Below are 46,420 nucleotides of genomic sequence, written 5' to 3' on the forward strand. Positions count from 1 at the left end.
GGGGGTCCGGGGGCGGAGCCCCCGTGGCGGTGACCGAGTCGACCCGCACCTCACGCCCACCTGGGCTCCCGCACCAACCCCGACTTCACCCCCGCCCCACACAACGGCACCGCCACCGACCGCTCCCCGAAGCGCCCACCCCGTACCGCCGCCCAGCACACCGCGGCCGTCGACTCGACGAACAGTCCCCGCTCGGCGAGATCCCGCTGGGCGGAGGCGATCGCCGGGTCCGGGACCGTGAGGAAGCCGCCGCCGAACTGCCGTACCGCGGCGAGGATCTGGCGGGCGCGCGGAGGCCGGGGGATGGCGATGCCCTCGGCGTACGTGGGCCGCGAAGGGTACGGCTCCGGCGGCAGGTCGGCGGCACCCTCCGCCCAGGCCGCGGCGACCGGGGCGACGGCCGCGGCCTGCACCCCGTACAGCGCCGGGAAGCGACCGATCTGCCCGGCGGAGTGCAGCTCGCGCAGGGCGAGCGCGGCGCCGAGGAGCAGGGTGCCGTTGCCGACGGGCACGACCAGGACATCGGGCAGACGGCCGCCGAGGTCCTCCCAGAGTTCGAGGACGTACGTCTTCGTGCCGTGCAGGAAGTACGGATTGTGCACGTGGGACGCGTAGAACGTGCCGGGTTCGTCGGCCGCCGCGCGGGCCGCGAGCGCCGTGGCCTCGCGGTCGCCGGGGACCGTCTCGACGTGCGCGCCGTGCGCCCGGATCTGCTCCAGCTTCTTCGGCGAGGTGGTGGCGGGCACGTACACCGTGCAGTCGAGCCCGGCGCGGGCGGTGTACGCGGCGACGGACGTGCCCGCGTTGCCACTGCTGTCCGCGACGACCCGCTCGGGAGCGAGGCGGCGGGCCAGCTCGGCGAGCAGGACGGCGCCGCGGTCCTTGAAGGAGAGCGTCGGCATCAGGAAGTCCAGCTTCGCCGTGATCGTCTCGGTCAGGTCGACCAGCGGGGTCCGGCCCTCGCCGAGGCTCACCTCGGGCGCGGCCAGCGGCAGTGAACCGGCGTACCGCCACAGCGAGTTGACCCGGCCGGCAAGCGCCTTGAGATCGGTGGGCGTCGGATGGAAGTCCAGGTCGAGGGGGCCGCGGCAGACCGGGCAGCACCAGGCGAGGGAGCCCGCGCGCACCCGGGTGCCGTCCGCGGGGCAGACGAAGTCCGGCAGAGACATCATGGACCGACCTTAGATCTTTCACCAGGCCTTCAAGTGCCGTGAATCCGCTCATGTACTGACAGATGGCGACTGTTGGCAATTGGTCCTGACTAGTCCTGACTAGTCCTGACTGGTCCTGACTGGTGCTGACTGGTCATCATGTCGGCGGCATGGCGGCACTGTTACGTCGGTACCGGCCTCTTGTGGGAATCCTGTGGATCAGCCAATCTTTCGGACGGCGACCGGCCCAGAACGTCTGTGCGGCGGGCCTGTCGTGTTCCTTGTGCACGCTCGTGCCCTGTTCGTGCTCGTGCTCGTGCTTCACGCTCCCCTGCCCGATCGGCGCTTCGGCGTGCACACCTGCACCACCACCCCCACCAGCGCACCATCGACGAGGAGGATCCCTCAGATGGCACTGAAGAGAACCGCACGGCGAAGATTCGCAGGCACCACCGGCCTCGCCGTCGCGGCCCTCGCGCTCGGCGTCATATCCGCACCCCAGGCGGGAGCGGCCGACGCCCGAGTGGGCACCATCGAGAACGCCGGGGCGCCCGGCGCGATCGCGGACAGCTACATCGTGACCCTCAAGAAGAGCGCGGCGAAGTCGAGTTCGGCGAAGGGCAAGAGCCTGGCGAAGGGGTACGGCGCGGAGATCGAGCGCACGTACACCGCCGCCCTGAACGGCTACGAGGTCGAGGCCTCGAAGTCCGAGGCGGAGCGGCTCGCGGCTGACCCGGCGGTGGCCTCCGTGGTCCAGAACCGGACCTTCACCATCGACGCCACGCAGCCCAATCCGCCTTCCTGGGGCCTGGACCGCATCGACCAGAAGTCCCTGCCCCTGAACCAGAGTTACACCTACCCGGACAAGGCCGGCGAGGGTGTGACCGTGTACGTCATCGACACCGGTGTCCGCATCAGCCACAACGACTTCGGCGGCCGTGCCTCGTACGGCTATGACGCCGTCGACGACGACAACACCGCGCAGGACGGCCACGGTCACGGCACGCACGTGGCGGGCACGGTGGCCGGGACCGCGCACGGGGTGGCGAAGAAGGCGAAGATAGTCGGCGTCCGGGTCCTGAACGACCAGGGTTCGGGTACGACGGCGGGTGTCGTCGCGGGCATCGACTGGGTCACGAACAACGCCGTGAAGCCGGCCGTCGCCAACATGAGCCTCGGCGGCGGCGCGGACTCGGCCCTCGACACGGCCGTCCGCAACTCCATAGCCTCCGGCGTGACGTACTCGCTCGCGGCGGGCAACGAGTCCACGGACGCCTCGACCCGCTCCCCGGCACGCGTCTCGGAGGGCATCACCGTAGGCGCCACCACCAGCACGGACGCCAAGGCGAGCTACTCCAACTACGGCAGCGTCCTCGACATCTTCGCGCCGGGCTCGTCCATCACGTCGGCCTGGAACACCGGGGACAGTGCCACCAACACGATCTCCGGTACGTCGATGGCGGCCCCGCACGTCGCGGGCGCGGCCGCCCTGCACCTGGCGGGCGCGCCGAGCGCCACCCCGGCGCAGGTGCGGGACGCGCTGGTCGCCGCGGCCAGCACGGGCGTCGTCACGAGCCCCGGAAGCGGCTCGCCGAACCGTCTCCTGAACGTCGGCTCGGGCGACACCACGCCGCCCGGCAAGCGCTTCGAGAACGCCACGGACTACGCGATCAACGACAACGCGACCGTCGACTCGCCGCTCTCCGTCACCGGCGTCTCCGGCAAGGCCCCGGCCGCGCTGCAGGTGCCGGTGAACATCGCCCACACCTACATCGGCGACCTGCGCGTCCAGCTGATCGCCCCGGACGGCACCGCGTACACGCTGAAGGGGTACGGCACCGGCGGCAGCGCGAACGACATCAACACCACGTACACGGTGAACGCCTCGTCCGAGACGGCCGGCGGCACCTGGAAGCTCCGGGTCAGCGACAACGCGAACTACGACACCGGGAAGATCGACTCCTGGGCGCTGCAGTTCTAGCGCGCTCGGGTACGGCTCTCTGAAGGGGCCCCGGTGCACCGCCGAACGGCGGCGCACCGGGGCTCGTTCGCGTATGACGCCGTGTCAACTGTGCTTCATCGCAACCGTGTTACGTCTGTGCACAACCCTTGCCGGGATTCCTATGCATCCGTCAATCTTTCAAGGACGGGAGCGAAGTCCCCCGATGCAACCGACCGGTCTCCCGTCGTGCGATTCCCCCCATCAGCGCACCATCGACGAGGAGGACCCCTCAGATGGCAGTTGTGCGTCAGCGCATGCGAACGTACGCAGGGATCGGCACAACCGTGGCAGCGGCACTCACCCTCGGACTCGCCTCCGCGCTCCCCGCGGGCGCGGCCCCGGAGCAGGAGGCCGGAGAGGGCGCGATAGTGGGAGCCGGAGCGCCCGGCACCATCGCGGACAGCTACATCGTTACGCTCAAGAAGAGCGCGGTGAAGTCCAGTTCGGCCCAGGGCAGGAGCCTGGCCAAGGAGTACGGCGCGAAGATCGAGCGCACGTACACCGCCGCCCTGAACGGCTACGAGGTCGAGGCCTCGAAGTCCGAGGCGGAGCGGCTCGCGGCCGACCCGGCGGTGGCCGCCGTGGCCCAGAACCGGACCTTCACCATCGACGCGACCCAGACCGACCCGCCGTCCTGGGGCCTGGACCGCATCGACCAGAAGGCTCTGCCGCTCGACCAGAAGTACACGTACCCCGACTCGGCGGGCGAGGGCGTCACCGCGTACATCATCGACACCGGCGTCCGTAAGTCCCACCAGGACTTCGGCGGGCGCGCGGCCGACGGCTTCGACGCGGTCGACAACGACAACACCGCGCAGGACGGCCACGGTCACGGCACGCACGTGGCGGGCACCGTCGCGGGCACGCTGCACGGGGTGGCGAAGAAGGCGAAGATCGTCGGTGTCCGGGTCCTGAACGATCAGGGTTCGGGTACGACGGCGGGTGTCGTCGCGGGCATCGACTGGGTCACGAAGAACGCCGTGAAGCCGGCGGTGGCGAATATGAGCCTCGGCGGCGGGGCGGACGCCACCCTCGACGCGGCGGTCCGCAACTCCATCGCGTCGGGCGTGACGTACTCGCTGGCCGCGGGCAACGAGTCCACGGACGCCTCGACCCGTTCGCCCGCCCGCGTCTCGGAGGGCATCACCGTGGGCGCGACCACCAGCACGGACGCCAAGGCGGGCTACTCCAACTACGGCAGCGTGCTCGACATCTTCGCGCCGGGCTCGTCGATCACGTCGGCCTGGAACACCGGGGACAGTGCCACCAACACGATCTCCGGTACGTCGATGGCGGCCCCGCACGTCGCGGGCGCGGCGGCGCTCTACCTCTCGGGCAACGCCTCGGCCACCCCGGCCCAGGTCCGGGACGCGCTGGTCGCGGCGGGCAGCTCGGGGGTGGTCGGCGGCCCGGGGTCGGGTTCGCCGAACTTGCTGCTGAACGTGACGCAGTAGGCAACTGTCGCGCTTGCGGCCGGCGTTCTTCTCCCCTCCCCGCCCCTTCCCGAAAGCCTGCGGCGCTGTCGTTCGGCTTACGCGCCGTCGTGGCTGGTCGCGCAGTTCCCCGCGCCCCTTTGGGGCACCGCCCAATCCAGCCCGTCCGGCGTTTGAGGACGAGCCCGAAGGGCGATCGGGGTCCGGGGCAGAGCCCCGGGGCTGTCCGCAGGACTTTCAGGAAGGGGCGGGGAGGGGATCAATCTCCGCCGTCCACCGCCGTGCCGAGCCCGAACAGCGCGGCGTCGGCAAGCAGGTCGTGCTCGGCGCTGAGCCCGGCGAGGGAGCGCTGCCGCCAGGGGCCGGTCGAGGGCCGCAGGTCGGACGCGGCGAACGGGCGCTCCCAGCGGGTCCGCAGCGCCAGCGCGCTCGCCAGGACCAGCCACATCGCCGGTTCCAGCTCGACCGGCATGGACGTGATCCGCCCGCCCGTCCGCTCCCGCGCCCACCGGTCGAGCTCCGCCGCGTCCGCGTCCAGGTCCCCGCTGAGCCAGGCGTGTGCCCCGTCCGGCACCTTCGTCAACCAGCCGTCGTGCAGCGGGAGTTCACGCCGGGTCCACAGGCCGAGGGCCGCGTCCACGCCGTCCGTCGCGTCCAGGGCGGCGAGCAGCCCACGGGCCGCGCGGCCCGCCCGGTCCGGCGGCAGCCCGAGTGCCTCGACCAACTCGCCCCGTACCGCCGTGTCCGCGCCCTCCGCGAGCAGCCCGAGCAGCGGCCACACACCGGCGGCCGCGAACACCGTCCCGCGCCCCGCGTCCGCCGGGTCGCCCGCGTCCGCCGGGTCGCCCGGGTCCGTCGTGTCCACCGCGTCCGCCCAGCGAGCCGTGAGCGCGTTGAGCGCCCGTACCGTCCCCCGGTTCACCGCCATCCGCCGCCCCCGGCCCCGCTGCCCCGACGTACGATTCGCGCGACCGTTCGCACGTACCGCCGTCCGATCCCGACCAGGAGCACCGTACCCGTGGCCATACCCCCGCCGCCCCAGGGCCCGCAGCCGCCGCCTTACGGGCAGGGCGCTCCGCCGCCGTACGGCTGGCAGCCGCCCTATCCGTACCCGCAGCAGCAGCCGTCGACCAACGGGCTGGCCGTCACGTCGATGGTGCTCGGCATCCTGTGCTTCCTGCCGCCGCTCGGCCTGGTCCTCGGGCTCGTCGCGCTCTCGCAGATCAAGCGGAACGGGCAGCGCGGCAAGGGCATGGCGATCGCAGGCGTCACCCTCTCCTCGATCGGTACCGCCTTCCTCGTGCTCGCCCTGTCGCTCGGCTGGGCGTCGAGCTTCTGGGGCGGCTTCACGGGCGCGGCCGACAAGTCGCGGGACGACCGCTCGGCGTTCTCGCTGGCGGAGGGGGACTGCTTCGACTCGCCCACCGGCAAGCTGGAGGGCGAGACCTACGACGTGGACATCGTGGACTGCGCGCAGCCCCATGACGGCGAGGCGTACGGCAACTTCCGCCTCGACGAAGGGCCTTACCCCGGCCTGGACCGCATCAGCCGTCTCGCCGAGGAACGCTGTGCGGCCTACTCCGAGGGCTACTTCGGTGACCGGGCGGCGGCCTCCGGCAACGTCTACGACTACTACTTCTACCCGACCGCGCGGAGCTGGTCCCTCGGCGACCGCACCGTGACCTGCCTCGTCGGCGCGGAGGACGGCGGCAAGCTCACCGGCTCGCTGCGGGACACGACGGGCGGCGGGTCCGACGGAGGTTCGGGTTCCACCGGGGGTCTCGACGGCGGTCCCGGGGGTCTCGACGGCAACCCGGGCGAGGGTGCCGAGGTCTCCGTCAAGACAAGTCATCACTTCGGGTGATTCTTTGGCCTAAGGTTGCGGTGCTCAACCGAGGGTTGTCAGGCTGTTGCTGTCTGTCAACCTGATGGGAGTGGCTCGTGACAATCGGTGAGCAGCCGGCGTATCTGCGCGTTGCCGACGATCTTCGCAAGCAGATCGTCAACGGCGCGCTCCCGCCCCACACCCGGCTGCCCTCACAGGCACGCATCCGCGAGGAGTACGGGGTCTCCGACACCGTCGCCCTGGAGGCCCGCAAGGTCCTGATGGCCGAGGGCCTGGTCGAGGGCCGCTCCGGCTCCGGCACGTATGTGCGGGAGCGCCCGGTGCCGCGCCGCGTCGCCCGCTCCGCGTACCGGTCGAGCGGCTCCACGCCCTTCCGGCAGGAGCAGGCCGAGACCGGGGCGCGCGGCACGTGGGAGTCCCGCAGCGAACAGGCCGAGGCCGGCCCGGAGATCGCCGAGCGGCTCGCGATCAAGCCGGGCGACCGCGTGATGCGGACGAAGTACGTCTTCCGGGACGCCGGCGAGCCGATGATGCTCTCCACCTCCTGGGAACCCCTCGCGGTCACGGGGCGTACGCCGGTGATGCTTCCCGAGGAGGGCCCGCTCGGCGGTTGCGGAGTGGTCGAGCGGATGGCCGCGATCGACGTGATCGTCGACAACGTCGCGGAGGAGGTCGGCGCCCGCCCCGGCCTCGCCGAGGAGCTCCTCGCGCTCGGCGGAGTGCCGGGCCATGTCGTCCTCGTCATCGAGCGGACGTACTTCGCGTCGGGCCGCCCCGTCGAGACGGCCGACGTGGTCGTGCCCGCCGACCGCTACCGCGTCGCGTACCACCTGCCGGTGAAATGACCGCAAGCCCGTGCGGCGAGGCGCGCCCCCGCGCCTGACGGGGGCTCAACTCCGCGCCCGCGTAAGGTCCGTCCGGGCTTGGGGAGGCGGCAGGGCCCCAGGGGGCGCACGCGAGCCGTGCGCCCCCTCGGACTTGGTCCGGTCCTGGCCGATTGCGTATCTCTTTGTGCCATTCCGTATCCGCTGTGTGAAGTCCGGGCGTACGCTCGGGCATATGCGTCATGGGATTGCGTCAGCGGACGGGAGACGGCCAGGGCCGGCGGCCGGGGGAGAGGTGCGATGAACGAAGGCAGCACGATGCTCCCGTGGCATGTCATACGGCAGGACGACAACGGCAACCGCTACCGCGTCGGCCGGTACGCCACCAGGTCGGAGGCCCAGCAGGTCGCCGACAGCCTGGAGGTCCGCGGCCACAAGCAGCTGTACTGGATCGAGCGGCTCGGCCAGAAGACCGCGTGACCCCGGCGGGCGCCTCCCGGCGGGCGCCTCCCGGCGGGCGCCTCCCGGCGGGCGCCTCCCGGCGGCCCGGCCCCGGAGTGCGCATAGGCTCCGGCGCATGACGGAACGCATCCTCGTCGTCGGCGGCGCCCTGTACGCCGAAGGGCGCCTCCTCGCCGCCCGGCGCAGCGCCCCCGCCCACCTGGCCGGACGATGGGAACTCCCCGGCGGCAAGGTCGAACCGGGCGAAGACCCCGAGCAGGCCCTCGTACGCGAACTGCGCGAGGAACTCGGCGTCGAGGTCAAGCTCGTGGAACGGGTCCCCGGCGAGTGGCCGCTGGAGCGCCCCGGGTACGTCCTGCGGGTCTGGGCCGCCGAGTTGATCTCCGCGAGCGCCGAGGGCGTACGCCCCCTGGAGGACCACGACGCGCTGCGCTGGCTCGCGCCCGACGAGCTCTGGGACGTGGACTGGCTGGAGCACGACCGGCCGGCGGTGACGGCGACGGCACGCTGGCACGCGACTCGTGCGTGAGGACCTACCTCGTACGTAAGGGCCCATCTCATACGTGAGGACCCATCTCGTACGTGAGGACCCATCGGCAGGGGGCGTGCGAGGCGGCGGGCGCGGAACTCGTGCGCCGTTCGTTCCACCATGCGCCCGTGCGGACGGTAGGGCTCTCTTGATATCGGGTATGTGCTGATTAACCCCATGAAACCGGACGGGTTCTGCCACCTTCCCCCTGGTCCTTTTGGAAGTGATCGGCGTGATCGACAGCGACGGCGACCGCGCCGAGGGGGCCGAGGGCCCGGAGCGCGCCGAGTGGCACTTTCCCGCCGATCCCGGAGCCGTCCGCACCGCCCGCGCCCGCGTGCGCAAACAGCTCGACGCCTGGGGGCTCGACGAGGTCGGCGACATGACCGTGCTGCTCGTCAGCGAACTCGTCACCAACTCCCTGCGGCACGCGACCGGACCCATCGGCGTACGCCTCGTACGACCCGTGAACGGCGCTGATCCGCTGCGGGTGGAAGTGTCCGACCCGCTCCCGGACCCGCCCCGCGAACGCAGTGCCGAACCCGATGACGAGAGCGGGCGCGGGCTGCAGCTGGTGGCCTGTTCCGCGCGCCGCTGGGGTACTCGACAGGGCAGGACGGGCAAGACCGTGTGGTTCGAGCTGTCCCTGCCTGGTTAGAAGGTGAGGGAGAGCCGATCTCCTCGAAACCCCCGACGGCACACGGCCGGAATGTGTCGGGACGGACAGGAGATGTGAACGCGGTGTTGCGTGCGGCCGTAGTGCTGGATACTGCGGGCTAGCCGTCCGATGGGCCTGGTCGGTGGCGGTGAGCTGGAGGGGACGGTCGCGTGAGCGAGATACCAGCCAGGGCGCGGACGCCCGAGCAGCGAAGGGGCGAGACTCGGCCAACTGCCGCCGAGGGTGCCCCCGGCGACATCACGTGGCAGTCGAGCCCGCCCGGTTCGATCTACGACTACATCAAGGTCGCGTCCTTCTCCCTCGGCCCCGACGGGCTGATCGACCAGTGGTCGCTCCGTGCCGAGCAGCTCTTCGGCATCCCCGCGCGGGAGGCCGTCGGCAAGGACCCGATCGAGGCGTTCGTCCCCGCCGACCTGCGCGAAGCCGGACACCGCAAGGTCGCCGAGATACTCGACGGGCGTGAGTGGACGGGCGCCGTCCCCTTCCGGATGCCCGGCGACCGCGCCCTGAACGGCATCGCCGAGGTGTACGTGATGCCCACCGAGACCGAGCACGGCGAGCGAGCCGCGGTCTGCATCGTCGTCGACGTACGCGCCCTGCGCGGGATCGAGACCGACCTCGCCGCCTCCGAGGCCATTTTCGGCCAATCGCCCTTCGGCTTCCTGCTCTTCGGCACCGACCTCAAGGTGCAGCGCGCCAACCGCCGCTTCGCGGCCGTCTTCGGCGGTGGCGCGGACGATCACCGCGGCCGCACCGTCCACGACTATCTGCCGCGGCAGGAGGCCGAGCGGATGCAGGCCGCGCTGCGGCACGTCCTGGAGACCGGCGAGTCCGTGACGGACATGCAGCTCGTCGGCCCCGCGCCCGGCTCCAACAACGACCGCAGGCATTGGTCGATCAACCTCTACCGCGTGCACAGCGGCAGCGGCCGGCCCATCGGCGTCGCCGGGCTCGGGACCGACGTCACCCGCAGACACGCCGCCGCCCGCGAGGCCGCGAACGCCCGCCGCAACCTCGCCCTCCTCAACGAGGCCGGGGCCCGCATCGGCAACTCCCTGGACCTGGAGACCACCGCACGCGAACTCCTCGACGTCACGGTCCCCGTCTTCTGCGACCTCGCCTCCGTCGACCTCTACCAGGGCCTCCTCGACGGCGACGAGTCCCCGCGTGTGGGGAGTCTGTGGGGGTCCCCCCGGACGGAGTCTGGGGGAGGCTCCGCCGAGCTGCGCCGCGTCGCCTTCGCCAGCGCCGTCTCCGACGCCCCGCTCGCCGACGCGGGCGCCACGCCCGTCACCGTCGGCGCCGTGCACCGCTACACCTTCAACTCGCCCTGCGCGGACGCCCTGCGCACCGCCCGCCCGGTGACGATCTCCGGGGGCGACGAGAACGGCCTGGTGCAGTCCACGCTCGCCGTGCCGATGGTCGCCCACGACACCGTCGTAGGACTCGCCCGGTTCTCCCGGGCCAAGGGCAGCGAACCCTTCGGCGACCGCGATCGCGCCCTCGCCGTGGAACTCGCCGCCCGCGCCGCCGTCTGCATCGACAACGCCCGCCTGTACCGAAGAGAGCACGAGCGCGCACTCATCCTGCAGCGCTCCCTGCTCCCGCCCGGCGACCCCGAGGCGTCCGGGCTCGACATCGCCTGCCGCTACCTGCCCGGCAACGCCGCCACCGAGGTCGGCGGCGACTGGTTCGACGTCATCGAACTGCCCGGACACCGCACCGCGCTCGTCGTCGGCGACGTGATGGGCCGCGGCCTGCGCGCCGCCGTCGCCATGGGTGAACTCCGTACGGCCGTACGGACGTTGGCGCTGCTCGACCTCGAACCCGCCGAAGTGCTCGCCGCCCTCGACGAGATCGCCCGCGGCCTCGGCAACCCCGCCCACACCGCCGGGAACCAGCTGCGCCCACCGCAGTCCCCGCAGTCCACCCGCCGCGCGCTGCAGGGCCGCGACATCGACCCGGCCGAGGTGTACCTCGCGACCTGCGTGTACGCCGTCTACGACCCGGTCACCCGGCGCTGTACGTTCGCCAACGCGGGCCATCTGCCGCCCGTCCTGGTCGAGCCCGGCGAGCCGGCGCTGATGCTGGAGGTGCCGCCCGGGATGCCGCTCGGCGTCGGCGGCGAGCCCTTCGAGGAGGTCGAGGTCGAACTCCCCGAGGGCGCCCTGCTCGCCCTCTACACCGACGGCCTCGTGGAGTCCCGCGACCACCCGCTCGACGACGGCCTGCGCGCCTTCCGCGACGCGATCACGCCCCCGGCGGACACCCCCGGCGAGCCCCGCTCCCTCGAAGACGCCTGCGACCACGTCCTGAACACCCTGGACACCCACCACGGCGAGGACGACATCGCGCTCCTCATGGCCCGCGTCCAGGGCCTGCCCGGCGAGTCCGTCGGCGACTGGACCCTCCCGCGCGAGCCCCGCTCCGTCGGCCGCGCCCGCGAGTACGCCCGCGCCCAGCTGCTCGCCTGGGACCTCGAACCCCTCGTCGACACCACGGAGTTGCTGGTCAGCGAGCTGGTCACCAACGCCCTCCGGTACGGCGAGGGCGACATCCGGCTCCGCCTCCTCCTCGACCGCAGCCTCGTCTGCGAGGTCTGGGACGCGGGCCTGGTCCAGCCCCGCCGCCGCCGGGCCCGCGACACGGACGAGGGCGGCCGCGGACTCCAACTGGTAGGCCTCCTCAGCGCCTCCTGGGGCTCCCGCCGCACCCCCCGCGGCAAAACGGTCTGGTTCGAACTGCCCCTGCCGGACGGGGGGCCTACGGAGGAGCCTTCGGTGGAGGCGCTGTTGAGCATGTTCTAGGGCGCCGATAGGGGCGCGGGGAACTGCGCGACCAGCCACGACGGCGCGGCAGCCGAACGACAACGCACGGCCGGTCAAGCCGTTTGCTTCAGCGCAGCCAACCGCGCCTCGATCTCCGCCTGATCCCCCACCGCATCCAACTCCTCGAACTGCGCGTCAAGCGACGACGCCGCCAACTCCTCCTTGCCCAACGCCCGCGCCTCCTCCCGCCGCACCTTCTCCTCGAAGCGCCCCAGCTCGCTGGTCGGGTCGAGCACGTCGATGCTCCGGGCCGCGTCGAGCATCTGATTCTGGGCCTGCGCGGTCTTCGCCCGAGCCACCAACTCGTCGCGCCTCGAACGGAGTTCGGTCAGCTTGCCCCGCATCCGGTCAAGCCCCGACTTCAGCTTCTCGACCACCTCCGCCTGCGCGGCGATCGTCGGCTCCGCGTCCCGCGCCTCCCGCTCGGACTGCAGTTGCCGCTGAAGGGCCACCTTGGCGAGCGCGTCGAAGCGGTCGGCGTCCGCGCCCTCGTCGGCGGCGCGCAGCTGGTCGGCCTTGTCGCTGGCGGCGCGTGCCTTGCCGCCCCACTCGCCGGCCGCGTCCACGTCCTCCCGGTGGTCCGCCTCCAGGAGCCGCAGATTGCCGATGGTCGTGGCCACCGCCTCCTCCGCCTCGGAGATGTTGTTCGTGTAGTCGCGGATCAGCTGGTCCAGCATCTTCTGCGGATCCTCGGCCTGGTCGAGCAGCGCGTTGATGTTGGCCTTCGCGAGCTGGGTGACCCGCCCGAGGATGGTCTGCTTGCTCATCTCTGTCTCCTTGCACAAGGGGTAGCCGTACGAGAGGGGTGCCAGGCGTACGAGTCAGAAGCGCCCCCCGCCGCCCCTGCGCCCCCGCGTACCGCCGCCCCCGAAACTCCCCGGCCCGCCCCCGCCGAAGCCGCCGCCGAACCCGCCGCCCCCGCGCGACCGGCCGCCGCCCAACAGCTCGCCGAGGATGATCCCGCCGAGCACCGCCCCGCCCATCCCGCCCCCGCCGCGCCCGCTGACCGTGCCCGTCGGACCGCCGAACCCGCCGCCGTACGGACTCTCGAACCCGCCCACGTCCCGCTCCGCGAGCTGCCGTGCCTCGCGGGCCAGGGCGTCCGCGCGCTGGGCCGTGGCGAGGGCGCCCGAGGCGTCGTCGGCGGCGAGCGACTCCGCCTGCGCGAGGTGCCGCTCGGCCTCGGTGAGCCGGGTCCTGGCGCCGCTGCCGACGGCGCCGCGATGGGTCGTCACATAGTCCGCGGCGGCACCGATCGCGCTGCGTGCCGTGAGCATCGCCTGGTCGAGCAGCGCGCGGGCGCGCCGGTCCGCGCTCTCGCGCTCGCGCGCGCCGGCGAGCGCCTCGTCGAGGGCCGCGTCCGCCTCCTCGACCCGGCGCAGTGCGTCGATCGGGTCGTAGCGCCCGGCGGCCAGCTCCTCGCGCACGTCATGGGCGACCGACTCGGCCCGCGCGATCCGCCCTTGGAGGTCGGCCGTGGAGGTCCCGGGCGCCGTGCCCTTGAGGAGGCCGCGCGCGTCCGCCAGGTCGGTGTCGGTCTCGGTCAGCGCACCGGGCAGCTTCCCGCTCGCCTCGGCGGTCTCCCGCGCGAGCCGGTCCACCGCGTCCACGAGCGTGCCGGCCTGGTCCAACGCGCCCTCGGCGGCCCGCAGATGGACCGCGGCCCGCCCGTTGTCACCCGCGCTCACCGCCTCCCGGGCCGGGGCCAGCTGGGCCTCGGCGAAGACCAGCCGTTCGCGCGCCTCGTCGACATGGCCCGCGACGGGTGCGGCGGCGGAGTCCGCGTACCGGCCGGTGAGCGCGGTGAGCGTGGCGGCGGCGGTGTCGGCCCGCGCGGCGACCCGCCGGTACTCCTCCTCGGCGTGGGCGAGCGCGTCCGGCGCGTGCTGCTCCAGGTCGCGCAGCCGGTCGAAGGCGGCGGCCTCGGCGTCGAGCCGCCGGTCGGCGGTGGTGCAGCGGGCGACGATCTCCTCGAGCATCCGCCGCCGGGTCGTGTCGTTCTCCGGCGTCGCGTCGTCGAGCCGCTGCCGCAGCCGGAAGGCCGCCGTCAGCTCGCTGTTCGCGTACGTGAGCGCCGCCTCGAACGGCGCCACCGCCTCGTCGCCGAACTGGGCGCGGGCGAAGCCGAGTTCCTCGGTGCTGGTGCGGACCGCGTCGTCCGTCGCGACGAGCAGCCGCTTCGCCTCGGCGTCGAGCTCGTCGAGCGGCGCCACCGGCGGGCCCCGCTCGCCGCCGTGCGGGGTGGTGCGGGTGGCGGCCCGCCGCTTGCGCCGGGTGTACGCATACGCCGCGAGCGCCCCCGCGCCGCCCACCGCGACGATCGGAAGCACCAGGTCCCCGGTGATCCCCTTCGAGCCCGAGCCGGGATCGGCGAGGCCGGGCGTGATCTCCGGGGTGGGCACGGGCCGCCCGGCGAGCACGGCCCGGTACCCGTCGGCTGCCCCGATCGCGGCGCCCGCCCAGTCGTTCTGCCGCAGCGCGGGCACGATCGCGGTACGGGAGACCTCCCGCAGCTGGGCGTCGCTGAGCGGCGAGTCCTGGTCCACGGAGGTGGCGTACTGCCGGTCCCGGGTGGCGACGGCGAGCAGCACGTCGTCCGCGCCCAGGCCGTTGCGCTGGGCCGTCGCGTCGGCCCAGTTCCGCGCGGAGCGGCCGGAGAAGTCCTGCACGTACGCGACGAAGAGCTGCACTCCGCCGTCCGTGTAGAGCCGGTCGAGTGCCTGCTCGACGGTGTCGTCGCGGTCGCCGAGCGCTCCCACCTTGTCGGTGATCTGCCCGCCGCCGGAGAGCCTGACCGGGTCGTCGGCGTACGCCCGTGGCTGCGGGGGCAGCAGGAACAGGCCGAACGCGGCGAGTGCTGTCGCGACGAGCGCCACGCCGGGCAACGAACGGGAAGGCGTCACATGGGGGAGCGTATGTCCCGTTATGCCCGGTCGCGACCGGGCGCCGTGGAACCCCTTGCGGGGCTCAGCGCCCGCGCCGCCGGATCGTGTTGCCCAGCCACACCAGCGGGTCGTACTTCCGGTCGGCGGCCCGCTCCTTCAGCGGGATCAGGGCGTTGTCGGTGATGCGGATGCCCTCCGGGCACACCTCGGTGCAGCACTTGGTGATGTTGCAGTAGCCGAGGCCGTGCTCGTCCTGCGCGGTCGTCCCGCGGTCGAGGCCCTCGGCCTCGGCGGCGTCCAGGGGGTGCATGTCCAGCTCGGCGATCCGCATCAGGAAGCGCGGGCCCGCGAAGGCGGCCTTGTTCTCCTCGTGGTCACGGACCACATGGCAGGTGTCCTGGCACAGGAAGCACTCGATGCACTTGCGGAACTCCTGTGAGCGGTCCACGTCCGCCTGCGTCATCCGGTACTCACCGGGCCCGAGCTCCCGCGGCGGTACGAACGCGGGGACCTCCCGCGCCTTCGTGTAGTTGAAGCCCACGTCGGTGACGAGGTCGCGGATCACCGGGAACGCCCGCAGCGGCGTCACCGTGATCGTCTCCTCGCGTGAGAACACCGACATCCGCGTCATGCACAGCAGCCGCGGCCGCCCGTTGATCTCCGCCGAGCACGAACCGCACTTGCCCGCCTTGCAGTTCCAGCGCACGGCCAGATCGGGGGCCTGCGTCGCCTGAAGGCGGTGGATGATGTCGAGCACGACCTCGCCGTCGTTGACCTCGACCTTGAAGTCCTCCAGGCCGCCGCCCTCGATGTCCCCGCGCCAGACCCTGAAGCCCGCTTCGTACGAACTCAACTTCCGAGCTCCTCTTCGCTGAGGTACTTGACCAGCTCTTCCTTCTCGAACAGGGCGAGCAGGTCGGGTCGGATGGGTTCGGTCTCCTCGCGTTCGAGGCGGATCTGGCCGCGCACCGGGTCGGTCGCCGCGAGCCCGCCGGTCGGATCGGCCAGCCGGCAGAGCAGGTTGGCGTGCCGCCACTGCCGGTCCATCTCGGGCCAGTCCTCGCGGGTGTGCCCGCCGCGCGACTCGGTGCGCTCCAGGGCGGCCCGCGCGATGCACTCCGAGACGAGCAGCATGTTCCGCAGGTCCAGGGCGAGGTGCCAGCCGGGGTTGAACTGCCGGTGCCCCTCGACCCCGGCCCGCCGCGCCCGCACCCGCAGATCGGCCAGCTTCTTCAGGGCCTGCTCCATCTCGGGCTCCCGCCGGATGATCCCGACGAGATCGTTCATGGCCTGCTGCAACTCCTGATGCAGGGTGTACGGGTTCTCCGGCGGCCGCCCCTCCTCCGCCTCACCAGGCGTGGGACCCTCCGCCGAGAACGGCCGCAGCGCCTCGGCCGCGGCGGCGTCCACCTGGACCTCGTCGAGCACGGGCCGTTCACCGAGCCCGGCCGCGTACTGCGCCGCGTGCAGCCCGGCCCGCCGCCCGAACACAAGGAGGTCGGAGAGCGAGTTCCCGCCGAGCCGGTTGGAGCCGTGCATACCGCCGGCCACCTCGCCCGCCGCGTAGAGGCCCGGCACGCCGCGCGCGGCCGCCGAGTCCGAGTCGACCGCGATGCCGCCCATGACGTAGTGGCAGGTCGGGCCGACCTCCATCGCCTCGGCGGTGATGTCGACGTCGGCCAGCTCCTTGAACTGGTGGTACATGGACGGCAGCCGGCGCCGGATCACCTCGGCGGGCATCCGCGTCGACACGTCCAGGAACACCCCGCCGTGCGGGGAGCCGCGCCCGGCCTTCACCTCGGCGTTGATGGCGCGGGCCACCTCGTCGCGGGGCAGCAGCTCCGGCGGGCGGCGGTTGTTCTCGGGGTCGTCGTACCAGCGGTCGCCCTCGGCCTCGGACTCCGCGTACTTCTCCTTGAAGACGTCCGGGATGTAGTCGAACATGAACCGCTTGCCCTCGGAGTTCCGGAGCACCCCGCCGTCGCCGCGCACCGACTCGGTGACCAGGATGCCCTTCACGGACGGCGGCCAGACCATGCCCGTCGGGTGGAACTGCACGAACTCCATGTTGAGCAGCGGGGCGCCCGCGAGCAGGGCAAGGGCATGGCCGTCCCCCGTGTACTCCCACGAGTTGGACGTCACCTTGAAGGACTTGCCGATGCCACCGGTCGCGATCACCACGGCCGACGCCTCGATGACGAAGAACCGCCCGGACTCCCGCTCGTAACAGAAGACTCCGGCGACCCGGCCCGCGGCGTCCTTCACGATCCGGGTGACGGTGCACTCCTGGAAGACCTTCAACCCGGCTTCGTAGTCCCCGCTCTCCCGGAAGTCCTCCTGCTGCAGCGCGACGATCTTCTGCTGCAGCGTGCGGATCAGCTCAAGTCCCGTACGGTCGCCGACGTGCGCGAGCCGCGGGTACTCGTGGCCGCCGAAGTTCCGCTGCGAGATCCGCCCGTCCGCGGTCCGGTCGAAGAGCGCGCCCCAGGTCTCCAACTCCCAGACGCGGTCCGGGGCTTCCTGCGCGTGCAGCTCGGCCATCCGCCACTGGTTGAGGAACTTGCCGCCGCGCATCGTGTCGCGGAAGTGCACCTCCCAGCCGTCGTGCTCGTTGGCGTTGCCCATCGCCGCGGCGATGCCGCCCTCGGCCATCACCGTGTGCGCCTTGCCGAACAGCGACTTGCAGATCACGGCCGTACGAGCACCCTGCTCGCGCGCCTCGGTCGCGGCGCGCAGACCGGCGCCGCCCGCGCCGACCACGACCACGTCCCACCGCTGCCGCTCCACCTGAGTCATCGAGGCACCCTTCCTAGAAGAACCGCGGGTCGGCGAAGGCGCCGGTGGCGAGCAGATACACGTACAGGTCGGCGGCGGCCACGCTGATCAACGAGGCCCAGGCGAGCTGCATATGGCGGGCGTTCAGCTTCCCCACCCACTGCCACATCCGGTACCGCACCGGGTGCTTCGAGAAGTGCTTCAGCTTGCCGCCGACGATGTGCCGGCAGGAGTGGCAGGACAGTGTGTACGCCCAGATCAGCCCGATGTTGACGAGAAAGACGAGCGTCCCGAGCCCCATGTGCCCCCACGCGTACCGCTCGTCCCGGAAGGCGAGCACGGTGTCGTACGTGAGGATCGCGGCGACCGGCACGGCCGCGTAGAAGAAGTACCGGTGGATGTTCTGCAGGATCAGCGGGAAGCGCGTCTCACCGCTGTACTTCTTGTGCGGCTCGGCCACGGCGCAGGCGGGCGGCGAGGCCCAGAAGCCCCGGTAGTACGCCTTGCGGTAGTAGTAGCAGGTCAGCCGGAAGCCGAGCGGGAAGATCAGGATCAGGAGGGCGGGGGAGAGGCCCCACCAGCTCCCGAAGATCTCCCAGTTGGGCCCGCCCTTCATGGGGACGCAGTTCTCCGCCAGGCACGGCGAGTAGAACGGCGAGACATAGGGCGCCGCGTAGTAGTCCGCGTTCGCGAAGGCCCGCCAGGTCGAGTAGACGACGAAGGCGAGCAGGCCCGCGGCGGTCAGCGCGGGCGACAGCCACCAGCGGTCGGTGCGCAGATGCGGGGCGGCGATGGCGGCACGCGAGGCGCCGCGCACCCCGCCCGCGGGATCGAGGTCGGGTTCGGTGCCAGTGGCCAACAGGATCTCCAGTGGGGAGAGCTACCGGTCGTCGGTGGGGGGACGGGGTGGGTTCCGCGGGCCGGTGTCAGGGTGCGCGCCGGTCCTTCGCGCCCAGGCCCTCGTCGTCCACGTCCGACCACAGGGAGTTGTCGTACGGCTTGTCCGGGATCCGGATCACCTCGGGGCGGACGCCGGGGTCCTCTCCGGGTGAGGCCTCGCGGAGCTGGGCGAGGCTGGCGCGCAGATGGTCGGTGTCCGCGCGCACCCGGCGTACGTCAAGGGTGTCGCCGACCTGCCGCCCCAGGCTGTCGACGGAGCGTCCGAGCTCGTCCAGGGAGCGCTGCGCGGCTTTCAGATCGTCTTGAAGAGACATGATTGCCCTCACTTCCGCGGTGGTGCGGTGGCATCCTCATGCGCCTGCGAGTGTCGCGCGTCACATCCTGGGTTGTGAAGGGATACGCGCGGATTGAACGCTTCGGTGCACCGAGTGGCGGGTCCCTTGCGCTCAGCGCCCGCGATCGACCTCCGGTGGCCGCGCACTCGCTCAGCGGCAGGGCGGCCGGCCCTCAGCTGTACGGCCCGCCGTCCCACCTTCGACGGTACGCCTCGACGGCGTCTCCACCCTCGGCCGACTGGCGCTGTTGGGCCGGGCGGGTGGGGTTCGGGCGGCGTGTCGCCGTGTCTGTGGCGCGGGCGCCCGCCGGTCACCTTCAGTGGGGGCGATAGGTGTGATCAACTCCTTATACCGCCAAACGTGATCAAACCCGGCCTACACCGGATTCGGGCGGCCGGGCGAGCCCCGGAGGTACCTAGCCATGGCCCGACTCGATTCGGCCGGCGTCAGAAAGCGCCATGTCCGCAGAGCTGCCGCCCTCCTCACCACGGGAGTCCTCGCCGTGCCCGCCCTGGCCGGCTGCGGCTCGGGCGACGAGTCCGGCGCCCCCGCCGCCGGTCAGGACATCGCGCCCGCGGCACGCGACCGACTCGTCGACGGGGGCAAGGTCACCTGGGCCGTGGACGGACTGCCGCAGACCCTCAACTCCTTCCAGGCCGACGCCGATCCGGCCACGAACCGCGTCGCCGGCGCCGTACTCCCGTCGATGTTCACGCTCGACGAGAAGGGCCGGCCGCAGACCAACCCGGACTTCCTGGAGAAGGCCGAGATCATCGAGCGCGAGCCCAAGCAGGTCGTGCTCTACAAGCTCAACCAGCAGGCGGTCTGGAGCGACGGCCGGGAGATCGGCGCCGCCGACTTCGCCGCCCAGTGGCGCGCCCTGTCCGGCAAGGACAGCGCGTACTGGACCGCCCGCAACGCCGGGTACGACCGCATCGAGAAGGTCGAGCGCGGTGCCAACAACCTGGAGGTACGGGTCACCTTCGCCAAGCCGTACGCGGACTGGCGCTCGCTGTTCTCGCCGCTGTACCCCAAGGAGGTCATGGGGACGCCGGACACCTTCAACGACGGGGCGCGCGGCAAGCTGAAGGTCTCCGCGGGACCGTTCCGCGTCGCGAAGACGGACCGCGAGGCGGGCGAGATGACGCTGGTCCGCAACCCCCGCTGGTGGGGTGAGCCCGCCAAGCTGGAGAAGCTGGTCTTCCGTGCCGTACCGCGCGCACAGCGGGCCGCCGCGCTCGCCGAGGGCAAGGTCGACCTGGCCGAGATCGGCGCCGAAGACGCCGAGCGGATCGAGCTCGCCCGCCGCGAGGGCGGCGCCAAGGGCCCGCTGACCCACGGCCCCGGCGCCGACCTGACCCCCGCACAGGCGCTGCGCTCCTGGGCGATCGCACACGGCGCGAAAGGGGAGGAGCAGGCGGACGAGGAGATCGAAGCCCGCCAGAAGAACCGCAAGGCGATCAAGCGGTACGCGGAACAGCAGAGCGGCCTGCGCGCCTTCAAGGTCCGCAAGTCCCTCGAACCGGCCTACACCCAGCTCGCCCTGAACGGTGCCGAGGGCCCGCTCGCCGACGAGCGCGTCCGCCGTGCCGTGGCCCGCGCCATCGACCGCACCGAGATCGCCGAGACCGTGCTCAAGCCGCTCGGCCTCCCCGCGAAGCCGGTCGGCAGCCACCTCGCCCTCGCCGGGCAGTACGCGTACGCCGACAACAGCAAGGCCCTCGGCAGCCAGGACACCGCCGAGGCGCAGGCCCTGCTCGCCGAGGCGGGCTGGGAGCGCGGCGGCGCGATCGAGGAGAAGGGCGCGGGCTCCGAGTCCGAGAAGAAGGGCAAGTCGGAGAAGGACTCCGAGGCCGGCTCGTCCGGCTCCGAGTCCGAGTCCGGCGACGGCACGTACATCGTCGGGCAGGACGACAAGCCCGCCGACCGGGACGACCGGCAGCAGGCGAAGAGCAGGGACGCGGTCCCGGGCGCGTACGCCCCGAAGGGCACGGCCGCCCCGAAGGACGAGAAGGACAAGGACAAGAAGGAGGCCGATCCGCAGAAGAAGGAGCAGGGCAAGGAGCAGGGCAAGGAGCAGGACAAGGAGCAGGACAAGGAGAAGGGGAAGGGGGACAAGGAGAAGGGCAAGGGGGACAAGGAGAAGGGCAAGGGGGACAAGGAGAAGGGCGGCAAGAAGAAGGCCGAGGAAGGCGCCAAGGGTTCCGCGGCCAAGGCCGCCTCCGGGCCGATGGCCAAGGACGGCAAGGCGCTGACCCTCCGCTTCGTCCTGCCGTCCGGTCCCGGCTCGGAGGCGCTGCGTACCGTCGGCGACAAGATCTCCCGCATGCTGCAGCGGATCGGTGTCCGTACGGAGATCGAGAAGGTCGAGGACGACAGCTACTTCAAGGACCACATCGCGTCCGGCCAGTACGACCTGGCGCTCTACTCGTGGCCCGCCTCCGCCTACCCGGCCACCGACGGCCGGCCGATCTTCGCCAAGCCGGTGCCCGCGGCCGACGGGTCGCTGAACGTCGAGCAGAACTACACCCGTGTCGGCACCGACCACATCGACCAGCTCTTCGAGCAGGCCGTGGCGGAGCTGGACGAGGCGAAGGCGCGGGAGCTGGTGCGGAAGGCCGACGCCCGGATCTGGGCCGCGGCCGGTTCCCTCCCGCTCTACCAGCGGCCGCAGCTTTACGCGGCGCGGCCGAACCTCGCCAACGTGGGCGCCTTCGGCTTCGAGACGCCGAGCTACGAGGACATCGGCTACCTGAAGCGCGGTGCTGCCGCGGAGGGGCCGGAGAAGAAGTAGCGCCGTCGTCGGGGTTCGGGGGCCAGCCCCCGGACCCCGGCTCCTCAAACGCCGGAGGGGCTGATCAACCCCGCCCATGCCGCTTCCGCGACGTCAACGTAGGATGGGGTGAGGCCGTGGCGTGTCCAGCCCGGCAGGGCTCGCGTACCGGACCGTACGCGCCAGCCGACCACTCTTCCCGGGAGAAGCGCCGCAAGTATGCCCACGCGCCACGACATCCGTAACGTCGCCATCGTCGCCCACGTCGACCACGGCAAGACGACCATCGTCGACGCCATGCTCAAGCAGGCGGGTGCCTTCGCCGCGCACCAGCTCGAGTCGGTCGACGACCGGGTCATGGACTCCAACGACCTGGAGCGCGAGAAGGGCATCACCATTCTCGCGAAGAACACCGCGGTCAAGTACCACCCCAAGGACGGTGGCGACCCGATCACGATCAACATCATCGACACCCCCGGCCACGCCGACTTCGGTGGCGAGGTCGAGCGCGGCCTGTCGATGGTGGACGCGGTCGTGCTGCTCGTCGACGCCTCCGAGGGCCCGCTGCCGCAGACCCGCTTCGTGCTGCGCAAGGCCCTGATGCAGCGGCTGCCCGTCATCCTCTGCATCAACAAGACGGACCGCCCGGACTCCCGGATCGACGAGGTCGTCAACGAGACGTACGACCTCTTCCTCGACCTGGACGCCGACGAGGACCAGATCGAGTTCCCGATCGTCTACGCCTGCGGCCGTGACGGCATCGCGTCGCTGACCAAGCCGGAGGACGGCACCGTCCCAGCGGACTCCACCAGCCTGGAGCCGTTCTTCAGCACGCTCCTGGAGCACGTCCCGGCGCCCAAGTTCGACGAGACCGGCCCGCTGCAGGCGCACGTCACCAACCTCGACGCCGACAACTTCCTCGGCCGTATCGCGCTGCTCCGCGTCGAGCAGGGCGAGCTGCGCAAGGGCCAGACCGTGGCCTGGATGAAGCGTGACGGCTCGGTCTCCAACGTCCGCATCTCCGAGCTGATGATGACCGAGGCGCTCACCCGCAAGCCCGCCGAGGTCGCGGGCCCCGGTGACATCTGCGCCGTCGCCGGTATCCCGGACATCATGATCGGCGAGACCCTGGCCGACCCGGAGAACCCGGTCGCGCTGCCGCTGATCACGGTCGACGAGCCCGCGATCTCCATGACGATCGGTACGAACACCTCGCCGCTGGTCGGCCGCGGCGGCACCGGCAAGGGCGCCGACGCGAAGGCCGCCGTCAAGGACCGCAAGGTCACCGCCCGCCAGGTGAAGGACCGCCTGGACCGCGAGCTGATCGGTAACGTCTCGCTGCGCGTCCTCGACACCGAGCGCCCCGACGCCTGGGAGGTGCAGGGCCGCGGTGAGCTGGCGCTCGCCATCCTGGTCGAGCAGATGCGCCGCGAGGGCTTCGAGCTGACCATCGGCAAGCCGCAGGTCGTCACGCAGGAGATCGACGGCAAGACGCACGAGCCGGTCGAGCGCATGACGATCGACGTGCCCGAGGAGCACATGGGCGCCGTCACTCAGCTCATGGGCGTCCGCAAGGGCCGTATGGACAACATGTCGAACCACGGCTCCGGCTGGGTCCGCATGGAGTTCGTCGTCCCGTCGCGCGGCCTCATCGGCTTCCGTACGGAGTTCCTCACCAACACCCGCGGTACGGGTATCGCGCACTCCATCCACGAGGGCCACGAGCCGTGGTTCGGCCAGCTGCAGACCCGTAACAACGGTTCGCTGGTCGCCGACCGCGCCGGTTCGGTCACCCCGTTCGCGATGATCAACCTGCAGGAGCGCGGCGTCCTGTTCACCGAGCCCGGCACCGAGGTGTACGAGGGCATGATCGTCGGCGAGAACTCGCGCTCCGACGACATGGACGTGAACATCACCAAGGAGAAGAAGCTCACCAACATGCGTGCGGCTTCCGCGGACACCACCGAGAACGTGGTGCCGGCCCGCAAGCTCTCCCTGGAGCAGTGCCTGGAGTTCTGCCGCGACGACGAGTGCGTCGAGGTGACCCCGGAGGCCGTGCGTATCCGCAAGGTCAACCTGAACAAGACCGAGCGCGCCCGCAGCGCCTCGCGCGCCAAGCACAGCTGAGGCACCCAGCACAGCTGAGGCTCCGAAAAGCAGCTGAGGCACCCGGCACACCCGAGGTTCCGCAGGAGCCTTTCCGACTGGCCCGACTCCACGCCCAACTCGGCGTAGAGTCGGGCCAGTCGGCGTTTTCGGGGCCGATCCCGGCGTCGGGTCTACGCGCCTTGAACGGACATGACCTGCGGCGCCGTACGCGCAACTGATTTTGTCTCACGAGCCGTCCGAATACCGGACGTGGCTGACCGATAGATGTATAACGAGTCCGTTTCGCGGCCATCTATCTCGGATCGGTTTGTCCAGATTTCGGAAGATGTACGCGTCAGGTGTGATCGAACCGAGACCAAAAGGGTGTGGCCGGGCCGAACCCCATGGCTAATAGTTGAGCGCGAAGAGCTCGGGTCAATGGGTCACGCGCTGTGGGGAGCGCCGACTCACGAGCACACTGGGGCACTCAACTCTCGCCGTCAGGGGTGTCGGTGGGACGTCGCGTGCCCTCTCTCGTAGTGAACAAGTGGACTCATGAGGAGGAACCCATGCGCGGTGCCAAGAGCGCCAAATGGGTCGCGATAGCCAGCGTCGTCGCATTGGGTGCGACCGCCTGTGGCGGCGGCGGCAACAGCGGCAGTGACGACATGAACAAGGGGTCGGCCGACCCCAAGGGCATCGTCACCGCCCAGCTGAGCGAGCCGCAGAACCCACTGCAGCCCGCCAACGCCAAGGAGAGCCAGGGCTCTCGCGTCCTGCGCACGGTGTTTTCCACGCTCGTCGACTACGAGCCCGGCACCGGCAAGCTGCAGTACATCAACGCCGAGTCGGTCGAGCCCAACAAGGACTCCTCCGTCTGGACCGTGAAGCTCAAGAAGGGCTGGAAGTTCCACGACGGCACCCCGGTCACCGCGCAGTCCTACGTGGACTCGTGGAACTGGTCGGCCAACGTCAAGAACAACCAGACCAACTCCAGCTGGTTCGCCGACATCAAGGGCTACGAGGACGTCCACCCGGAGAAGGGTGACCCCAAGAGCGACAAGATGTCCGGCCTGAAGGTCGTCGACGAGCACACCTTCACCATCTCCCTGACCGGCTCCGTCTCGTACTTCGCGTACAAGCTGGGCTACGACGTCTGGGCCCCGCTGCCGAAGTCCTTCTTCAAGGACCCGAAGGCCGCGGGCGAGAAGCCGATCGGCAACGGCCCCTACAAGTTCGTCTCGTGGGACCACAACAAGCTCATCAAGGTCCGCAAGTACGAGGACTACAAGGGCCCGAACGCCGCGAAGAACGGCGGCATCGACTTCAAGAACTACACGACCGCGGACGCCGCCTACTCGGACCTGCGCTCGGACAACCTGGACTGGATCGAGCAGGTCCCGACCACGGCCCTGACGAACTACAAGGAAGACCTGGGCAAGCGCGCGATCGACGAGGAGTACTCGGCGGTCCAGTCCATCGTCCCGGCGTTCTACACCGACCAGTTCAAGGACATCGACCCGAAGGTCATCCAGGGTCTGTCCATGGCGATCGACCGTGAGCAGATCACCAAGACGGTGCTGCACGGCTCGCGCACCCCGGCCGACTCCTTCGTCGCCCGCGGCGTCATCGGCCACAAGGCCGGTGCGCTCGGTGACGTCGCCAAGTTCGACCCGAAGAAGGCCAAGGCCCTCATCAAGGAGGGTGGCGGCGTCCCGAAGAACAAGATCTCCATCCAGTACAACGCCGACCAGGACCACAAGCCCTGGGTCGACGCGGTCTGCAACTCCATCAAGCAGTCCGTGGGCGTCGAGTGCGTCGGCGACTCCAAGCCGACCTTCCAGGCCGACCTGAACGCGCGTGACAAGAAGCAGGTCAAGTCCATGTACCGCGGTGGCTGGGTGCTCGACTACCCGGTCAACTCGAACTTCATGAGGGACCTGTACGGCACCAAGGCCGCCGGTAACACCAGCGGTTACTCCAACAAGGAGTTCGACGAGCTCGCCGCCAAGGCGGACAAGGCTCCCACCCTTGAGGAGACGGTGAAGCTCTACCAGGAGGCGGAGCAGCTCCTCGTCAAGGACATGCCGGCCATCCCGCTGTGGTTCTACAAGGTCAACAGCGGTCAGTCGACCAACGTCTACGGCAAGATCCCCTACGGCCAGGACGGCGACCCGATCTTCACCGACGTCCAGGTGAAGAAGAAGTAAGTTCCGGGACCGCAGGCCCGAGCCGCCGCGCCCCCTGAGACGGGGTGCGGCGGCCTCGGGCCACAGGCGTAGGCCCGTAACTCTCCACCCCCCACCAGCGGTTGATGAGTGCCAGGCTGCGCCGGACCCCTCACGGCATGGAGGCATGATGGGGCGCTACGCCGCCAGGCGACTGCTCCAGATGATCCCGATCTTCATCGGGACGACTCTGTTGATTTTCCTCATGGTCCACATCCTTCCCGGAGACCCCATCCGGGCGATGTGGGGTGACAAGGCGGCCGACCCCGCTCAGGTCGCCGCGCTGCGCCATGAGTTCGGGCTCGATCAGCCCGTGTGGAAGCAGTACATCGACTACATGCTGAATCTCTTCCAGGGAGACTTCGGCAAGACCTTCGGTGGCCGGCAGGTCATCGACGTGATGAGCGAGGCGTTCCCCGTGACGCTCCGCCTCACGCTCTTCGCGATCGCCATCGAGATCGTCGTCGGCATCGGCCTCGGCGCCTGGGCGGGGCTCAAGGCCGGCAAGGCCCCCGACTCCGGCGTGCTGATCTTCACGCTCCTGGTGATCTCCATCCCGGTGTTCGTGCTCGGCTACCTCGCCCGCTTCGTCCTCGCGGACAAGCTCGGCTGGGTGGCGCCGAACGTCCAGGACTCTGAGAACTGGGGGCAGTTGTTCCTGCCGGCCTTCGTCCTCGCCATGCTCTCCATGGCGTACGTGGCACGGCTGACGCGGACCACCTTCGCGGAGAACCTGCGCGCCGACTACATGCGCACCGCGCTCGCCAAGGGCCTGCCGCGGCGCCGCATCGTGGGCGTGCACCTGCTGCGCAACTCGCTGATCCCGGTGATCACCTTCATCGGCACGGACGTGGGCGCCTTCATCGGCGGCGCCGTCATCACCGAGGGCATCTTCAATGTTCAGGGCGTCGGCAACGTGCTCTTCCGGGCCATCCAGACGAGCGAGGGCACCACGATCGTCGGTGTGGTGACGATCCTCGTGCTCGTCATCCTCCTGATCAATCTCGTCATCGACCTGCTGTACGCGGTCCTGGACCCGAGGATCCGGTATGCCTGACACCACACAGACCACGCTCACGGCAGCCGAGAAGACGGGCGGCGACACCGCCGCCCTCGTGTCGAAGCCCGAGCAGCGCAAGCCCCGCAGCCTGTGGGGAGACGCCTGGTTCGAGCTGCGGCACCGGCCCATGTTCTGGGTGTCGGCCACCCTCCTCGTACTGCTGCTGCTGATCGCCGCCTTCCCGGGCCTGTTCACCAGCGCCGACCCCACCAAGGGCGACCTGACGAACCACTTCCTGAGCAAGCCGGAGCTGACGCACTTCTTCCAGCCCGACTGGTTCGGCTACGACGGCCAGGGCCGCTCCATCTACGCCCGCGTCATCTACGGCACCCGCGCCTCGATCCTCGTCGGCGTCGGCGTGACCGCGGCGGTGACGCTCGTCGGTGGCCTGCTCGGCCTGGTCGCGGGGTACTTCGGCGGACTGATCGACTCGATCATCTCCCGGATGACGGACATGTTCTTCGGCATCCCGTTCCTGCTCGGCGCGATGGTCGTCCTGAACGCGTTCACCGAGCGCAAGGTGTACGTGGTGGTGCTGGCCCTCGCCTTCCTCGGCTGGACCTCCATGGCCCGTGTCACCCGCAGTTCGGTGATCAGCGCCAAGCAGGCGGACTACGTGACGGCGGCCCGCGCCCTCGGCGCGAGCACCACGCGGATGCTCTTCCGGCATGTGCTGCCCAACGCCATCGCGCCGACCATCGTGGTCGCCACGATCGCCCTGGGCGGCTACATCTCGGCGGAGGCGACGCTCTCGTACCTCGGCCTCGGTCTCTCCGAGCCGACGATCTCCTGGGGCATCGACATCTCGCAGGGCTCCAAGGCGATCCGCGACAACCCGCACGCGCTGATGTTCCCGGCCGGAATGCTGACGCTCACGGTCTTCGCGTTCATCATGCTCGGCGACGCGGTCCGCGACGCCCTCGACCCCAAGCTGCGCTGAGGAGGGCGTACGTGACCACCATCGACAAGACCATGAGCGTCCCGGGCCCGCGCGGCGGGTCCGAGTCCGGCGCCCCCCTGCTCGAAGTGCGCGATCTGCACGTCGAGTTCCACACCCGTGACGGGGTGGCCAAGGCGGTGAACGGCGTCAACTACACCGTGGACGCGGGCGAGACGCTCGCCGTGCTCGGTGAGTCCGGCTCCGGCAAGTCCGTGACCGCGCAGGCGATCATGGGCATCCTCGACATGCCGCCAGGGAAGATCCCGCGGGGCGAGATCCGCTTCCGCGGCGAGGACATGCTCACCATGTCCCACGAGGAGCGGCGCAGGATCCGCGGCCAGAAGATCGCCATGATCTTCCAGGACGCGCTCTCCGCCCTAAACCCCGTGCTCTCGGTGGGCTATCAGCTCGGCGAGATGTTCCGCGTGCACCAGGGCATGAGCAAGAAGCAGGCCAAGGCCCGCTCCATCGAGCTGATGGAGCGGGTGCGCATCCCGGCGGCCAGGGAGCGGGTGAACGACTACCCGCACCAGTTCTCCGGCGGTATGCGCCAGCGCATCATGATCGCCATGGCGCTGGCCCTGGAGCCCGACCTGATCATCGCGGACGAGCCGACCACGGCCCTCGACGTGACCGTGCAGGCCCAGGTCATGGACCTCCTCGCTGAACTGCAGCAGGAGTTCAACATGGGCCTGATCCTGATCACCCACGACCTGGGTGTGGTCGCCGACGTCGCCGACAAGATCGCGGTGATGTACGCGGGCCGGATCGTGGAGACCGCCCCGGTGCACGAGCTGTACAAGCGCCCCGCGCACCCGTACACCCGGGGCCTGCTCGACTCGATCCCGCGCCTGGACCAGAAGGGCCAGGAGCTGTACGCGATCAAGGGCCTGCCGCCCAACCTGACCCGGATCCCCACCGGTTGCGCCTTCAACCCGCGCTGCCCGAAGGCCGAGGACATCTGCCGTACGGACGTGCCCGTCCTGCACCGGGTGACCGAGCAGGGCGGTGGCGAGATCGCCGGCCGCGGCAGCGCCTGCCACTTCTGGAAGGAGACGATCCATGGCTGAGCTGAACAAGGGCGACGAGCCGATGGACGCCACGCCCAACGTCTCCGAGGTCGAAGCGGCCGGCGTGGCCGGAGAGACTGAGGCGGTCGCGGCGATCGAGGCCCCGGTCGAGCGCGGTGAGCCGATCCTTCAGGTGCGCAACCTGGTCAAGCACTTCCCGCTGACCCAGGGCATCCTCTTCAAGCGGCAGATCGGCGCGGTCAAGGCCGTCGACGGGATCTCCTTCGACCTGTACCAGGGCGAGACCCTGGGCATCGTGGGCGAGTCCGGCTGCGGCAAGTCCACCGTCGCCAAACTCCTGATGCTGCTCGAAACGGCCACCTCCGGCGAGGTGTTCTACAAGGGCCAGGACATCACCCGCCTGTCGGGGCGCGCGCTGAAGGCGGTGCGCCGCAACATCCAGATGGTGTTCCAGGACCCGTACACCTCGCTGAACCCGCGTATGACGGTCGGCGACATCATCGGGGAGCCCTTCGACATCCACCCGGAGGCGGCCCCCAAGGGCGACCGCCGCCGCAAGGTCCAGGAACTCCTGGACGTCGTGGGCCTCAACCCGGAGTACATCAACCGCTATCCGCACCAGTTCTCCGGCGGCCAGCGCCAGCGCATCGGCATCGCCCGCGGCCTCGCGCTCAACCCGGAGATCATCATCTGCGACGAGCCGGTCTCCGCGCTCGACGTGTCGGTGCAGGCGCAGGTCATCAACCTGATGGAGAAGCTGCAGGACGAGTTCAACCTGTCCTACCTCTTCATCGCGCACGACCTGTCCATCGTGCGGCACATCTCCGACCGGGTCGGCGTGATGTACCTGGGCAAGATGGCCGAGATCGGCACAGACACCCAGATCTACGACCACCCGACGCATCCGTACACGCAGGCGCTGCTCTCCGCGGTGCCCGTGCCGGACCCGGAGGCCCGCGAGGGCCGGGAGCGGATCATCCTCACCGGGGACGTCCCCTCGCCGGCCAACCCGCCCTCCGGCTGCCGGTTCCGTACGCGCTGCTGGAAGGCGCAGGACAAGTGCGCCGAGGAGGTGCCGCTGCTCGCGGTGCCCGAGCGGTTCAAGAGCTCGGACACCCCGGCCGCGCACGAGTCGGCCTGCCACTTCGCCGAGGAGAAGGACGTCGTGCACGCGGCCTGACCCTGTTTCACGACGCATCCGCGGCCTGACCCTGTTTCACCTTCCGCCCCCCGGAAGCCCGCTCGGGCATCCGGGGGGTTTTGGCGTACGGGGGCGCACGGAAGGCGGTCGTACGCATGCGGTCTGTCCGGGTGTGGGGTGTATTGGGGCCTACCTGCGTCACGCATCGAGGAGGCACACCATGCGCGGAGCCACCCATGCCAAGTGGGCCGTGTGCGCGGTCTCCGTCGCACTCGCGGCGACGGCCTGCGGCGGCGGAAGCACCGTCGCCGAAGGCGCGGGAATCGTGCGCTCCTCCTGGGGCGACCCGCAGAACCCGATCGAACCGGCCAACACCAACGAGGTCCAGGGCGGCAAGGTCCTCGACCTGCTCTTCCGGGGTCTGAAGAGGTACGACCCGAAGACCGGCGAGGCCGAGAACATGGTCGCCGAGAAGATCGACACCACCGACCAGCAGAACTTCACGGTCACCCTGAAGACCGGCTTGACGTTCAGCAACGGCGAGAAGGTCACCGCCAAGTCCTTCGTGGACGCCTGGAACTACGGCGCGCACATCGACAACAAGCAGAACAACTCCCCGTTCTTCGCCAACATCCAGGGCTACGACGACGTCCACCCGGCGTCCGGGAACGCCAAGGCCAAGACGATGTCCGGTCTCGTCGTCAAGGACGAGCGGACGTTCACGGTGAAGCTGAAGGAGAAGTTCTCCACCTGGCCGGAGACCCTCGGCTACCAGGCGTTCTCGCCGCTGCCCCAGGCCTTCTTCAAGGACCACGACGCCTGGCTGAAGAAGCCGGTGGGCAACGGCCCGTACACCGTGGAGTCGTACACCAAGGGCTCGTCGATGAAGCTGCGCGCCTGGGACGGGTACAAGGGCCCGGACAAGGCGCAGAACGGCGGCGTCGACCTGGTCGTCTACACGGACAACAACACCGCGTACACCGATCTGATGGCGGGCAACCTCGACCTCGTCGACGACGTACCGGCCAAGCAGCTGAAGAACGTCAAGAGCGACCTCGGCGACCGGTACATCAACCAGCCCGCGCTGATCATCCAGACCGTGGTCTTCCCGATGTACGACAAACGCTGGAACAAGCCCGGCATGGAGAAGGTCCGCAAGGGGCTGTCCATGGCGATCAACCGGGACGAGATCACGAAGCAGATCTACCAGGAGACCCGCACCCCGGCCACCGACTGGACCTCGCCCGCCCTGCACGACAAGGGCGGCTACGAGGAGGGCCTGTGCGGCGACGCCTGTACGTACAACCCGGAGCAGGCCAAGAAGCTGATCGACGAGGGCGGCGGACTGCCCGGCGGCAAGGTCCAGTTGACGTCGAACGTGGACACCGGCTCGCACCGCGACTGGATGGACGCGGTCTGCAACAGCATCAACAACGCCCTCGGCAAGGGCGCGGTGTGCACGGTCAACCCGGTCGGCACCTTCGCCGACTTCAAGAACCAGATCGCCGGCTTCAAGATGACGGGCCCGTTCCGCTCCGGCTGGCAGGCCGACTACCCGCTCATCCAGAACTTCCTCCAGCCGCTGTACGCGACCGGCGGCTCCTCGAACTACGGCAAGTTCGAGAACAAGGAGTTCGACGGGCTGATCGCCGAGGCCAACCGGGAGAGCGACCCGGCCGCGGCCGTGGCGAAGTTCCAGGAGGCCGAGAAGATCCTCGCCGAGCAGATGCCGGCGATCCCGCTCTGGTACCAGAACGGCTCCGCGGGCTACTCGGACCTGATCTCGGACGTCCAGCTCAACCAGTTCAGCGTCCCGGTCTACGACCAGATCAAGGTCAGCTGACCCAGGGAGCCACCGCATGGGACGCTATGTGATCCGGCGCCTGCTCCAGATGATCCCGGTCTTCATCGGCAGTACGTTCCTGATCTTCGTGATGGTGTACGCGCTCGGCGACCCGGTCGCCGCGCTCTTCGGGGACAAGGCGCCCGACCCCGCCACCGCGGCGCGTATCCGCAAGGAGCTCTACCTCGACCAGCCGCTGTGGAAGCAGTACCTGCACTACATGGGGCAGATCTTCCAGGGCGACTTCGGCACCGCCTTCAACGGCCAGAAGGTCACCGAACTGCTCGCCAGCGCCTATCCCGTGACCCTGCGCCTGACCCTCGTCGCCGTCGTCATCGAGCTGGTCGTCGGCATCACCCTCGGTGTGGTCAGCGGACTGCGGCGCGGCCGGACCGTCGACACCTCGGTGCTCGTGCTCACCCTGGTCGTCATCTCCGTCCCGACCTTCGTCAGCGGGTATGTGCTGCAGTTCCTGTTCGGCGTGAAGTGGGCCGTGATCCGGCCGACGGTCTCCCCGGAGGCGCCGTTCAGCGAGCTGCTCCTGCCCGGCACGGTGCTCGCCCTGGTCTCGCTCGCGTACGTCACGCGCCTGACCCGTACGTCCATCGCGGAGAACGTACGCGCCGACTATCTGCGGACCGCCGTCGCCAAGGGACTGCCGCGGCGCCGGATCATCACCCGGCATCTGCTGCGCAACTCGCTGATCCCGGTGATCACCTTCATCGGCACGGACATCGGCGCGCTGATGGGCGGCGCCATCGTCACGGAGAAGATCTTCAACATCCACGGCGTCGGCTACCAGATCTACCAGGGCATCCTGCGCAACAACGCCCCCACGGTGGTCGGCTTCGTGACGATCCTGGTGATCGTCTTCCTGCTCGCCAACCTGCTCGTCGACCTCCTCTACGCGGTCCTGGACCCGAGGATCCGTTATGCCTGAGCCGTACGACCAGCAAGCGGCCGTAGCCCCGTACGGCGGAGGGGGCGCGATGGACCTGGCGATGAGCGAGGCCGAGACGCTCGAAAAAGCGCCGGGTGGGCCGCCGCTCGGCACCGGGCCCGGGAAGCCGCGCAGCCTGTGGTCGGACGCCTGGTACCAGCTGCGCCGCAACCCGATCTTCCTGGTCTCCGGCCTTCTCATCCTCTTCCTCGTCGTCATCTCCCTCTGGCCCGGACTGATCGCCACCGGCAACCCCCTCGAGTGCCATCTCGCCAAGGCCCAGGAGGGCTCGCAGCCCGGCCACCCCTTCGGCTACGACAGCCAGGGCTGCGACGTCTACACCCGCACCGTGTACGGGGCCCGCGCCTCCATCACCGTCGGCGTCTGCGCCACCCTCGGCGCCGCGCTGCTCGGCAGCCTGCTCGGCGGCCTCGCCGGGTTCTTCGGCGGCTGGTGGGACGCGCTGCTCTCCCGGGTCGCGGACATCTTCTTCGGCATCCCGGTGATCCTCGGCGGTCTGGTGCTGCTCTCGGTGGTCACCAGCAGCACGGTCTGGCCGGTGGTCGGCTTCATCGTGCTGCTCGGCTGGCCGCAGATCTCCCGCATCGCCCGCGGTTCGGTGATCACCGCCAAGCAGAACGACTACGTGCAGGCCGCGCGGGCGCTCGGCGCGGGCAACGGGCGGATGCTGCTGAGGCATGTCGCGCCGAACGCGGTCGCGCCGGTCATCGTCGTCGCGACCATCGCCCTCGGTACGTACATCGCCCTGGAGGCCACCCTGTCGTTCCTCGGCGTCGGACTGCGCCCGCCCACCGTGTCCTGGGGGATCGACATCGCCAACGCCGCCCAGTCCATCCGCAACGCCCCGCACATGCTGCTCTGGCCCGCGGGCGCCCTGAGCATCACCGTGCTCGCGTTCATCATGCTCGGCGACGCGGTGCGCGACGCCCTCGACCCGAAGCTGAGGTGAGCGCCGCGATGCTGCTCGACGTACGCGACCTGCACGTGGAGTTCCGTACGAGGGACGGGGTGGCCAAGGCCGTCAACGGCGTCACCTACTCGGTGGACGCGGGCGAGACGCTCGCCGTGCTCGGCGAGTCCGGCTCCGGGAAGTCGGTCACCGCGCAGGCGATCATGGGCATCCTCGACATCCCGCCCGGGAGGATCACCGGCGGCGAGATCCTCTTCCAGGGCCGGGACCTGCTTCAGCTCAAGGAGGACGAGCGGCGCAAGGTGCGCGGCGCCGAGATGGCGATGATCTTCCAGGACGCGCTGTCGTCCCTGAACCCCGTGCTCTCGGTCGGCGACCAGCTCGGCGAGATGTTCATCGTGCACCGCGGCATGTCCAGGAAGGACGCGCGCGCCAAGGCGGTCGAGCTGATGGACCGGGTGCGGATCCCGGCCGCGAAGGAACGGGTCGGGCAGTATCCGCACCAGTTCTCCGGCGGTATGCGCCAGCGCATCATGATCGCCATGGCGCTCGCCCTCGAACCCGCGCTGATCATCGCCGACGAGCCCACGACCGCCCTCGACGTGACCGTGCAGGCCCAGGTCATGGATCTGCTGGCCGAGTTGCAGCAGGAGTACCACATGGGCCTGATCCTGATCACCCATGACCTGGGGGTGGTCGCGGACGTCGCCGACAGGATCGCCGTGATGTACGCGGGGCGCATCGTCGAGACCGCTCCCGTGCACGACATCTACAAGGCCCCGGCGCACCCGTACACCCGGGGCCTGCTCGACTCGATCCCACGCCTGGACCAGAAGGGCCAGGAGCTGTACGCGATCAAGGGCCTGCCGCCCAACCTGATGGCCATTCCGCCGGGCTGCGCCTTCCACCCGCGCTGCCCGCGCGCCCAGGACATCTGCCGTACGGACGAGCCGCCGCTGTTCCGGGTCGAAGGGCCCGGCGAGGACGGCGAGCGGCGGAGCGCCTGCCACTTCTGGAGGGAGACGCTGCGTGATGCCTGAGCAGGCCGAACCGATCCTCGAAGTGCGCGGTCTCGTCAAGCACTTCCCCCTCACCCGGGGCATCGTCTTCAAGAAGAAGATCGGCGCCGTGAAGGCCGTCGACGGCGTGGACTTCGACCTGGGCAGCGGCGAGACGCTCGGCATCGTGGGGGAGTCGGGCTGCGGCAAGTCCACCGTCGCGAAGCTCCTGATGAACCTGGAGCGGCCGACGGAGGGGGTGATCCGGTACAAGGGCGAGGACATCACCCGGCTGTCGGGCCGCGCCCTGAAGGCCGTACGCCGCAACATCCAGATGGTCTTCCAGGACCCGTACACGTCCCTGAACCCCCGGATGACGGTCGGCGACATCATCGGGGAGCCGTACGAGATCCACCCGGAGGCGGCCCCGAAGGGCGACCGCCGCCGCAGGGTCCAGGAGCTGCTCGACGTGGTCGGGCTCAACCCGGAGTACATCAACCGCTATCCGCACCAGTTCTCCGGCGGCCAGCGGCAACGCATCGGTATCGCGCGGGGGCTGGCGCTGCGACCGGAGATCATCGTCGCCGACGAGCCGGTCTCCGCGCTCGATGTCTCGGTCCAGGCCCAGGTGGTCAACCTCCTGGACCGCCTCCAGTCCGAGTTCCATCTGAGTTACGTCTTCATCGCCCACGACCTGTCGATCGTGCGGCACATCTCCGACCGGGTCGGGGTGATGTACCTCGGCCGGATCGTGGAGACCGGCACGGACGAGCAGATCTACGAGCACCCCACGCACCCCTACACCCAGGCGCTGCTGTCCGCGGCGCCCGTGCCGGACCCGGACGCGCGGGAGCAGCGCGAGCGGATCCTGCTCGCGGGGGATGTCCCGTCCCCCGCGAACCCCCCGTCGGGGTGCCGGTTCCGCACGCGGTGCTGGAAGGCGCAGCGGCGTTGCGAGGTGGAGGTGCCGTTGCTGGCGGTGCCGGAGTCCTTTGCGGACGGCCCTCGGGCGCATCCGTCGGCGTGCCACTTCGCGGAGGAGCGGCACGTGGTCCCCGACGGCGCCTGACCCCCAGGGGGCTCCGCCCCCGGCCCCCCGCTCCTCAATCGCCGGAGGGGCTGATCTCTGCGCCGTCTTTCGGCTGCGGCGCCGTCGTGGCTGGTCGCGCAGTTCCCCGCGCCCCTAAAGAACCAGCCCCTCCGGCGTTTGAGGAGCGGGGGTCCGGGGGCGGAGCCCCCGAAGCGCCGCAGGCTTTCGGGAAGGGGCGGGGAGGGGAAACGACCCCCGGCGCGCGCTACAGCCCCAACGCCCGCTTCAAGAAGTCCACCTGAAGCAGCAGCAGATTCTCCGCGACCTGCTCCTGCGGCGTCATGTGCGTCACCCCCGACAACGGCAGCACCTCATGCGGACGCCCCGCCGCGAGCAGCGCCGACGAGAGCCGCAGGGTGTGCGCCATCACCACGTTGTCGTCCGCCAGGCCGTGCACGATCATCATCGGGCAGGCAGGCTCCGCGGCCCCCGACAGCCCCTCGTCCGTGACCAGCGAGTTCGCCGCGTACACCTCCGGCTGCGCGTGCGGGTCGCCCAGGTACCGCTCGGTGTAGTGCGTGTCGTACAGCCGCTGGTCGGTGACGGGGGCGCCGACGATCGCCGCGTGGAACACGTCGGGGCGGCGCAGCGCGGCGAGACCGGCCAGGTAGCCGCCGAAGGACCAGCCGCGGATCGCGACCCGGGAGAGGTCGAAGGGGAACTCCCCGGCGAGCGACCGCAGCGCGTCGACCTGGTCCTCCAGGACGACCGAGGCCAGATCGTCCCGGATCTCCTTCTCCCAGGCGGGAGTTCGCCCCGGAGTGCCCCGGCCGTCCGCGACCAGGACGGCGAAACCCTGGTCGGCGAACCACTGCGAGGTCAGATACGGGTTGTGCGCCGCCACCACGCGCGCGTGATGCGGACCGCCGTACGGGTCGAGCAGCACCGGAAGCGGACCGTCCTCTTCCTGGTAGTGCGTGGGGAGCAGAACGGCGCACGGAATCCGGCGTGCGCCCGCTTCGGTGAGCGTCAGCCTCGGCGTGATGTCCGGCCGCTCCGCGTACGAGGCGATCTGCGCGAGCTGCTTGCCGTCCCGCACCACCTGCACCTGTGCGCCCGGATGCTCGGGCCGCGCCGAGACGAGCACCGTGACGCCGCCGGAGCGCACCGCCGAGTGCACGCCGGGCTCCTGCGAGACACGCTCCACGCCCAGCTCGTTGACCCGGTACACATGCGTCTCGCCGGTCTCCGGGCTCTTGGCCGCCGCCCCCGCCGAGGCCGCGACCAGGAGGTCCTCGTCCGCGATGTCCAGGACCGCCCGTACCTGCAACTGCGGTCCGGTCAGCGGGCGTTCGCCCACGGTGAGGACCCGCGCCCCGCCCTCGTCCGCGATCCGCACCAGCTGCCCCGAGGGCGTCCACGCGGGCACGCCGGGCAGCAGCTCCAGCCAGTCCGGATCCTCGTCGGCGTGCACCATCCGGGTCGCGCCGGTGTCCGGGTTCACCGCCAGATACAGCTGGTCGCGCTGGTCCCGCGCCTGTACGAGCAGCAGCGGCGCCCCGGCCGACGACCAGTGCACGCGCGCCAGGTACGGATACCGGGCCCGGTCCCACTCGACCTCGGTGCGCGAGCCGTCCAGGCCGAGCACGAAGAGGCGGACGTCCGCGTTGGGCGTGCCCGCCGCCGGGTACGCCACCGGGGACGGCTCCCGGTCCGGGTGCGCCGGGTCGGCGATCCACCAGCGGCGTACCGGGGCGTCGTCCACCCGCGCCACCAGGAGCCGGTCGGATTCGGGCGACCACCAGAACCCGCGCGAACGCCCCATCTCCTCGGCCGCGATGAACTCCGCGATGCCGTACGCCACGGTCCCGGGCTCCCCGCCCGGACCCGGGTCCGGCTCGGCGAGCGCACGGTCGTCCTCACCCTCGGCGCCCACCACGCGCAGGGCGCCGCCGCTGACGTACGCGACATGGCGGCCGTCGGGCGCGGGGCGCGGGTCGATCACCGGTGCCGGTACGGGCAGTTCACGTGCCGTGCCCGCGCGCAGCTCCGCCGTGAAGAGGCGGCCCGAGAGCGCGAAGGCCGCCAGCTCCACGGCCGCGTCGGTGGCGTACCCCACGATGCCCGCGCCGCTCTCGCGGCTGCGCTCCCGGCGGGCCCGCTCCTCTGCCGACAACTGCTCGCTCGCGCCGTGCAGCAGGGCCGCCGGGTCGGCCGCCACCCGCTCCGCGGGCTCCGTCCGCGCGGCGGGCTCCGTCCGCGCGGCGGCGTCGAGATCGAGGACCCACAGCACGCTCTCCCGGTCCGTCCCGGAGCGGGACCGCAGGAACACCACCCGCGATCCATCAGGTGAGACGGTGAAGGCGCGGGGCGCTCCGAGCGAGAAGCGCTGCGTGCGTGCGTGCCGGCGGGGAAACGACGGTTTCGGCGTCTGCGGCGCGTGCGGCGCGTGCGGCGCCTGCGGCGACTGTGGGGGCAGTGGGGAGGTCATGACCCGAGGCTACTGATCGTGCCGCCGCCATGCGCCCCTCGTGCTGCCATGCACCGATCCATGCCGACAAACGGAAAGTTATGATCCGTAGCACTGGGTGGGTATACCCCTGGCGTGTGCCGAACTGGCGTACGCCGCCCCGGTGTTGAGGCGGTCCGAGCGGGCCGCCCGCTTGCTGTCCGACGTCCCGGCGTCCCGTCGTCCTATGGAGGTGAACCGCCGTGGCCCTGTCGATTTCGGCGGTGGTGCTGTTCGCGATCATCGTCGTACTTCTGATCAAGAAGTCAGGGTTGAAGGCGGGACACGCGCTCGTCTGTGTGCTGCTCGGTTTCTATCTGGCCAGCTCGTCGATCGCTCCCACGATCAGCGAGGTGACGACCAATGTGGCGGGCATGCTGGGCGACCTGAAGTTCTGACGAGGACGGGACCCGGGGGCGCGCGGCTCGCCTCGTAGGCTGGGGGCATGACGGAACTGGCGGACCGGCGTCTGCTTCTGGTGCACGCGCACCCCGACGACGAGTCGATCAACAACGGCGCGACCATGGCCACCTATGCCGCACGAGGCGTCCAGGTCGCGCTCGTGACCTGCACCCTCGGTGAGGAGGGCGAGGTGATTCCGGCTGCCCTCGCCCACCTCGCCCCGGACCGTGAGGACACCCTCGGCGCCCATCGCGCCGAGGAGCTCGCCGCGGCGATGAAGGAGCTCGGCGTCACCGACCACCGCTTCCTCGGCGGGCCCGGACGCTTCCGCGACTCCGGGATGATGGGCGCCGAGCAGAACCACCGCGCGGGCGCCTTCTGGTCCGCGGACGTGGACGAGGCGGCCGCGCTCCTCGTCCAGGTGATCCGCGAACTGCGCCCCCAGGTCCTCGTCACGTACGACCCCGACGGCGGGTACGGCCACCCCGACCACATCCAGGCCCACCGCGTCGCGATGCGCGCCGCCGACCTCGCGGCCGACAGCGGCTTCCGCCCGCAGCTCGGCGCCGCGCACGCGATCGCCAAGATCTACTGGAACCGCGTGCCGCGCTCCGTCGGCGAGCGCCTCTTCACCGAGCTGCGCGAGCACGCCGTCGCCGGACTCCCGTGGGCCGCCGCGCGGCTCGACGACGTACCGGGCGTGGTGGACGACGACCGCGTCACCACCGTGATCGACGGCCGCCCCCAAGTCGCCCGCAAGGCCGCCGCGATGCGCGCCCACGCGACCCAGATCGCCGTGGCGGAGCCGTGGTTCGCGCTCTCCAACGACCTGGCGCAGCCGCTGTTCGACATCGAGTACTACGAGCTGGTGCGCGGCCGCTCCGGCGCGGCACCGGGAGAGCGCGAGACCGACCTCTTCGCGGGCCTGCCGGACACCGCCGACACCGCAGACGCCGCCGACGTCCCCGACAGCACGGACAAGCCGCAGCACGACCGAGGAACGGTGACCAGCACGTGAGTCCGCGAGGAAACGTCCCCGGAGGCCTCATGGCCCAGCCCCTGAAGCCCGCCCGGATCCTGCTGCATCTGCTCCTCGTCGCCATCGGCGCCGTCGCGGGCGCCGCGGGCGCGCTCATCCAAGCGGCCTGGTTCCCGGGCGGGTTGCTGCTCGCGCTGCTCGGCGCCGCCGGGGTCTGCTACGGCGGGGCGCGCGCCACCGGCACCAAGGGCGGCGGCTTCGCGGCCGGTGCCGGCTGGCTGGTCGCGGTGATCCTGCTGACGTCGAGCAGGCCCGAGGGCGACTTCGTGTTCGGTGCCGGACTTGGCTCGTATGTCTACTTGTTGGGCGGAATGGCCGTTGCTGTGATGTGTGCCACGGTCGCGGCGCCCTCGCAACCGATGCGTCCCGACGGCCGACTTGGCAAGTGACGTTCCACCAGGCCGGTCTTCCCCCGGCGGGCGCGGCCCTCACGGACGCGGTGAGTGCGGTGCGTTGGCGTGCGTCCGGATCGGCCTGGCAGCGCGTCCGGATCGGCCTCGTACTGGACGTACTTGGGTGATTCGGGCGTGCGTCGAGTCGGGCTCCGCCCGGCCGGAGGCTGGGGGAGCGGGCCAGGCGACGCGGGCCCGCAGACATCGGGGAGACGGGCCCTCGGCCCCCCGGGCGGATGGGATTGACTGCGGTCGCCCGCTGACCGCCGCGCGCGGCCAGTATGGTGGTGCGCGCCGCCGAGCTGCCCGCGCTGGCACTGTGCTTGTGCCGATGGAGGATCGGCGGGGCGGTGAAGCCGATCGGGAGAACCTGCCTTGAGTCGTGAAACTGACAGTTCGTCCTCCGGGCCCCAGGGGCGCGGTGGAGCCGCGTACCCCTCGGGGACCCCGCCGTACGGACCGCCCGGCGGCGACCGCACTCCGCAGGGCGCGCCCTGGCAGCAGGGTGCCGAGCCCGAGGCCGAGCAGCCCGCGGCGGAGGAGTCGCCGGAGACCCAGACCACGCTGACCACCCGCATCCGGATCAACATCCCCGGTTCGCGGCCCATCCCGCCCGTGGTGATGCGCACGCCGGTCGGCGAGGGCGACAACGCGGAGGCCGGGGGCCCCTCGTCGCCGATCGGTGGCCGCAAGTCACCCGGTACGCCTGGCGGAAGCGGGCCTTCCGGCGGTCCCGGCGGTGCTCCTTCGGGTGGTTCGGCGCCCGGCTCCCAGGGTGCGCCGAGGAGCGCCCCGGCGCCCGCCGCCGACGCCCCGGCCGAGAAGACCAGCGACTGGTTCGCCCCGCGCAAGCCCGCGCAGCCCACCGGCGGTTCGCCCGGCGGCCCGGGCGGCGCACTCGGCGGGCCCGGTGGCGCACCGGGTTCCGCAGCCGCAGCCGGTGGCGCCCCCGCGCCCTCCGCGTCCGCGCCCGCCGGCCCGTCCGCGGGCGGTACGCGCGGGGACCTGCCGTACTTCTCGGAGTCCGGTGAGGGCCCGGGGCGCGGCCCGGGTGGTCCGGGTGGCCACGGTGCGCCGGGTGGCCACGGTGCGCCGGGTGCTCCCGGCGGCTCCGGTGGCCAGGCGCGTCCCGGTGGAACTCCGGGCGGACGCGGCCCCGGCGGCGGCGGTGCGCCCGGCATCGGGGGTGCGCCCGGCCCCGTGTCCGGCGACCGGGGCACGGACAACCCCCTCGCCCGCTCCAGCCTGTTCGGGCCGGGACCGGGCGGTCCGACGGCACCCGGCGGGCCCGGCCCCTCCGGACCCGCGGCCCCCTCCGGTCCGACCGGTGGTCCGGCGACCGGTGACGGCCCGGTGCTGCCCGCCGCGTTCCAGAAGAGCGGGGGCGCCGGCAACGGCATCAGCGCGGGCCCGTCAGGACCCGCCGCTCCGGCCGCCGCCGACGACACCGCCGTCCTCACTCCGCAGAACGGCGACGGACCGCCGCCCGGCGGCCTGCACGTCTCCGGTGACACCCTGACCAGCGGCATCCCCGTGGTGCCGGCAGGACCGCAGGCAGAGCCCGGCTTCCCCGGCCCGTCCGCGCCGCAGTCCCGGCACACCCCGCCGGTGCTCCCGGACCCGCCCGCCCCGCGCGGGCGGCGCTCGGGCGCGGACCAGGGCGAGTCCGACGCGTACGAGGACGAGGCCACGTCGGCCGCCCCCAGGAATGCCAGGAAGGGCCGGAACAAGCTGGTCCTGATCGGCGCGGGCGTCGTCGTGCTCGGCGGACTCGCGTACGGCGCGGGGCTTCTGATGAACCACTCCGACGTACCGAAGGGCACCACGGTGCTCGGCGTCGACATCGGCGGCGGCACCCGCGACGAGGCCGTGCAGAAGCTGGACGCGGCGATCGCCAAGCGCGCCGACCTGTCGCTGCAGCTGGCCATCGACGGCGACAAGGCCACGCTCAAGCCGAGCCGGTCCGGCCTCTCCGTCGACACCCAGGAGACGGTCCGGCAGGCCGCGGGCAGCGACTACAACCCGGTCTCCGTCATCGGCTCCCTCTTCGGCGCCGAGCGCGTCGTCGAGCCGGTGATGCCGACCGACGAGGAGAAGCTGCGGGACGCCCTGGAGCGCGTCGCCGGCACCTCCGGCTCGGCCGCCGAGGCGACCATCAAGTTCCTGCCCGGCAAGGCCGTCCCGTCGTACGGAAAGTCCGGCAAGCAGCTGAACCCGGAGGGCTCGGTGGCGGCCGTGGAGGCGGCCTACCGCACCCAGGTCGAGACGGGTGCCATCGAACCGGTCCAGCTCCCGGTCTCCGCGGCCGACCCGAACGTCCCGAAGGCCGAAGTCGACCGGATGATGAAGGAGTTCGCCACCCCGGCGATGTCCGGCCTCATCACGGTCCGCACGGACGCCGCCCACACGGTGTCGTTCAGCCCGGAGAAGTCGATCTACAAGTTCGTCCGCGTCGTGCCGAGCGAGGACCGCACCCGCCTTGTCCCGTACTACGACCGCGAGGCCCTCAAGGAGCTGTACGGCGGCGCGTTCGACGGCGTGCAGCTGACCATGGCCGACGGCTCCAAGAAGCCGGTGACCCCCGCGCTCGTGGCCCAGGCCGTGAACCGCGCCCTCGTCGGCAGGACGCCCGCGGAGCGCATCGTCCAGATCGGCCCGCAGCAGCAGAACTGACCGCAGTCCCACCACTCGTACGGCACGACCCCTGAAGGTCGTGCCGTACGCATGTGTACGGTGCCTCAGTTCAGCCGGGCCCGGGCAAGGCGCGCGTCCCGCCGCACCCGCTCCGCCGCCTGCGCGTCCACCGGCTCCACCACCTCCGCGTACTCCTCCAGCTCCGTCGCGCCCGTGAGGAACTCGCCGCGCTGGATCAGGAGTTGGGCCCGCTCGTGGCGCAGCCTGGCCGGGTGGGAGGGGAGCAGCAGGGAGAGGTCCAGGGCCCACAGGGCGACGTCCGAACGCTCGGGGCGGGTGGAGGCCCAGGCGCGGATGTTGTTGAGGATGCGTACGACGACGTCCAGCGGGTCGGCCGGGTGCAGCATCGACGGGTCGAGCGGCCGGCCCGTCGCCCCCGAGACGAGGAGTTCCGCGTCCGTGCCCGTCAGGACCCGCCCGCCGTCGAACGGGTCGGCGAGCACCTGGTCACCCGGCGGCCCGAAACCGACGACGAAGTGGCCCGGCAGCGCCACCCCGTACACCGGCGCACCCGCCCGGCGCGCGACCTCCGTCCACACCACCGACAGCAGGATCGGCAGCCCGCGCCTGCGCCGGAGCACCTCGTGCAGGAGCGACGACTCCAGGCGCTGGTAGTCGGCCGCCGAACCCCGGAACTCGTAGCGCCCGCCGAGGAGTTCGGCGAGCGCGGCGGCCCAGGCGCGCGGGCCGCCGGGGCGGTACGGAAGCAGCCCGGCGAGCCGGTCCAGCTCCATCTGCGCGGTGTCGATGCCCGACTCGTCGAGCGCAGGGTCGCCCTCCGCGGCGAGCAGCAGGCAGAGCAGCGCCAGGTCGGGCCGCTCCGCGCGGGCCTCCCGCGCGAACTGCTCCCGCCGCTGCGTGGACTCCGATCCCATGGGTGCATCGTGCCCTGTCATCCGGACCGGCTCACTCCGCGGCGTCCGGCGCGCGGTAGTGGTGGTAGCTGTGGTGCACCGAGAAGCCCATCCCGTCATAGAGCGCCGCCGCCGCCTGATTGTCGTCCTCGACCTGCAGCCACGCCGCCGACGCGCCCTCGTCCAGGGCCCGCCGCGCGAGCGCCGCCATCACGGCCGTGCCGAGCCCCCGCCGCCGCTGCTCCGGGTCGACCTCGACGGCCATGAACCCGGCCCAGCGCCCGTCCACCACACAGCGCCCGATCGCCGCAGGCGCCTCACCCGTACCGGGCACGGAGGCGAACCACGTCGAAGGCCCGCTGCGGAGCACCCGGCCCACGTGCGGACCCGGCGTCCCGAACCGCTGGTAGCGCCGCAGCCACCCCTCGTCGTACGAGCGGGCGAGCCGCACCGGGTCCGTGTCCACGTCCAGGTCGCCGACCGGCGCGAGCGCCCCGATCCGCACCTGCGTGCTCACCTCGCGCCCCCAGCCGCGCCGTGCGAGCTCCGCGCCGAGCACCTCCTGGGTGCCCTCGGCGCCGGTCGCGATCTGTGCGTACGCGGGGAGCTCACGGCGTGCGTACCAGTCGCGTACGTACGCGAGTGCATCGTCGAGCGGTCGGCCCGGATCGCCCAGCGGGAGGACGGAGTTGGCGCGCCGGGTGAACCCGGAGGCGGCCCTGAGCCGCCAGTCACCGAGCTGTTCGCTCTCCACCGGCTCCCAGGCGCGCGCGGTGACCCGCGCCAGCTCCTCGAAGGACGCGGCGGGTCCGCGGCGACGCGCCGGGGCGGCGGGGATCACTTTCCCGGCGACGAGCGTGGATTCCGCGATGTGGACGGCCTCCCCGCCCCTACGTGTGATCAGCAGCACACCTTCGGTCCACGATGTGAGAACCCCGACCGTATCGGTGAACTTCTCACCTGGGATTCCGCTCCCGCTCAAGCACCGCACCGACACGCGTTTTCCCACGTCAGTAGGCTTGATGTGGACTTCGAGGAGCCCGCCTCCGATGATTTCCACAGCTCAGTCCGCCCCTCCTGTTCGGATCATGACCCGGAACGGAGATACTAGGTGCGGGCATCGACGACGCCGCGCTCCCGCGCGCCAGGCGGCGGAGCCTGAGGAGGCCCGCCAGCGCCCTATCGAGGAGGAACGACAGCGTGACTTACGTCATCGCGCAGCCTTGTGTCGACGTCAAGGACAAGGCGTGCATCGAGGAGTGCCCGGTCGACTGCATCTACGAGGGCTCACGGTCCTTGTACATCCACCCGGATGAATGCGTCGACTGCGGAGCCTGCGAGCCGGTGTGCCCGGTCGAGGCGATCTTCTACGAGGACGACACCCCGGAGGAGTGGAAGGACTACTACAAGGCGAACGTCGAGTTCTTCGACGAGCTCGGCTCGCCCGGTGGTGCCAGCAAGCTCGGCCTGATCGAGCGCGACCACCCCTTCATCGCCGGCCTGCCGCCGCAGAACCAGTAAGCGGCCAGCGGTCCAGGCCGTTTCCCCGAAAGGGACGGCCTGGCACCAAGCCCCGGTCCCGTACGGCCTCGACCGCCGCACGGGACCGCGGTGTTTTCGTACGTACGAGAAAGTGAGCAGCCCCGTGAGTCCACGCGTGGGAGCGGTCTCTTCGCGCCTTCCCGTCTTTCCCTGGGACAAGCTGGAGCCGTACAAGGCGACGGCAGCAGCGCATCCGGGCGGCATCGTCGACCTGTCGGTCGGCACCCCCGTCGACCCGGTGCCCGAGCTGGTCCAGAAGGCTCTGACGGCCGCCTCGGACAGCCCGGGCTATCCGACGGTCTGGGGCACTCCTGAGCTGCGGGACGCGATCACCGGCTGGTGCGAGCGCCGCCTGGGCGCCCGCGGGATGACCCACCAGGGCGTCCTGCCGGTCGTCGGCTCCAAGGAACTCGTCGCCTGGCTCCCCACCCAGCTGGGCCTCGGCCCCGGGGACAGAGTGGCCTACCCGCGCCTGGCCTACCCGACGTACGAGGTGGGCGCCCGCCTGGCCCGCGCCGAGTACGTGGCGTACGACGACCCGACCGAGCTCGACCCGTCCGGCCTGAAGCTGCTCTGGCTCAACTCGCCCTCCAACCCGACCGGCCGGGTGCTCTCCAAGGACGAGCTGACCCGTACGGTCGCCTGGGCCCGCGAGCACGGCGTGCTGCTCTTCTCCGACGAGTGCTACCTCGAACTCGGCTGGGAGGCGGAGCCGGTCTCGGTGCTGCACCCGGACGTGTGCGGCGGCTCCCACGAGGGCATCGTCGCCGTCCACTCGCTGTCCAAGCGGTCCAACCTGGCCGGTTACCGCGCGGCGTTCCTCGCGGGTGACCCGGCGGTCCTCGGCGAGCTCCTGCAGATCCGCAAGCACGGCGGCATGATGACGCCCGCCCCGGTGCAGGCCGCCACGATCGCGGCCCTCGGCGACGACACCCACGTCACCGAACAGCGCGCCCGGTACGCCGCCCGGCGCACCGCCCTGCGCGAGGCCCTCCTCGCCCACGGCTTCCGCATCGAGCACAGCGAGGCCAGCCTGTACCTGTGGGCCACGCGCGACGAGGACTGCTGGTCGACGGCGGCCCACCTCGCGGAACGCGGCATCCTCGTGGCCCCCGGCGACTTCTACGGCCCGGCGGGCGACCACTTCGTCCGCGTCGCGTTCACGGCGACGGACGAGCGGGTCGCGGAGGCGGTGCGGAGGCTGGCGTAGGGGTTTCCGCCCCGTCGACTCGGTCGCCCCCCTGATCGGCCTCCGGCCTCGTCCTCAATCGCCGGACGGGCTGGATTTTGATCCCCTCCCCGCCCCTTCCCGAAAGTCCTGCCGGACAGGCCTCCT

Annotated in this window: 36 protein-coding genes and 1 pseudogene; 26 read left to right on the plus strand and 11 right to left on the minus strand. The window is 71.0% G+C overall.

What is annotated here, in order from left to right; translation table 11 throughout:
• Window positions 1–50: 50 nt before the first annotated feature.
• On the minus strand, window positions 51–1,172 hold the full coding sequence (locus QIT00_RS34000; RefSeq protein WP_282539343.1) for a pyridoxal-phosphate dependent enzyme: 1,122 nt from the start codon (window positions 1,170–1,172) through the stop codon (window positions 51–53).
• A gap of 388 nt (window positions 1,173–1,560) precedes the next feature.
• Here QIT00_RS34000 and QIT00_RS34005 point away from each other — a divergent pair, with 388 nt between their 5' ends.
• Together QIT00_RS34005 and QIT00_RS34010 are read left to right on the plus strand one after the other, a co-directional pair.
• Entirely contained in the window at window positions 1,561–3,132 is a 1,572-nt protein-coding gene (locus QIT00_RS34005) for a S8 family peptidase (RefSeq protein WP_282539344.1), read from the plus strand.
• Window positions 3,133–3,386: 254 nt separating this feature from the next.
• Window positions 3,387–4,598: pseudogene (locus QIT00_RS34010) on the plus strand (S8 family serine peptidase); the annotation flags it as partial.
• 247 nt (window positions 4,599–4,845) lie between these two features.
• Here the strand turns inward: QIT00_RS34010 and QIT00_RS34015 are convergent.
• Window positions 4,846–5,514: a serpin family protein gene (locus QIT00_RS34015; RefSeq protein ID WP_282539345.1), complete on the minus strand. Its 669-nt coding sequence runs from the start codon at window positions 5,512–5,514 to the stop codon at window positions 4,846–4,848.
• A gap of 90 nt (window positions 5,515–5,604) precedes the next feature.
• Here QIT00_RS34015 and QIT00_RS34020 point away from each other — a divergent pair, with 90 nt between their 5' ends.
• From QIT00_RS34020 to QIT00_RS34045, 6 genes are all read left to right on the plus strand, one after another.
• On the plus strand, window positions 5,605–6,450 hold the full coding sequence (locus tag QIT00_RS34020; protein ID WP_282539346.1) for a DUF4190 domain-containing protein: 846 nt from the start codon (window positions 5,605–5,607) through the stop codon (window positions 6,448–6,450).
• Window positions 6,451–6,527: 77 nt separating this feature from the next.
• Window positions 6,528–7,277 carry a GntR family transcriptional regulator gene (locus tag QIT00_RS34025; protein ID WP_282539347.1) on the plus strand — a complete coding sequence of 250 codons (750 nt, stop codon included), beginning with the start codon at window positions 6,528–6,530 and terminating at the stop codon, window positions 7,275–7,277.
• Window positions 7,278–7,556: 279 nt separating this feature from the next.
• The gene (locus QIT00_RS34030; protein ID WP_282539348.1) at window positions 7,557–7,736 is read left to right on the plus strand and encodes an SPOR domain-containing protein; all 180 of its coding nucleotides are present in this window, start codon (window positions 7,557–7,559) and stop codon (window positions 7,734–7,736) included.
• A 97-nt stretch (window positions 7,737–7,833) separates the two neighbouring features.
• Window positions 7,834–8,247 carry a (deoxy)nucleoside triphosphate pyrophosphohydrolase gene (locus tag QIT00_RS34035; protein WP_282539349.1) on the plus strand — a complete coding sequence of 138 codons (414 nt, stop codon included), beginning with the start codon at window positions 7,834–7,836 and terminating at the stop codon, window positions 8,245–8,247.
• 223 nt (window positions 8,248–8,470) lie between these two features.
• Entirely contained in the window at window positions 8,471–8,905 is a 435-nt protein-coding gene (locus QIT00_RS34040) for an ATP-binding protein (RefSeq protein WP_282539350.1), read from the plus strand.
• Window positions 8,906–9,075: 170 nt separating this feature from the next.
• A complete protein-coding gene (locus QIT00_RS34045; protein WP_408909907.1) occupies window positions 9,076–11,733 on the plus strand; it encodes a SpoIIE family protein phosphatase in 2,658 nt (885 codons plus the stop codon).
• A gap of 74 nt (window positions 11,734–11,807) precedes the next feature.
• On the opposite strand, the gene QIT00_RS34050 is transcribed toward QIT00_RS34045, so the two are convergent.
• The 6 genes from QIT00_RS34050 to QIT00_RS34075 form a co-directional block, all read right to left on the minus strand.
• Complete coding sequence (locus QIT00_RS34050) at window positions 11,808–12,521, minus strand: PspA/IM30 family protein (protein WP_282539351.1); 714 nt, start codon at window positions 12,519–12,521, stop codon at window positions 11,808–11,810.
• A gap of 54 nt (window positions 12,522–12,575) precedes the next feature.
• Window positions 12,576–14,657 (minus strand): TPM domain-containing protein, encoded by a 2,082-nt coding sequence (locus tag QIT00_RS34055; RefSeq protein WP_282539352.1) that lies wholly within the window; start codon window positions 14,655–14,657, stop codon window positions 12,576–12,578.
• Window positions 14,658–14,721: 64 nt separating this feature from the next.
• Entirely contained in the window at window positions 14,722–15,492 is a 771-nt protein-coding gene (locus QIT00_RS34060; protein WP_282539353.1) for a succinate dehydrogenase/fumarate reductase iron-sulfur subunit, read from the minus strand.
• Complete coding sequence (locus tag QIT00_RS34065) at window positions 15,489–17,435, minus strand: fumarate reductase/succinate dehydrogenase flavoprotein subunit (RefSeq protein WP_282539354.1); 1,947 nt, start codon at window positions 17,433–17,435, stop codon at window positions 15,489–15,491. Before QIT00_RS34065 ends, QIT00_RS34060 begins: the two co-directional genes overlap by 4 nt.
• A 13-nt stretch (window positions 17,436–17,448) precedes the next feature.
• The gene (locus QIT00_RS34070) at window positions 17,449–18,273 is read right to left on the minus strand and encodes a hypothetical protein (protein ID WP_282539355.1); all 825 of its coding nucleotides are present in this window, start codon (window positions 18,271–18,273) and stop codon (window positions 17,449–17,451) included.
• 67 nt (window positions 18,274–18,340) lie between these two features.
• Window positions 18,341–18,628 (minus strand): hypothetical protein, encoded by a 288-nt coding sequence (locus tag QIT00_RS34075; protein WP_282539356.1) that lies wholly within the window; start codon window positions 18,626–18,628, stop codon window positions 18,341–18,343.
• Between the two features lie 442 nt (window positions 18,629–19,070).
• On the opposite strand from QIT00_RS34075, the gene QIT00_RS34080 reads away from it, so the two are divergent.
• The 12 genes from QIT00_RS34080 (at window position 19,071) to QIT00_RS34135 (ending at window position 35,691) form a co-directional block, all read left to right on the plus strand.
• Window positions 19,071–21,443, plus strand: coding sequence for an ABC transporter family substrate-binding protein (locus tag QIT00_RS34080; RefSeq protein WP_282539357.1), 2,373 nt, complete (start codon window positions 19,071–19,073; stop codon window positions 21,441–21,443).
• Between the two features lie 198 nt (window positions 21,444–21,641).
• On the plus strand, window positions 21,642–23,549 hold the full coding sequence (gene typA / locus QIT00_RS34085; protein WP_282539358.1) for a translational GTPase TypA: 1,908 nt from the start codon (window positions 21,642–21,644) through the stop codon (window positions 23,547–23,549).
• Between the two features lie 530 nt (window positions 23,550–24,079).
• Window positions 24,080–25,720, plus strand: coding sequence for a peptide ABC transporter substrate-binding protein (locus QIT00_RS34090; RefSeq protein WP_282539359.1), 1,641 nt, complete (start codon window positions 24,080–24,082; stop codon window positions 25,718–25,720).
• 148 nt (window positions 25,721–25,868) lie between these two features.
• Window positions 25,869–26,795, plus strand: coding sequence for an ABC transporter permease (locus tag QIT00_RS34095; protein ID WP_282539375.1), 927 nt, complete (start codon window positions 25,869–25,871; stop codon window positions 26,793–26,795).
• Window positions 26,788–27,738 carry an ABC transporter permease gene (locus QIT00_RS34100; RefSeq protein WP_282539360.1) on the plus strand — a complete coding sequence of 317 codons (951 nt, stop codon included), beginning with the start codon at window positions 26,788–26,790 and terminating at the stop codon, window positions 27,736–27,738. The genes QIT00_RS34095 and QIT00_RS34100 overlap by 8 nt, the downstream gene beginning before the upstream one ends.
• A gap of 11 nt (window positions 27,739–27,749) precedes the next feature.
• Window positions 27,750–28,808, plus strand: a complete 1,059-nt coding sequence (locus QIT00_RS34105) for an ABC transporter ATP-binding protein (RefSeq protein ID WP_282539361.1) — start codon at window positions 27,750–27,752, stop codon at window positions 28,806–28,808.
• Window positions 28,801–29,949: an ABC transporter ATP-binding protein gene (locus tag QIT00_RS34110; protein WP_282539362.1), complete on the plus strand. Its 1,149-nt coding sequence runs from the start codon at window positions 28,801–28,803 to the stop codon at window positions 29,947–29,949. Before QIT00_RS34105 ends, QIT00_RS34110 begins: the two co-directional genes overlap by 8 nt.
• Window positions 29,950–30,130: 181 nt before the next feature.
• Window positions 30,131–31,753 carry a peptide ABC transporter substrate-binding protein gene (locus tag QIT00_RS34115; RefSeq protein WP_282539363.1) on the plus strand — a complete coding sequence of 541 codons (1,623 nt, stop codon included), beginning with the start codon at window positions 30,131–30,133 and terminating at the stop codon, window positions 31,751–31,753.
• Between the two features lie 16 nt (window positions 31,754–31,769).
• A complete protein-coding gene (locus tag QIT00_RS34120) occupies window positions 31,770–32,693 on the plus strand; it encodes an ABC transporter permease (protein WP_282539364.1) in 924 nt (307 codons plus the stop codon).
• On the plus strand, window positions 32,686–33,663 hold the full coding sequence (locus QIT00_RS34125; RefSeq protein ID WP_282539365.1) for an ABC transporter permease: 978 nt from the start codon (window positions 32,686–32,688) through the stop codon (window positions 33,661–33,663). The genes QIT00_RS34120 and QIT00_RS34125 overlap by 8 nt, the downstream gene beginning before the upstream one ends.
• 8 nt (window positions 33,664–33,671) lie before the next feature.
• Entirely contained in the window at window positions 33,672–34,664 is a 993-nt protein-coding gene (locus tag QIT00_RS34130) for an ABC transporter ATP-binding protein (protein ID WP_282539376.1), read from the plus strand.
• The gene (locus QIT00_RS34135) at window positions 34,657–35,691 is read left to right on the plus strand and encodes an ABC transporter ATP-binding protein (RefSeq protein ID WP_282539366.1); all 1,035 of its coding nucleotides are present in this window, start codon (window positions 34,657–34,659) and stop codon (window positions 35,689–35,691) included. Before QIT00_RS34130 ends, QIT00_RS34135 begins: the two co-directional genes overlap by 8 nt.
• Window positions 35,692–35,917: 226 nt before the next feature.
• Here the strand turns inward: QIT00_RS34135 and QIT00_RS34140 are convergent, their stop codons facing one another.
• Window positions 35,918–38,143 (minus strand): S9 family peptidase, encoded by a 2,226-nt coding sequence (locus QIT00_RS34140; protein ID WP_282539367.1) that lies wholly within the window; start codon window positions 38,141–38,143, stop codon window positions 35,918–35,920.
• 221 nt (window positions 38,144–38,364) lie between these two features.
• Here QIT00_RS34140 and QIT00_RS34145 point away from each other — a divergent pair, with 221 nt between their 5' ends.
• The 4 genes from QIT00_RS34145 to QIT00_RS34160 all read left to right on the plus strand — a co-directional run bounded on the left by QIT00_RS34145 (window position 38,365) and on the right by QIT00_RS34160 (window position 42,667).
• Window positions 38,365–38,559, plus strand: coding sequence for a DUF2304 family protein (locus QIT00_RS34145; RefSeq protein WP_282539368.1), 195 nt, complete (start codon window positions 38,365–38,367; stop codon window positions 38,557–38,559).
• Between the two features lie 47 nt (window positions 38,560–38,606).
• On the plus strand, window positions 38,607–39,581 hold the full coding sequence (mshB, locus tag QIT00_RS34150; protein ID WP_282539369.1) for an N-acetyl-1-D-myo-inositol-2-amino-2-deoxy-alpha-D-glucopyranoside deacetylase: 975 nt from the start codon (window positions 38,607–38,609) through the stop codon (window positions 39,579–39,581).
• Between the two features lie 29 nt (window positions 39,582–39,610).
• Window positions 39,611–39,991: a DUF6113 family protein gene (locus tag QIT00_RS34155; protein WP_282539370.1), complete on the plus strand. Its 381-nt coding sequence runs from the start codon at window positions 39,611–39,613 to the stop codon at window positions 39,989–39,991.
• A 378-nt stretch (window positions 39,992–40,369) separates the two neighbouring features.
• Window positions 40,370–42,667, plus strand: coding sequence for a peptidoglycan binding domain-containing protein (locus tag QIT00_RS34160; RefSeq protein ID WP_282539371.1), 2,298 nt, complete (start codon window positions 40,370–40,372; stop codon window positions 42,665–42,667).
• 65 nt (window positions 42,668–42,732) lie between these two features.
• Here the strand turns inward: QIT00_RS34160 and QIT00_RS34165 are convergent, their stop codons facing one another.
• Together QIT00_RS34165 and QIT00_RS34170 are read right to left on the minus strand one after the other, a co-directional pair.
• Window positions 42,733–43,584, minus strand: a complete 852-nt coding sequence (locus QIT00_RS34165; RefSeq protein ID WP_408909908.1) for a transglutaminase-like domain-containing protein — start codon at window positions 43,582–43,584, stop codon at window positions 42,733–42,735.
• Between the two features lie 10 nt (window positions 43,585–43,594).
• Window positions 43,595–44,602: a GNAT family N-acetyltransferase gene (locus tag QIT00_RS34170; protein WP_282539373.1), complete on the minus strand. Its 1,008-nt coding sequence runs from the start codon at window positions 44,600–44,602 to the stop codon at window positions 43,595–43,597.
• 140 nt (window positions 44,603–44,742) lie between these two features.
• Between QIT00_RS34170 and fdxA the strand changes: the two genes are divergently transcribed.
• Both fdxA and QIT00_RS34180 read left to right on the plus strand, forming a co-directional pair.
• Entirely contained in the window at window positions 44,743–45,063 is a 321-nt protein-coding gene (gene fdxA / locus QIT00_RS34175) for a ferredoxin (RefSeq protein WP_187811607.1), read from the plus strand.
• A gap of 136 nt (window positions 45,064–45,199) precedes the next feature.
• A complete protein-coding gene (locus QIT00_RS34180) occupies window positions 45,200–46,294 on the plus strand; it encodes a bifunctional succinyldiaminopimelate transaminase/glutamate-prephenate aminotransferase (protein ID WP_282539377.1) in 1,095 nt (364 codons plus the stop codon).
• Window positions 46,295–46,420: the final 126 nt, after the last annotated feature.

Source organism: Streptomyces luteolus (genome assembly GCF_029968015.1).
In the GTDB taxonomy this organism is placed as follows: Bacteria; Actinomycetota; Actinomycetes; order Streptomycetales; family Streptomycetaceae; genus Streptomyces; species Streptomyces luteolus.

Coding starts and splice junctions, on each gene's coding strand:
- QIT00_RS34000 (WP_282539343.1), bottom strand. CDS start 1,172: ATGATGTCTCTGCCGGACTTCGTCTGCCCCGCGGACGGCACCCGGGTG.
- QIT00_RS34005 (WP_282539344.1), top strand. CDS start 1,561: ATGGCACTGAAGAGAACCGCACGGCGAAGATTCGCAGGCACCACCGGC.
- QIT00_RS34015 (WP_282539345.1), bottom strand. CDS start 5,514: ATGGCGGTGAACCGGGGGACGGTACGGGCGCTCAACGCGCTCACGGCT.
- QIT00_RS34030 (WP_282539348.1), top strand. CDS start 7,557: ATGAACGAAGGCAGCACGATGCTCCCGTGGCATGTCATACGGCAGGAC.
- QIT00_RS34035 (WP_282539349.1), top strand. CDS start 7,834: ATGACGGAACGCATCCTCGTCGTCGGCGGCGCCCTGTACGCCGAAGGG.
- QIT00_RS34050 (WP_282539351.1), bottom strand. CDS start 12,521: ATGAGCAAGCAGACCATCCTCGGGCGGGTCACCCAGCTCGCGAAGGCC.
- QIT00_RS34065 (WP_282539354.1), bottom strand. CDS start 17,435: ATGACTCAGGTGGAGCGGCAGCGGTGGGACGTGGTCGTGGTCGGCGCG.
- QIT00_RS34075 (WP_282539356.1), bottom strand. CDS start 18,628: ATGTCTCTTCAAGACGATCTGAAAGCCGCGCAGCGCTCCCTGGACGAG.
- QIT00_RS34080 (WP_282539357.1), top strand. CDS start 19,071: ATGGCCCGACTCGATTCGGCCGGCGTCAGAAAGCGCCATGTCCGCAGA.
- typA (WP_282539358.1), top strand. CDS start 21,642: ATGCCCACGCGCCACGACATCCGTAACGTCGCCATCGTCGCCCACGTC.
- QIT00_RS34090 (WP_282539359.1), top strand. CDS start 24,080: ATGCGCGGTGCCAAGAGCGCCAAATGGGTCGCGATAGCCAGCGTCGTC.
- QIT00_RS34095 (WP_282539375.1), top strand. CDS start 25,869: ATGGGGCGCTACGCCGCCAGGCGACTGCTCCAGATGATCCCGATCTTC.
- QIT00_RS34100 (WP_282539360.1), top strand. CDS start 26,788: ATGCCTGACACCACACAGACCACGCTCACGGCAGCCGAGAAGACGGGC.
- QIT00_RS34110 (WP_282539362.1), top strand. CDS start 28,801: ATGGCTGAGCTGAACAAGGGCGACGAGCCGATGGACGCCACGCCCAAC.
- QIT00_RS34115 (WP_282539363.1), top strand. CDS start 30,131: ATGCGCGGAGCCACCCATGCCAAGTGGGCCGTGTGCGCGGTCTCCGTC.
- QIT00_RS34120 (WP_282539364.1), top strand. CDS start 31,770: ATGGGACGCTATGTGATCCGGCGCCTGCTCCAGATGATCCCGGTCTTC.
- QIT00_RS34125 (WP_282539365.1), top strand. CDS start 32,686: ATGCCTGAGCCGTACGACCAGCAAGCGGCCGTAGCCCCGTACGGCGGA.
- QIT00_RS34130 (WP_282539376.1), top strand. CDS start 33,672: ATGCTGCTCGACGTACGCGACCTGCACGTGGAGTTCCGTACGAGGGAC.
- QIT00_RS34135 (WP_282539366.1), top strand. CDS start 34,657: ATGCCTGAGCAGGCCGAACCGATCCTCGAAGTGCGCGGTCTCGTCAAG.
- QIT00_RS34140 (WP_282539367.1), bottom strand. CDS start 38,143: ATGACCTCCCCACTGCCCCCACAGTCGCCGCAGGCGCCGCACGCGCCG.
- mshB (WP_282539369.1), top strand. CDS start 38,607: ATGACGGAACTGGCGGACCGGCGTCTGCTTCTGGTGCACGCGCACCCC.
- QIT00_RS34155 (WP_282539370.1), top strand. CDS start 39,611: ATGGCCCAGCCCCTGAAGCCCGCCCGGATCCTGCTGCATCTGCTCCTC.
- QIT00_RS34165 (WP_408909908.1), bottom strand. CDS start 43,584: ATGACAGGGCACGATGCACCCATGGGATCGGAGTCCACGCAGCGGCGG.